We start from the raw sequence: 57671 nt of genomic DNA, 5'->3' as shown, positions 1-57671 counted from the left end.
TGTAGACCCAGGCGGTGCGGACGATGACGGCCTCCGGCATCGCCGCCAGGACGGCCTCTTCCCCGGCATGCTTGCTGCGCCCGTACACCCCCGCCGGGGCGGTTTGATCGCTGGGCTCGTAGGGCCGCGGGTCGGCGCCGCCGAAGTCTCCGTTGAAGACGTAGTCGGTGGAGACGTGAATGAACCGGGCGCCGGCCCGCGCGCAGGCCCGGGCGATGTTCTCGGGGCCCGTGGCGTTGACGGCGTAGGCGCCGGCCTCGTCGCTCTCGGCGCCGTCGACGTCGGTGTACGCCGCGCAATTGATCACCACGTCGCCGCGCTCGATGATCCGCTCGGCGGCGGCGGGGTCGGTGATGTCCCACTCTGACGACGTCAGCGCCAGCACGTCGCGGCCCTGACTGGCCGCCAGCGAGCGCAAATAGCTGCCCAGCTGGCCCCCGGCACCGGCGATCACGATCCTGCTCGACATGGTTTGAGTCTGGCATGCCCGGGAAAGCCCGGGCGAACGCCCGGGGCGCGCGGGGGTTCGCTACCCGCGAAGCGCGTGTGCCGCAAGTAACCTAGTGGGATGCCTGTGCAACGTGTGGTTCGTGTGATTGCCACTGCGCTCACCCTCGTGGTGGTCCTCGGCACCGGGCTCGCGTGGAGCAACGTCCGGTCCTTCGAGGACGGCATCTTCCACATGTCCGCACCCTCGCTCGGCAAGGGCGGCGACGACGGCGCGATCGACATCCTGCTGGTCGGGCTCGACAGCCGTACCGACGCGCACGGCAACCCGCTGTCCCAAGAGGAGCTGGCCACCCTGCGGGCCGGCGACGAGGAAGCGACCAACACCGACACGATCATCCTGATCCGGATCCCCAACAACGGGAAGTCGGCGACCGCCATCTCGATCCCGCGCGACTCCTACGTCGCGGCCCCCGGCCTGGGCAAGACGAAGATCAACGGCGTCTACGGCCAGACCCGCGAGGCCAAGCGCACCAGCCTGGTCAAGGCCGGCGACTCCGCCGAGGACGCCGCCGCGCAGGGCACCGAGGCCGGGCGCGAGGCCCTGATCAAGACCGTCGCCGACCTCACCGGCGTCACCGTCGACCACTACGCCGAGATCGGGCTGCTCGGCTTCTCGTTGATCACCGACGCGCTCGGCGGCGTGGACGTGTGCCTCAAAGAGCCGGTGTTCGAACCGCTTTCGGGCGCCGACTTCCCCGCCGGCCCACAACGGCTGGACGGGCCGGAGGCGCTCAGCTTCGTCCGTCAGCGCCACGAGTTGCCCCGCGGCGACCTGGACCGGGTGGTGCGCCAGCAGGTGGTGATGGCCTCACTGGCGCACCGGGTGATCTCCGGCAAGACGCTGTCCAGCCCAGCCACCGTGCGACGCCTCGAGGCCGCGGTGCAACGCTCGGTGGTGATCTCGCAGGGTTGGGACGTCATGGATTTCGTCCAGCAGATGCAGAAGCTCGCCGGCGGCAACGTCGCGTTCGCCACCATCCCGGTGCTGGACGGGGCCGGCTGGAGTGACGACGGCATGCAGAGCGTGGTGCGGGTGGACCCGCACCAGGTTCAGGACTGGGTCAACGGGCTGCTGCACGACCAAGAGCAGGGCAAGACCGAGGAGCTCGCCTACACCCCGGCGAAGACCATCGCCAGCGTGGTCAACGACACCGACATCAACGGCCTGGCATCGGCGGTCTCCCAGGTGTTGACCGCCAAGGGCTTTGGCGCCGGCACGGTCGGCAACAACGACGGCGGCCACGTCAAGGGCAGCCAGGTGCGGGCCGCCAAGAGCGACGACCTGGGCGCCCAAGAGGTGGCCAAGGAGCTCGGCGGGCTGCCGGTGGTCGCCGACCCATCCGTCGCGGCGGGCACGGTGCGGGTGGTGCTGGGCAACGACTACAGCGGCCCCGGCTCCGGACTTTCGGGCACCGGGTCGGTGATGCCCGCCCGCGTGTCCAACGTCGGTGCGGTGGCGGCCGACCCGAACGTCCCGGCGCCCTCGCCGATCCTGACGGCCGGTTCCGACAAGCCCGAGTGCATCAACTGAGCACGCTCGCCGGCGCCATCCTGGACCCGATGCTGCGGGCCGACCCGGTCGGCCCGCGCATCACCTACTACGACGACGCGGCCGGCGAGCGCATCGAGCTCTCGGCGGCGACGCTGGCCAACTGGGCGGCCAAGACCGGCAACCTGTTACGCGACGAGCTCGGCGCCGGGCCGGGCAGCCGGGTTGCGATCCTGCTCCCGGCGCACTGGCAGACCGCGGCCGTGCTGTTCGGGGTGTGGTGGATCGGCGCCGAGGCCGTGCTGGCAGGTGAGGCGGACATCGCCATGTGCACCGCCGAACGGCTGGCCGAGGCGGACGAGACCGGGGCCGGCGAGGTGGCGGTGCTGTCGCTGGACCCGTTCGGCCGCCCCGCACCCGACCTGCCGATCGGCGTCACCGACTACGCGACCGCCGTGCGGGTGCACGGCGACCAGATCGTCGCCGAACCCCATCCCGGCCCGGCCCTCGCGGGCCGATCCGTCGACGAGGTTCTCGCCGACTGCCAAAGCGCCGCCGCCGCAAGGGGATTGACGGCCGGTGACCGGGTGCTGTCCACCGCCGCGTGGTCGGAACCCGGCGAGCTGGTGGACGGCCTGCTGGCGATCCTGGCCGTCGGCGGGTCGCTGGTGCAGGTGGCCAACCCCGACCCGTCGGCGCTTGCGCGCCGGATCGAGACCGAAAAGGTGAACCGCGAGCTGTAGGCCCGGCGGATACATATTGATATCGCAATATTTCAATGTTAACGTCGAGCGAGCATCAGCTGACGCCGCGACGACAGGGAGGTCCGGGTAATGGCGGGGTACGCGCTCTTGGCGAAGGCAGCATCGACGGTGGTCACCGGCCTGGTCGGCGTGACGGCCTACGAGGTGGTGCGCAAGGCCGTGGCCAAGGCGCCGCTGCACGAGACCGCGGTGTCGGCGGCCGAGCTGGGGCTGCGCGGGACGCGCAAGGCCGAGGAAGCCGCCGAGTCCGCCCGGTTGAAGATCGCCGACGTCATGGCCGAGGCCCGCGAACGCATCGGCGAGGAAGCGCCCACGCCGGCCGTCGCCGACGTCCACCAGCACGACCACTGATCCCCGCGCAGATGGCGCTCGCCACCGCCCTGGACCCGGTCCGATCGAAAGACCCTGCGCTGCAGGTTGTTTCGGACGCCGCCGGGCGCATGCGGGTTTCCGTCGGCTGGCTGCGGTGCGACTCGCGGCGCGCGGTGGCGGTCGAGGAGGCCGTCGCCAGCGAGGACGGCGTGCGCGTGGTGCATGCCTACCCGCGCACCGGATGCGTCGTCGTCTGGTATTCGCCCCGGCGCTGCGACCGCGCCGCGGTGCTGGCCGCGATCAGCTCCGCCGCGCACGTCGCCGCCGAGCTGATCCCGGCGCGCGCGCCGCATTCGGAGGAGATCCGCAACACCGACGTGTTGCGGATGGTCGTCGGCGGTGCCGCGCTGGCGCTGCTCGGCGTGCGCCGCTACGTGTTCGCCCGGCCGCCACTGCTCGGCCCGAACGGCCGGGTGCTGGCCACCGGCGTCACCATCTTCACCGGCTACCCGTTCCTGCGCGGCGCGCTGCGCTCGTTGCGCTCCGGCCGGGCCGGCACCGACGCCCTGGTGTCGGCGGCGACGGTGGCGAGCCTGGTGCTGCGCGAGAACGTGGTGGCGCTGACGGTGCTGTGGCTGCTCAACATCGGCGAGTACCTGCAGGACCTCACCCTGCGCCGGACCCGTCGGGCCATTTCCGAACTGCTGCGCGGCAGCCAGGACACGGCGTGGATCCGGCTGACCGACGGGGCCGAGGTTCAGGTCCCGATCGACAGCGTCGAGATCGGCGACGAGGTGATCATCCACGATCACGTCGCGATTCCGGTGGACGGCGAGGTGGTCGACGGCGAGGCGATCGTCAATCAGTCCGCGATCACCGGGGAGAACCTGCCCGTCTCCGTCATGGTCGGCGCGCACGTGCACGCCGGATCGGTCGTGGTGCGCGGGCGCCTGGTGGTCCGCGCGCAGGCCGTCGGCAACCAGACCGCGATCGGGCGCATCATCACCCGGGTGGAGGAGGCCCAGCACGACAGGGCGCCCATCCAGACCGTCGGCGAAAACTTCTCCCGCCGTTTCGTTCCCACCTCGTTCATCGTGTCGGCCCTCACCCTCGCGGTCACCGGCGACGTCCGCCGCGCGATGACCATGCTGTTGATCGCGTGCCCCTGCGCGGTGGGCCTGTCCACCCCGACCGCGATCAGCGCCGCGATCGGCAACGGCGCGCGCCGCGGCATCCTGATCAAGGGCGGCTCCCACCTCGAACAGGCCGGGCGCGTGGACGCGATCGTGTTCGACAAGACGGGAACGCTGACCGTCGGCCGTCCCGTCGTCACCAATATCATTGCGCTGCATAAGGATTGGGAACCCGAGCAGGTGCTCGCGTACGCGGCCAGCTCGGAGATCCACTCCCGCCATCCGCTGGCCGAGGCGGTGATCCGCTCCACCGAGGAACGCCACATCACCATCCCGCCGCACGAGGAGTGCGAGGTGCTGGTGGGCCTGGGCATGCGCACCTGGGCCGACGGCCGCACACTGCTGCTCGGCAGCCCCGGGCTGCTGCGTGCCGAGAAGGTGCGGGTCTCGAAGAAGGCGTCGGAGTGGGTGGACAGGCTGCGCCGCCAGGCCGAAACCCCGCTGTTGCTCGCGGTCGACGGCAAGCTGGTGGGGCTGATCAGCCTGCGCGACGAGGTGCGGACCGAGGCGGTCGAGGTACTGAAGCAATTGCGGGACAACGGCATCCGCCGCATCGTCATGCTCACCGGCGATCACCCGGACATCGCCCAGGTGGTAGCCGAGGAGCTGGGCATCGACGAGTGGCGCGCCGAGGTGATGCCGGAGGACAAGCTCGAGGTGGTGCGCGGGCTGCAGGACGCCGGCTACGTGGTCGGCATGGTCGGCGACGGCATCAACGACGCCCCGGCGCTGGCGGCCGCCGACATCGGGATCGCGATGGGCCTGGCCGGAACCGACGTCGCGGTCGAGACCGCCGACGTGGCGCTGGCCAACGACGACCTGCACCGGCTGCTCGACGTGCGCGACCTGGGCGCCCGCGCGGTCGACGTGATCCGGGAGAACTACGGCATGTCCATCGCCGTCAACGCCGCCGGGCTGATCATCGGCGCGGGCGGCGCGCTGTCCCCCGTGCTGGCCGCGATCCTGCACAACGCGTCGTCGGTCGCGGTGGTGGCCAACAGCTCCCGGCTGATCCGCTACCGGCTGGACTGACTCAGCCGCTGGTCAGCACCCGCTTGAGCACCTTGCCGCCGGCATTGCGGGGCAGTTCGTCGACGAACAGCACGTCGCGGGGAATCTTGAAGCGCGCCAACCGGTTCCGCACGTATTCCCGGACGTCGTGTTCGGTCAGCGCCGCACCGGGCCGGACCACGATGTAGGCGCGCAACCGCTGCCCGAACTCCTCGTCGTCGACGCCGACCACGGCGGCGTCGAGGATGCCGGGATGCTGCGCGAGCGCCTCTTCGACCTCGCCGGGGTACACGTTCTCCCCGCCGGAGACGATCATCTCGTCGTCTCGCCCGTCGATGAAGAGCCTGCCGCCGGCATCGAAATGGCCGATGTCGCCGGTGGACATCAGGCCCTCGATCGACTCCTTGGTCGCGCCATCGGTGTATCCCTGGAAGGTCAGCACGTTGCCCACGAAAATCCGCCCCGGCGTGCCCGGCGGTAACTCGCGGCCGTCGTCGCCGAAGATCTTGACGACCGAGCCGGGGACCACCCCACCCACGCAGCCCGGCGCGGCGGTCAGATCGGCGGGCGTGGCGATGGTGGCGTAGGCGACCTCGGTGGACCCGTACATGTTGTAGACCACCGGGCCCAGCGCGTCGAGCGCCCGGGTGGCCAGCGCCGCGCCGAGCTGGGAACCGCCGACGAACACGATGCGCAGCGACGACAGGTCGTGCTCGGCCATGACGGCCGGCCCGAGATCGAGGATGCGCCGCAACATGATCGGCACGACGATCATGGCGCTGGCCCGGTGCGCGGCCACGCTGGCCAGCGCCTGCCGGGCGTCGAATTCGCGGCGCAGCACCAGCGTCGAACCCAGCACCATCGCGTACATCGCGTGGCTGAAACCCATCGAATGAAGCAGCGGCACACAGCATTCCGTGACTTCCCGGCCGCGGAACGGGACCTTGCCGAGCAGACCGCCGACCGGTATCAGCGAGTGGGGCTCGGAACGCGCGGCGCCCTTGGGGGTTCCCGTCGTCCCACTGGTCGCGATGACGATCTTGGGCCGCCCGCCCGACGGGGGCGGCGGGCCGGGGTCGCCGCGCTCGATCAGCGCGTCCAGGGTGTCGGGAGCGGGCGCATCCGTCCAGGCCCGGATCCGGCCCAACCTCGGCCGGACGTCCCCGACCACGGCGCTGTATTCCTCGTCGTACACCAGCAGGTCGGCGCCCTCGCGGGCCAGCGTCTCGGCGAACTGCGTCGGCCCGAAGCCGGTGTTGAGCAGCAGGACGGTCGCGCCGCACTTCCCGGCGGCGAAGACGGCCTCCAGGAAGCCGCGGTGGTTGCCGGCCAGGATGGCCACGCCGGCGCCCGGGCCGAGCCCGCGCCGTCGCCACTCGTTGGCCAACGCGTTGGTCCGCTCCTCCAGCTCACCGAACGTCACGGGCCCGCGCTCGTCGATCAGCGCCAACCCGGCACGGTCTCGCCCGGCGGCGATGGTCGGCGCCGCCCCCAGCAGTCCGTAGCGGTCGAGGGCGCGCACCACGGGCAGGATCCGCCCGGGCGGTAGCCACCCCAATCCGCCCGACCGAGCATAGAGAAACAGCGACCGAGCTTCCAAACCCGCGCGCCGGAGAAGTTTCACACATCGATGCTGTCGCGCGACCCGGCCCGGGATAAGGGCGCAACGCCACTACGGACCGGGGTCTTTGGTCACCATCGTTACTCTGGTTAACGACTAGACGGAAAGGGCATTGCCGATGACGCGCACCGACAACGACAGCTGGGACCTGGCCACGAGCGTGGGAGCCACCGCCACCATGGTGGCGGCCGGGCGGGCCCGGGCCACCCGCGACGGGTTGATCGACGACCCGTTCGCCGAGCCGCTGGTGCGCGCGGTCGGCGTGGAGTTCATGACGCGGTGGGCCGCGGGCGAATTGAGCTCGGCCAACGTCGACGAGCCCGGCGCCCCGTGGGGCATGCAGCGCATGACCGACATGCTGGCCGCCCGCACGCGCTACATCGACGCGTTCTTCGCCGAGGCGGGCGCGGCCGGCCTCCGCCAGGTGGTGATCCTGGCGTCCGGCCTGGACGCGCGCGCCTACCGGCTCCCGTGGGCGGCGGGCACCACGGTGTTCGAGATCGACCAGCCGCAAGTCATCGAATTCAAGACGGCCACCATCGCCGAGCTCGGCGCCGAGCCCGCGGCCGAAGTCCGCGCCGTCCCGGTCGACCTGCGCCACGACTGGCCGTCGGCCCTGCGCGACACCGGATTCAACCCCGCCCTGCCCGCCGCCTGGGCCGCCGAGGGCCTGCTCGGCTTCCTGCCGCCCGAGGCGCAGGACCGGCTGCTCGACGACATCACCGCACTCAGCGCCGACGGCAGCCGGCTGGTGGCCGAGGTCTTCATCAACTCCGGCACCAACGGGGACGCGCTGAACGCCGCGAGCCAGAAGTGGCGCGACAACGGCCTGGACATCGCGCTCGGCGACCTCGGCTTCCCTGGCGAGCGCAACGACGCGGCGACGTACCTGGAGCGGCACGGCTGGCGCGCGGTTCGCACACCCCTGAATCAGCTGTTGGCCGACAACGGGTTACCTTTGCAGCGCACCGAACCCGGTGCGCCGTTCGCCGAGAACTACTACTGCATCGCGGAGTTGCACACGGCCCGTTGAGGAAGGCCACCCATGGCAGACAGCACGCCCGCCAAGCCGCTTGACGGGTTCCGGGTACTCGATTTCACCCAGAACATCGCCGGGCCGTTGGCCGGCCAGGTGCTGGCCGACCTGGGCGCCGAGGTGATCAAGGTCGAGGCGCCCCTGGGTGAGGCGGCCCGGCAGATCACCGCGGTCCTGCCCGGGCGCCCGCCGCTGCCCACGCTGTTCCTGCCGCACAACCGGGGCAAGAAGTCGGTGGCGGTCGACCTCACCAACGACGAAGCCAAACAACAGATCCTGCGGCTCGTCGACACCGCCGACGTCGTGCTGGAAGGGTTCCGCCCCGGCGTGATGGAACGGATGGGCCTGGGCCCCGACGAGTTGCGCGCCCGCAACCCCAGGCTCGTCTACGCGCGGCTTTCGGCCTATGGCGGCAACGGCCCGCACGGCAGCAGGCCGGGTGTCGACCTGATGGTCGCGGCCGAGTCGGGCATGACCACCGGAATGCCGACCCCCACCGGCAAACCGCAGATCATCCCGTTCCAGCTCGTCGACGCCGCCAGCGGTCACGTGCTGGCTCAGGCGGTGCTGGCCGCGCTGCTAAATCGGGAGCGCCATGGCGTTGCGGACGTGGTGCGCGTCGCCATGTACGACGTCGCCGTCAACTTGCAGGCCGGCCAGCTCACCATCCATCTGAACAAGCCCAGCGCCGCGCCCAAACCCGACGCCACACCGAAAGCCAAGAAGCGCAAGGGAGTTGGCTTCGCCACCCAACCATCCGACGCGTTCAAAGCCGCCGACGGGTACCTGGTGATCAGCGCGTACGTGCCCAAGCATTGGGCGAAGCTGTGTCAGATCATCGGGCGGCCGGAGCTGCTGACCGACGAGCGGTTCATCGATCAGCGTTCGCGCGCAATGAATTACCCCGAATTGACCGAGGAACTCGAGTCTGCGCTGGCCGCCAAGACCGCGGCCGAATGGGTTGAGCTGCTTCAGCAAGGCGGACTGATGGCCTGCCTGGCCTACACCTGGAAGCAGGTGGTGGACACCCCGCTGTTCGGGGAGAACGAGCTCGCCTTGCGGGTGGGCGACGGTGACGAGGCGGTCACGGTGGTCCGCATGCCGGCGCGCTACGCGAGCTTCGACGCGGCGGCCACCGATCCCCCGCCCGCGCCCGGGCAGCACAACGAGGAGTTTCTCGGCGCGCCATAGCCTTATAGGCTGGGTAGGCGCACCACCTGGACGAAGAACTCGTCGATCTGCCGGACCGCCTTCATGAACTGGTCCAGGTCGACCGGCTTGGTGACGTAGGCGTTGGCGTGCAGCTTGTAGCTGCGCAGGATGTCCTCCTCGGCCGAGGAGGTGGTGAGCACCACGACCGGGATGCGGGCCAGGTCCGGGTCGGACTTGACCTTCTCCAGCAGCTGGCGGCCGTCGTACTTCGGCAGGTTCAGGTCCAGCAGGATGAGGTCGGGCCGCGGCGCATCCTCGAACTTACCGCGCTGGTAGAGGTAGTCGAGGCCTTCCTCACCGTCGTGCGCCACATGGAGCCGGTTCTTGAGTTTGTTGTGCTCGAACGCTTCTCGCGTGATGAGTTCGTCCCCTGGGTCGTCCTCGACGAGCAGGATGTCGATCGCTCTGCCTTCCGATGTCATTGATGCGCTCCTTCCAAAGCGTCTGAGTCTGCTTCGCCGGCGGGCTCGGGCATGGGCAGCGTGAACTCGAACCGCGTCCCTTCGGTGCGGGTCGGGTCGATCCGGATGGTGCCGCCATGGTGCTCGACGATCTTCTTGACCAACGCGAGACCGACGCCGGTCCCGGCGTACACGTCGCGACCGTGCAGGCGTTGGAAGATGACGAAGACCTTGTCGGCGAACTCGGCCGGGATGCCGATGCCGTTGTCCGACACGGTGATCAGCCATTCGCCGTCGTGGATACCGGTGCCCGGCGCGCACTCGATGACGACGCGGGGCCTGCGGTCTTTGTGCCGGAACTTCACCGCGTTGCCGATGAGGTTCTGCCACAGCATCGTCAGCAACATGGGGTCGCCCTTGATCCGCGGAAGCGCGTCGGGGCGCACGATTTCGGCGTCCGACTCTTCGATCGAGGTGGCCAGGTTGGCCAGGCCGGAATCCAGCGCCGTGTCGAGGTCCACGTCGGTCTCCGTGGCGCCAAGCCGGCCGACGCGCGAAAAGGTAAGCAGGTCGTTGATCAACGCCTGCATCCGTTTGGCCCCGTCGACCGCGAATCCGATGTATTCGATGCCGCGCTCGTCGAGCTTGTCGCCGTATCGCCGCTCCAGCAGCTGGCAGAACGAGGCGACCTTGCGCAGCGGCTCCTGCAGGTCATGCGACGCGACGTAGGCGAACTGCTCGAGTTCGGTGTTGGACCGGCGCAATTCGGCCGCCTGCTCGTCCAGCTGCGCCTGGGCGGTACGCGATGTCTCGAGCTCGTCGACCATGCGCTTGCGCATGTTCTCCACGTCGATCGCCATGCCGCGAACGTCTTTGGGCCGCTTCGGCGCTGCGATGCTCTCCTCGAAGTTGCCCTCGGTGATCCGCCGGCACGCCGCGGCCAGCGCGGCGAGTGGACGCGCGACGGTGTCCCGGATCAGGAACCCCAGCAGCCCGGCCGTGACGAAGAACAGCAACACCATGGCGCCGAACGCCCTGTCGCGCCAGGCATCGACGCGCTGGAGTTCGCCCGCGGCACTCACCCGCGCGGCGGCCAGGTTCGCGTTCTGACTGTCGAAAAGCCCTCGCAGATGGTCGAATTCGGCCTTGCCGCGCTCCGCCGACGGTTTGCTCGTGACGTTCTTCCCGTTCGGCAGCACGGTGCCGATGGCCGGTTCGGCATAGCTGGCCCGCCACTTGGCCGCGGCGTTCTCGATCGCGTCCAGGTCGCCGATGAGGTCCGGACGCTCACTCAGACGGCGCCGGATCTCTTCCACCGCGGCACGTTCGGCGTGCTGCCCGTCGTAGTACGGCGTGAGGAATTGCCGGTCCCCGGCGATCAGATAGCCCCGGATGCCCGTCTCCTGGTCGCGCAGCGCGGCCTGCAACTGGAAGGCCGCCACCCGCGCCGGCTGGATATTGTCCAGGAGCTCGTGCGTCATCTCGTCGGTGCGGTCCAGCAACAGCGCGCCGACGACGGCGCCGGCGAGCACCATCACGCCCATGCTGACCAGGACGAGGGCCTGCCAGCCACGCACGGTGAGCTGCGACAGACGCAGGCGACGCAACCTCGGGGTCACGTGGTGGTCCTTTCGACCCGCAACACGGCGATGTCGTCGGTGAGCCCGCCGTGCGACTGGGCGAGTTCCTGGGCGCCGTCGATGAGCGCGTCGACGAACTCCGGACCCGGCCGGTTCGCGTGCGCCCGGGCCAGCTCCAGCAGACCGTCCTCGCCGAGGCGCTGGATGCCTCGCCCCGAATATCCCTCGAACAGGCCGTCGGTCAGCAGCAGCAGGCCATGGCCCGCGGGAAACTCCATCTCGTGCCGCGGCCAGTCATCGTCGGCGCGCAGGCCCAGCGCGGGACCGCCCGGCGGCTCCACCCATTCCACGTTGCCGTCGTACTGCAACAGCATCCCGGGATGGCCGGCGCGGATGACCGTGATGCGCGGGCTGTCCGCCGGGATCTCCAGGCTGAGCACGGTCGCGAAAACGCCTGTGCCCGTTCGCTCGGAGTGCAGCACCCGCTCGAGCTGCCGCATCAGCTCGACCCCGTGCACGCCGGCGAAGGTGAGCGCGCGGAAGGCGATGCGCAGCGCCGCGCCCAGGGCTGCCTCGTGTGGACCGTGCCCCGCGACGTCGCCGATCAGGACGTGGACGACCCGGTCGGGCGTCTGGACCACGTCGTAGAAGTCCCCACACAGCAGCGCGTCCTCGCGGCTCGGCCGGTACCGGGCGACGATGTCGACGCCCGGGTTGTCCAGCAGCAGCGGGGAGGGCAGCAGGCCGCGTTCCAGCAGGGCGTTCTCCCGTGCCCTCAGCTGGGTCGCGTGCAGGTCGGCTGCGATCAGCTCGGCGCGCTTGCGCTCGATCGCGTACAGCAGCGCGCGCCGCAGCATCTCGGGCTCGACCCGGCCCTTCACCAAATAGTCCTGGGCGCCGGCGGCGACCGCCGAAGCGCCGAAGTATTCGTCGTTCAGCCCGGTCAGCACGACGATGGGGACCGTGGCGTCGTGCTTGGCGATGCGGTCCAGCGCGTCGATGCCGTTGGCGTCGGGCAGGTGCAGGTCCAGCAGCACGCAGTCGGGCCGGGCCGAGGCGAGCTCGCGCTCGGCGTGGGCCATCGACTGTGCCCACACCACCCGGATGTCGGCGACCGCGTCGGCGATCAGGTCTTCCACCAGCACGGCGTCGGCGCGGTCGTCCTCGACCAAGAGCAACGACAATGACTGCCAAGTCGCCGCCGGGGTCACTGGTGCACGCACGGGCATCAATTCCCGGTCATCCTGAGACCCCCACGGTCAGACCCATTCGCACGACTCTACGTGTGGCCCCACCACCCCGTATGGCAGCCCTGAGAGATCCTAGCGTCGCGGTCAGCGCAGCAGCGCCCGCGACATGACAACGCGCTGAATCTGATTCGTGCCCTCGTAGATCTGGGTGATCTTGGCGTCGCGCATCATCCGCTCGACCGGGAAGTCGACGGTGTAGCCGGCGCCGCCGAAGAGCTGCACCGCGTCGGTGGTCACCTCCATCGCCACGTCGGAGGCCCAGCACTTGGACGCCGCGGAGATGAAGCCCAGGTTGGATTCACCGCGCTCCGCGCGGGCGGCCGCGTGGTACACCATCAGCCGGGCGGACTCCAGCTTCATGGCCATGTCGGCGAGCATGAACTGCACACCCTGGTTGTCGCTGACCGGGCGGCCGAACTGCTTGCGGTCCTTGGTGTAGGCGATGGCGGCGTCCAGTGCGCCCTGCGCGATGCCGACAGCCTGGGCGCCGATGGTGGGCCGGGTGTGGTCCAGCGTCGCCAGCGCGGTCTTGAAACCGGTGCCCGGCTCACCGATGATCCGGTCGCCCGGGATGCGGCAGTTCTCGAAGTACAGCTCGGTGGTCGGCGAGCCCTTGATGCCGAGCTTCTTCTCTTTGGGACCGACGGTGAACCCCTCGTCATCGGCGTGCACCATGAACGAGGAGATGCCGTTGGCGCCCTTGTCCGGGTCGGTGACCGCCATGACGGTGTACCAACTCGACTTGCCGCCGTTGGTGATCCAGCACTTGGCGCCGTTGAGAATCCAGTCGTCGCCGTCGGCCTTGGCCCGGGTGCGCATCGAGGCCGCGTCGCTGCCGGCCTCCCGCTCGCTCAGCGCGTAAGACGCCATCGCGGTGCCGTCGGCGATGGACGGCAGCACCTGCTTCTTCAGCTCGTCGGAGCCCCGCAGGATCAGCCCCATGGTGCCCAGCTTGTTCACGGCGGGGATCAGCGACGCCGAAGCGTCGACGCGGGCGACCTCCTCGATCACGATGCACGCCGCGACGGAATCCGCGCCCTGACCGCCGTACTCCTCGGGGACGTGGACCGCGTTGAAGCCCGACGCGTTCAGCGCCTCCAGCGCCTCGTCCGGGAAGCGCGAATTCTCGTCCACGTCGGCGGCGTGCGGGGCGATCTCCTTCTCCGCCAGCGCGCGGATCGCCGCCCGCAGCTCCTGGTGCTCCTCGGGCAACTGGAACAAATCGAACGACGGGTCTCCGGCCCAACCAGCCATCTCAAGCCTCCTTGCTACTCACCGGTAACTTTACCGTGCAGCTGTTGTAGCGCCTCATCCTTGGCGCGCACGCTCTCGGCCAGCTGGTCTTGGAACTCGACGATGCGGGCCCGCAGCGCCGGGTCGGAGGAGCCGAGGATGCGCACGGCCAGCAGGCCCGCGTTGCGCGCGCCGCCGATCGAGACCGTGGCCACCGGGACGCCCGCGGGCATCTGCACGATCGACAGCAGCGAGTCCAGGCCGTCCAGGCGCGCCAGCGGAACCGGCACCCCGATCACCGGCAGCGGCGTCGCGGACGCGACCATCCCGGGCAGGTGCGCGGCGCCGCCGGCGCCCGCGATGATCACCTCGATGCCGCGGTCGGCCGCGCCGCGCGCGTAGTCGAACATCACCTGCGGCGTGCGGTGCGCGGAGACGACGCGAACCTCGGCCGGTACGTCGAACTCGGCCAGGGCCGCCGCGGCGTCGGACATCACCGACCAGTCGCTGTCGCTGCCCATGATCACGCCCACGCGCGCTTTAGTCATGCGGATCCCATCCGTCCGTCCACTGCCCGTGCGACAACCAGTGTGCCGCCAACTCGGCACGCGTCCGCAGCGCGGCCACCTCCGCCATGTCGCTGCCCAGGAAATTGATGTGGCCGACCTTGCGGCCGGGCCGTTCCTCCTTGCCGTACAGGTGCACCCGGGCGTCGGGCATCCGCGCGAACAGGTGGTGCAACCGCTCGTCGATCGTCATCGCGGGCCGCTCCGCGGCGCCGAGCACGTTGGCCATCAACGTCACCGGCGCGATGGCGTCGGTGTCGCCCAGCGGGTAGTCGAGCACCGCGCGCAGATGCTGTTCGAACTGACTGGTGCGCGCACCGTCCATGGTCCAGTGCCCGGAGTTGTGCGGCCGCATCGCCAGCTCGTTGACGAGCAGCTCCCCGCCGGTGGTCTCGAAGAGCTCGACCGCGAGCACCCCGACCACACCCAGCTCGGCGGCCAGGCGCAACGCCAGCCGCTGGGCGGCGGCGGCCGACTCGGCGGCCAGCCCGGGCGCGGGCGCGATCACCTGCACGCAGATGCCGTCCCGTTGCACCGTCTCGACGACCGGCCACGCCGCGCCCTGGCCGAACGGTGAGCGCGCCACCAGCGCCGACAATTCGCGGTGCAGACTCACCTGCTCCTCGGCCATCACCGGTACGTCATCCGCCAGGAAGCCGGCCGCGATCTCTCGGGCGTGCAGCGGGTCGCGTGCCATCCGCACCCCACGCCCGTCGTAGCCGCCGCGGACCGCTTTGACGACCACGGGGCCGGCGATGCGCTGCGCGAAGCCATCGAGTTCGTCGACGCTCCGGATTTCCGCGTAGCGGGGCACGGGAACGCCGAGGGCCTCCAGACGCCGTCGCATGACCAGCTTGTCCTGCGCGTGCACCAGCGCCTGCGGCGGCGGGGCGACGTTGACGCCCTCGGCGACCAGCTTGTCCAGCAGCTCGCCCGGCACATGCTCGTGGTCGAACGTCAGCACATGTGCGCCGGCGGCGACCCGGCGCAGGTCTTCCAGCTCGGTGTGCGAACCGATCACGACGTCCGGGGTGACCTGCGCGGCCGGCTCGTCGGCCGCGGTCGCCAGCACCCGCAGCGTCTGCCCGAGGGGGATCGCGGCCTGATGGGTCATCCGGGCCAGCTGGCCGCCGCCGACCATGGCGACCAACGGCGGGTTCGTGTGGGCGGCCCCGGGTGGGCGTGTATTCGGCACGGCCATCATGGTGTCACGGCGCGGGCGGCGTGTTGACCGGCGGTGACACCGAATCGTTATGTACGATTTTGCGTCGATTTTGTGTCCGTCCGTACACTGACGACTTGTGCCCTTCGCCGACGCCGCAATCGAGCGCATGCCCGGGTTTATTCAGCCCTATTTGCTGCGCCACCACGAACTGATCAAATTCGCCATCGTCGGCGGAACAACGTTCGTGATCGACTCGGCGATTTTCTACACGCTGAAGCTGACAATTCTGGACTCCAAGCCGGTGACCGCGAAGGTCATCGCCGGCATCGTCGCGGTCATCGCGTCCTACGTGTTGAACCGCGAGTGGAGCTTCCGCGACCGTGGCGGCCGGGAACGCCACCACGAGGCGCTGCTGTTCTTCGCCTTCAGCGGCGTGGGGGTGCTGCTGTCCATGGCGCCGCTGTGGTTCTCCAGCTACGTCCTGCAGCTGCGGGAGCCGATGGTCTCGCTGACCGTGGAGAACATCGCCGACTTCATCTCGGCCTACATCATCGGCAACCTGCTGCAGATGGCCTTCCGCTTCTGGGCGTTCCGGCGCTGGGTGTTCCCCGACGAGTTCGCGCGCAACCCCGACAAGGCGCTGGAATCCGCCCTCACCGCCGGCGGTATCGCCGAGATGCTCGAGGACGAGATCGAGGGCGGGAACGTCACGCCGCTGCGCGCCTGGCGCAACCGGGCGGGCCGGCTGGGTCAGCTGGGCGACTCTTCCGAACCCAGGGTGTCGAAAACTTCGTGATACAGCAGCGCGTGCACCTCGCGCAGGCGCGGAATGTCGTAGAACTCCAACGGATCCTGTGACGCCGATTCGATAATCAGCGTCCCGGTGCGAAACATTCGCTCGGTGATCCGGTCGCGGAATTCCACGCTGTTGATCCGCGCCAGGGGGATATCGATTCCGGTGCGGGTGAGTACCCCGTGCCGAAACATCACCCGCCGGTTCGTCACCACGAAATGGGTGGTCAGCCAGCTCAGGAACGGCCACAGCGTCAGCCAGCCGACGATCACCAGCCAAATGCCCCAGATGACGCCGTAGATGATGTTCTTGGCCAGCTGGTCCCAATGCGTCGAGTTCAGGTATCCGGACCCGAACGACGCCAGCGCGGTCGCCAGCAGCAGGGCCACGACGGGCCAGATCAACCGCTTCCAGTGCGGGTGGCGGTGGACGATGACCTGCTCGCCCGCGGCCAGGACGTTATCCGGATAGCTCATGCTCGCCGACATTAGCCGCGGCGGGCCGGATAACTAGCGCAAATGCACGACGTCGCCCGCCGAGACGACGACGGTCTCTTCCCCCGTGTCGATGCACAGCCGGCCCTGGTCGTCGACGGCGCTCGCGTCCCCGACCACTTCCTTGCCGCCGGGCAGGTGGGCCCGCACCCGGTGCCCGATGGTCAGGCTGCGCGCCCGGTAGTCGGCCGCCAGCGCCCAGTCCGCCCCGCGCGCGGCGCGCCACGCCACGATCCGCCGGCCGAGCTCGGACAACAGCCCGCACACCAGCAGGGTGCGGTCGGGAGCCCGCACGCCCAGGTCGAGCAGCGAGGTGGCCCCCTCGATGCCGTCGGGCGCCTGAAACACGTTGAGCCCCAAGCCGATTACCACCACCGGCCGCGCCACCTCGGCGAGGATGCCGGCCAGCTTGCCCTGGGATTCGGGGGCGCCCGCCAGCACGTCGTTGGGCCACTTGAGTCCCACCGGAACCCCGCCGAGCAGCGGGGCCACCGTGTCGACCACCGCCACCCCGGTGGCCAGGGGCAACCAGCCCCAGCCGGCGGTCGGCACGTCGACGATGCTCACGCCGACCGACATCGTGATCTGGGTCCGCGGGGTGGCCGACCAGCCGCGGCCGTGCCGCCCGCGGCCCGCCGTCTGGTGCTCGGCGATCAGCACCGCCCCGGCCACGTCGGCCCCCGACGCCGCTCGCGCGAGCAGATCGGCGTTCGTGGAGCCCGTCTGTTCGACGACGTCGAGCCGGCGCCAGCCAAGTCCGGTGCCGATCAGTTCGGCGCGCAGCGCGGCCTGGTCCAGCGGTGCCCTGGGCTGGTCTCGGTCTGTCACTGGACCCAGCCTAGAACTCAGGGGCGCGGGCGGCTCGTGTCCCGCATGTCTAAGACGGCCAGATGGCTGAACAGCATGCTGGTGCCGATCGGGTTGCCGCCGCCGGGATAGGCGGTGCCGCTGGGCGCGGCCATCGTGTTGCCGGCGGCGTACAAACCGGGGATGGGGTGACCGGACGTGTCGAGCACCCGGGCGGCGGCGTCGGTGCGCAGGCCGCCCTTGGTGCCCAGATCCGAAATGCCAAAGGCCGCGGCGTGATACGGCGGGCGATCGATGGGCACCAGGGGTGAGGCGCCCCTCGAGAATGCCCGGTCGAAAGCCTCGTCACCCCTGCCGAAATCCTCGTCGACGCCGGACGCGGCAAAACCGTTGAACCGGGCCACCGTTGCCGCCAGCTGCCGCCCCGGGACACCGATCTTGTCGGCCAGTTCCTCCAGCGTGTCCGCGGTATGCCACAGGCCGGCGGCGACGTACTTCTGCGTCTCGACGATGGAGACGTTGGCGGCCTTGACCGGCGGCACCTCGCCGTCGGTGTCGTCGTAGATCATCCAGTACGGCAACGTGATCGACCCGTCCTGCAGTTGCGCGATGATCTCGCGGCCGGCCCGGTCGTACGCCCGGGATTCGTTGACGAACCGGTTGCCGTCCTGGTTGACGAAGATGCCACCGGTGAACCAGAGCGCGAACGCGGACCGGCCGTCCGGGTGTGTCATGCCCGGCGACCACCACGCCTGATCCAGCAGGTCGGTGTCGGCGCCCGCGGCGATGCCGGCCTGCAGCGCCAGTCCCCGACTTCCCGGGCCGCCCATGGTGTCTCGGGCCGCGCCCGGCACCCCGTATCGGCGCCGCAGCTCGTCGTTGTTCTCGAAGCCACCGGCGGCCAGCAGCACGCCCAGCCGGGCGCGGATGGCAAGCCGCTCTCCGCGGCTCTCCACGATCGCTCCGGTCACCGCCCCGTCGGACAGGACGAGCTCGACCAGGGCGGTGTCGCGCCGCAGTGCCGCGTTCGGGTATTGGCCGATGGCTTTGAGGAACCGCGCGATCAGCGCGCGACCGCCGAGGTAGTAGTCGGAGGGCGGTTCGGCGCCGAGCCGGTCGGTGTCGAGCGGCCCGCGGATCACCTCCCGCAGTTCGGGAGCGGCGGCCACCTTCCAGGGCTTCGCGGCGATGTGGCGCTGGCCGTCCAGCCGCGCCTTCGGCGCTTTGCCGTAGTAGTCAGGCCAGGGCAACGGCACGAACTTCAGCAGGGGGTCGGCCTCCAGGTACTCGATCAGCCGGGCGCCGCCGCGGACATACGTTTCCTGCAGTTCCCGGGGGGTGCGGTCGCCGACGACGGCGTGGTAGTAGGTGAGCGCGTCCTCGATCGTGTCGTCGACCCCGGCCCGTAACAGCACCGGGTTGCACGGGAACCAGACGCCGCCCCCACCGGAGTAGGCGGTGGTCCCACCGAATTTCGACGTCGCCTCCACCAGCAACACGTCCAGGCCCTCGCGCGCCGCGGTGTAGGCACCGGTGACCCCGCCGCCGCCCGACCCGGCTACGAGCACATCGCATTCGGTCGCCCAGTCCATCAGCGGAGACTAGCCCGCCGCTAAGCTCGACTCCCATGACAAGCGTTACCGACTCCTCAGCTCATACCGCAGAGCCCGCCGCCGAGCACACCATCGACATCCACACCACCGCGGGCAAGCTGGCCGAGCTGCACAAGCGCCGGGAAGAGTCGCTGCACCCGGTGGGCGAAGAGGCCGTCGAGAAGGTGCACGCCAAGGGCAAGCTGACCGCCCGTGAGCGCATCCTCGCCCTGCTCGACGAGGACTCGTTCGTCGAACTCGACGCGCTGGCGCGGCACCGCAGCAAGAACTTCGGCCTGGAGAACAACCGCCCGCTCGGCGACGGCGTGATCACCGGCTACGGCACCATCGACGGCCGCGACGTGTGCATCTTCAGCCAGGACGCCACGGTGTTCGGCGGCAGCCTCGGCGAGGTGTACGGCGAGAAGATCGTCAAGGTGCAGGAGCTGGCGATCAAGACCGGCCGGCCGCTGATCGGCATCAACGACGGCGCCGGCGCGCGCATCCAGGAGGGCGTCGTCTCGCTCGGCCTGTACAGCAAGATCTTCCGGAACAACATCCTGGCCTCCGGCGTCATCCCGCAGATCTCCCTGATCATGGGTGCCGCCGCCGGTGGACACGTCTACTCCCCTGCCCTGACCGACTTCGTGGTGATGGTCGACCAGACCAGCCAGATGTTCATCACCGGCCCGGACGTCATCAAGACCGTCACCGGCGAGGACGTCACGATGGAGGAACTCGGCGGCGCCCACACCCACATGGCCAAGTCCGGCACGCTGCACTACGTCGCCTCGGGCGAGCAGGACGCCTTCGACTGGGTGCGCGACCTGCTGAGCTACCTGCCGCCCAACAACGCCACCGACGCGCCGCGCTACGCCGAGCCCGTCCCCGAGGGCGCCATCGAGGACAACCTCACCGAGGAGGACCTCGAGCTGGACACGCTGATCCCGGACTCGGCCAACCAGCCGTACGACATGCACGAGGTGATCACCCGGATCCTCGACGACGACGAGTTCCTGGAGATCCAGAACGGCTACGCCACCAACATCGTCGTCGGCTTCGGCCGCATCGAGGGCCGGCCGGTCGGGATCGTCGCCAACCAGCCCACGCAGTTCGCCGGGTGCCTGGACATCAACGCCTCGGAGAAGGCGGCCCGGTTCGTGCGGACCTGCGACTGCTTCAACATCCCGATCATCATGCTGGTGGACGTCCCGGGCTTCCTGCCGGGCACCGGCCAGGAATACAACGGCATCATCCGGCGCGGCGCCAAGCTGCTCTACGCCTACGGCGAGGCCACCGTCCCGAAGATCACCGTCATCACCCGCAAGGCCTACGGCGGCGCGTACTGCGTCATGGGCTCCAAGGACATGGGCTGCGACGTCAACATCGCCTGGCCGACCGCGCAGATCGCCGTGATGGGCGCCTCCGGGGCCGTCGGCTTCGTCTACCGCAAGCAGCTGGCCGAGGCGGCCAAGGAGGGCAAGGACGTCGACGCCCTGCGGCTGGAGCTGCAGCAGGAGTACGAGGACACCTTGGTCAACCCCTACGTCGCCGCCGAGCGGGGCTACGTCGACGCGGTCATCCCGCCGTCGCACACCCGCGGCTACATCGGCACGGCGCTGCGGCTGCTGGAACGAAAGATCGCGCACCTGCCCCCCAAGAAGCACGGGAACATCCCGCTATGAGCGACGGGAGTCAGGACATGAGCAGCGAAAACGGTTCTGAGACAACCGAAGCCGCGCACCAGCCACACGAGCCGCACCTCCATATCCTCAAGGGTCACCCCACCGACGAGGAGCTGGCCGCGCTGGTCACCGCGCTGGGCGTCGTCGGCGGCGGCGTCCCCGAGCCCACCGAGCCCGAGCCCACCCGCTGGGGCCTGCCGGTGGACCGGCTGCGGTTCGCGATGTCCAACTACCAGCGGCTCACCATGCAGCAAATGACGCACATGAAGCATTGACCCGGCTGGTCCTCGGGTCGGCCTCGTCGGGCCGCCTGCGGGTGCTGCGCCAGGCCGGCATCGATCCGCTGGTCGTGGTCTCCGGCGTGGACGAAGACGCCCTCGTCGCCGAGCTGGGGCCCGACGCCGCGCCCGCTGAGGTGGTGTGTGCCCTGGCGGCGGCCAAGGCCGAGCGCGTGGCGGACGAGCTGGACGGTGGCGTCGCCGCCGATTGCGTTGTCGTCGGCTGCGATTCGATGCTCTACCTGGACGGCGAACTGTGCGGCAAGCCCGGGTCGGCCGATGAGGCGCTGGCCCAGTGGCACCGCATGGGTGGCCGGTCGGGCCGGCTGCACACCGGGCACTGTCTGCTGCGGCTGGCCGGCGGCGCAGTCACCCATCGCGAGGTCGAATCTGCTTGCACCACAGTGCATTTCGCCGATCCCCCGGTGGCTGACCTGCGGGCCTATGTCGCCAGCGGGGAGCCGCTGCACGTGGCCGGCGGGTTCACCCTCGACGGGCTCGGCGGCTGGTTCGTCGACGCGATCGACGGCGACCCGTCGAACGTGATCGGGGTGAGCCTGCCGCTGCTGCGGTCCATGTTGCAGCGGGCCGGGTTGTCGGTGACGGCGCTGTGGGTGCCCGCGCGGAGCCGGTGAATCGCAGGCGCCCACTCGCACACTTTCCGCAAAATTGCGGGTTCGGCGGAAACCCTAGGGTCAAGCCATGACCACGTGGACCGAGTTCACCGCCCAAGCGCCGCGCATTGCCAGCATCTTCGCCCGTCGCCATCACGCCAGCGGCAATCTGTGCATGCTGGCAACCCTGCGCTCTGACGGGTTCCCCCGGATCAGCCCGATGGAGCCGCGGATCTTCGAGGAGCAGTTGTGGCTGCCCGGGATGCCGGCCACCACCAAGTTCCTCGATCTGGCGCGCGACCCGAGGTTCTGTCTGCACACCGCGACCGTCGACACCGAGGTGACCGACGGCGACGCGAAGCTCTGGGGCCTGGCCCGGGTCGTTCCCTACGGCGCGGTGCACCGCCGCTTCGCCGAGACGCTGTTCTCCGAGACCGGATTGGACCTGCGCGAGCAGCGATTCGATCTGCTCGGCGCCGACATCACCGGGGCGTCGGCGGTCGAGGTCCGCGACGGCCACCTGGACATCACCATCTGGAATCCCGGCGTTCCCGAGCGGGTGGTCCGCAAGCACTGACCCGATGGCCGTTGCGGCACTGACGGTAGGCTTTCAGGCGTGGCATTACCCCCGGATCCAAGCCCGACTCTGACGGCCTACGCCCACCCCGAACGGCTGGTCACCGCCGACTGGCTGTCCGCCCATCAGGGCACGCCCGGCCTGGCGATCGTCGAATCCGACGAGGACGTCTTGCTCTACGACGTCGGCCATATTCCCGGCGCGGTCAAGATCGACTGGCACACCGACCTCAACGACCCGAGGGTCCGCGACTACATCAACGGCGAGCAGTTCGCCGAATTGATGGACCGGAAAGGCATCTCGCGCGACGACACCGTGGTGATCTACGGCGACAAGAGCAACTGGTGGGCCGCGTACGCCCTGTGGGTCTTCACGTTGTTCGGCCACCCCGATGTGCGGCTGCTCAACGGCGGACGCGACCTGTGGCTGGCCGAGCGCCGGGAGACCACCCTGGACGTCCCCACCAAGACCTCCACCGGCTATCCCGTCGTCGCGCGCAACGACGAACCCATCCGGGCCTTCAAGGACGACGTCCTGGCCATCCTGGGCAGCCAGCCGCTGATCGACGTGCGCTCGCCGGACGAATACACCGGCAAGCGCACGCACATGCCCGACTACCCCGAGGAGGGCGTGCTGCGCGGCGGCCACATCCCCACCGCCCGGTCCATCCCGTGGGCCAAAGCGGTCGACGAGAGCGGGCGATTCCGCAGCCGCGAGGAGCTCGAGGAGCTCTACGACTTCATCGACCCCGAGGACAAGACCGTCGTGTACTGCCGCATCGGTGAGCGGTCCAGCCACACCTGGTTCGTGCTCACGTACCTGCTGGGCAAGCCCGGGGTGCGCAACTACGACGGATCGTGGACCGAATGGGGCAACACCGTGCGCACGCCGATCGTCGCCGGTGAAGAGCCGGGGGCCGTGCCGGTCCGATGACCCTGCCCGCCCCGTTGGCCGAGGTGGTCTCCGACTTCGCCGAAGTCCAGGGCCAGGACAAGCTGACGCTGCTGCTGGAATTCGCCAACGACCTGCCCGCCCTGCCCCCCGAGCTGGAAGAGCAGGCCATGGAGCCGGTGCCCGAGTGCCAGACCCCGCTCTTCCTGCACGTCGATGCCCGCGACCCGAACCGGGTGCGGTTGCACTTCAGCGCGCCCGCCGAGGCGCCGACCACCCGGGGGTTCGCGTCGATCCTGGCCGCCGGTCTCGACGAGCAGCCCGCGGCCGAGATCTTGGCGGTGCCCGAGGATTTCTACACCGACCTGGGCTTGGCCGCGCTGATCAGCCCGTTGCGGCTGCGCGGCATGTCGGCGATGCTCGCCCGCATCAAGCGGCGACTGCGCGAGTCGGCCCAAAATTCCGGCACCGCCTGATCGGCCCGACGGCGCGGCGCTTAGACTTCCCAAGAGTTGTAAGAAACTCTCTTAAAGAAGCCCAAGGCGGAAACACGTCCGCTTCAGATCTGCCAAACAGGAGGCGCAGTGGCTAGTCACGCCAGCTCGAGGATCTCCAAAGTGCTTGTCGCCAACCGCGGCGAGATCGCTGTCCGGGTGATCCGCGCGGCCCGCGATGCGGGCCTGCCCAGCGTGGCGGTCTACGCCGAGCCCGATGCCGATGCCCCGCACGTGCGGCTCGCCGACGAGGCGTTCGCCCTGGGCGGGCAGACCTCCGCCGAGTCCTACCTGGACATCGGCAAGCTCCTCGACGCGGCGGCCAAGTCGGGCGCCAACGCCGTCCACCCCGGCTACGGGTTCCTTTCGGAGAACGCCGATTTCGCGCAGGCGGTCATCGACGCCGGCCTGATATGGATCGGTCCGAGCCCCCAGTCGATCCGCGACCTCGGTGACAAGGTCACCGCCCGCCACATCGCCGCCCGCGCCCAGGCTCCGCTGGTGCCGGGCACCCCCGACCCGGTCAAGGACGCCGACGAGGTGGTGGCCTTCGCCGAGGAGTACGGCGTCCCGATCGCCATCAAGGCGGCCTTCGGCGGCGGCGGCCGCGGCATGAAGGTGGCGCGCACCATCGAGGAGATCCCGCACCTGTACGAGTCGGCGGTGCGCGAAGCCGTCGCCGCCTTCGGCCGCGGCGAGTGCTTCGTCGAGCGCTACCTGGACAAGCCCCGCCACGTCGAGGCGCAGGTGATCGCCGACCAGCACGGCAACGTCATTGTGGCCGGCACCCGCGACTGCTCGCTGCAGCGCCGCTTCCAGAAGCTGGTCGAGGAGGCGCCCGCGCCGTTCCTCACCGACGCGCAGCGCAAGGAGATCCACGAGTCGGCCAAGCGCATCTGCAAGGAGGCGCACTACTACGGCGCCGGCACGGTCGAGTACCTGGTCGGCCAGGACGGCCTGATCTCGTTCCTGGAGGTCAACACCCGCCTGCAGGTCGAGCACCCGGTCACCGAGGAGACCTCCGGAATCGACCTGGTGTTGCAGCAGTTCAAGATCGCCAACGGCGAAAAGCTGGACCTCACCGAGGACCCCACCCCGCGCGGCCACGCCATCGAGTTCCGGATCAACGGCGAGGATGCCGGACGTGGCTTCCTGCCGGCGCCCGGTCCGGTCACCCGCTACGACACTCCCAGCGGTCCCGGCGTCCGCCTGGACTCCGGCGTGGAGGCCGGTTCGGTGATCGGCGGTCAGTTCGACTCGATGCTGGCCAAGCTGATCGTCTACGGCGCCACCCGCGAAGAAGCCCTGGCCCGCTCCCGCCGTGCCCTTTCTGAATTCCACGTCGAAGGGCTGGCCACCGTCATCCCGTTCCACCGCGCCGTGGTGTCCGACCCCGCTTTCATCGGCGACGGCGACAGCTTCTCGGTGCACACCCGGTGGATCGAGACCGAGTGGAACAACACCATCGAGCCCTTCACCGCCGGCGAGCCCCTCGATGAGGAAGACGCCCGGCCCCGCCAGACGGTGGTCGTGGAGGTCGGCGGCCGCCGGCTCGAGGTATCGCTGCCCGGCGACCTGGCGCTGTCCAACGGCTCCGCGGATCCGGCCGGCGTCATCCGCAAGAAGCCCAAGCCGCGCAAGCGCGGGTCGCACGGGGGTGCCGCCGCCTCCGGGGACGCCGTCACCGCCCCCATGCAGGGCACCGTGGTCAAGGTCGCGGTCGAGGAGGGACAGGAGGTCGCTACTGGCGACCTGGTCGTGGTCCTCGAGGCGATGAAGATGGAGAACCCGGTCACCGCGCACAAGGACGGTGTCATCACCGGACTTGCGGTCGAGGCCGGCGCCGCCATCACCCAGGGCACGGTGCTCGCCGAGATCAAATAGCCCACGGACAGTAATCCTGGGAAACAGTTGTCGACCAGGTCTGGCGCGGGTAGCGTTCGGGTCAGGTTGAGTTCACAGCCGTCCGGATCACGTCAAATGGCGCGGGGAAGGCGAACTCCCTGTCTTTCCGCTTCGATCCACGCCTGACGTTTTCCGCAGCACAACTGCTCTACGGATGGAGTCAGTAATGTCTGTGGCCCAATCTTGGCAGCACAGCCGCGCGGCGCAGTTCACCGCGCGCTGGGACCCATCGGGGACCCTGGTCACGGTGGACGGCGAGCTCGACGCCGCCAACGCCGACCAGCTCGCCGCCTACGTCCGACACGTCGTCGCTCGTTCCCCGCGCGTGATCCTGGATCTGCGCGGCCTGAAATTCATTGGCACAGCAGGCTTTTCGGCGCTACACCGGATCAATGTCGCCTGCTCGGGCGCCCAGGCCTATTGGGCGATGGCGCCCAGCCCGGCGGTGGCTCGGTTGCTGCGCATCTGCGACCCCGACGGCACGCTCCCGGTGACGACGCCCGCGGCCGAGCCGCTTCTGGCATCGCTGCGAGCGGAGGGCGAAGAGCCGCCGTCCCTATTGCAGTTGGTCACGCAGCCGCGTTAGCGACTTCGCCAGCAGCCGGGACACGTGCATCTGGGAGATGCCGACCCGCTCGGCGATCTGGGTCTGCGTCATCGACTCGAAGAACCTGAGCACCAACACGGTTCGCTCCCGCTCGGGCAGGGCCTCCAGCAGCGGGCGCAGCGACTCCTGATCCTCGATCCGGTCCAGGCCGGTATCCACATCGCCCAGGGTGTCGGCGATCGCGCGGGCCTCGTCCTCTTCACTGCCGCCGCCGCTGTCGATGGACAGGGTGTTGTAGGAGCTGCCCGCCACCAGACCCTCGACGACCTCGTCGCGGTCCATGTCGAGTTCGGCGGCCAGTTCGGTCGCGGTGGGAGCCCGGCCGAGTCGTTGGGACAGATCCGCGGTGGCGGTGCCGAGACGCAGGTGCAGTTCCTTCAGGCGCCGCGGCACCTTGACCGACCAGCTGTTGTCGCGAAAGTGGCGGCGGACCTCGCCCATGATCGTGGGCACCGCGAAGGACACGAAGTCGGAACCGGCGTCGACGTCGAACCGCACCACCGCGTTGACCAGCCCCACACGCGCCACCTGGACGAGGTCGTCGCGCGGTTCGCCGCGGCCCTCGAACCGGCGGGCGATGTGATCGGCCAGGGGCAGGCAGCGCTCGACGATCTTGTCCCGTTGACGCTGGAATTCCATCGAGTCGCCGTCGACCGCGGCCAGCTCTCGGAACATGTCCGGGACATCGGCGTACTCGTTCGGGCGCGAGACCGAACCGCCGGCAGCTGGTGGTGTCACCTGCTGGAGGCCGCCCGTCGCGCCGTCAGCGTGATGCCGAAAACGCTGCCGGTTTGGTTGGGCTCGCGACCATCGTGGAAAGTCTGGACGTCGTCGGCCAGGGACGTCAGCACGTGCCAGCTGAAGCTGCCCGGGGCGACAACGTCGTGGGTGTCACACGCCGCCGAGGCCTCTACCACCAACTGGTCGTCCTGCGGGTCCACCACCACGACGAGGGTCGCGTCGGGGGTCGCGCAGCGGATCAGCCGGGTGCACACTTCGTCGACCGCAAGCCGCAGATCCGCGACGGCGTCGAAGTCCAGGTCCTCGAAGGTGCCGATCGCACCGACCAGCGTCCGCAGCATCGCCAAGTTCTCCAGGCGTGCCGCGACGTGCAGTTCGACGGCGCGATGGCCACGCTGACGCTTGTTAGTGCGCAATCCCGCATCGTTCATCTGGTCTCCCGGCAATGTTTGACTGACACTACTACCGCCCCGCAGCGCGCCGTGGACCGTACGTTCGAGCCGATTAGTCATGGTTTCCGCCGGGTGTGCGGCCCGATATGGACGGGCCGGAAACCACAGAAACGGTTCGGACGCGGCGGCTCAAGCGCGTGGCGGTGATCGCCGGGATCGCGCTGGTCGTATTGGTAGTTCTCGCTGTAAGCATCTATGTCGGTGTCTTCGTGTTCCTGCCCCCCGTGGGGTGACCACGCTGACGCAACCCTTCCGGCACTCATCATGGTGCACACCTGATACCCACTCGAAGAGGCGGGTAACCCCCCGCGTTTACTTCCCGGCAAAAATCACTCGGCGCTCACGCACGCCGCGGCGCGGGGGCTCCTAGCTGGCGGGCCACTGCCTTTGCACCTCGGGGTGCTCGGCGTACCAGCGATCGGCGATCCGGCGGATCCGCCGGTGCTCGATCGCTACCCACACCAACCCGAGGACCGTGGCGATGATCGCCACCACCCCCGCGGTCATGCCCTCGTGGTGATGCCCGGTGCCGAAGGCCGACAGGCTTCCGGATCCTCCGATCACACCGGCCACCACCAACAGGTAGCCGGGCCAGTGCAGTACGTCGATCAGCGACTCGCCGGCGAGTGGCCGCGTTGTCCTCAGGTGGTCGACGGGGTCATGAAACGTGTCTCCCATGGCTGCTCCTAGTGGAGATTGGTGACGCATTCGCAGCTCAATACGGGTTGCACCATCAACGGTAGATCTCCCGGGAGGCTTTTGGCGAGACCCCTATCAGAGGACCAGGGCCGGGCCGGCGATCGGGGCCACGCCCATGGCGACCATCAGCACCATCAGCGTGAACAGAAACCAGCCCGCGCCGTGCCATCCCCACCAGGTGCCCCGCGCCTTCCATACGTGATAGGTCCGCAGGAACGCCCAGAGGCCGGCCGCCAGCAGGATCAGCGGTCCGCCCAGCGCCAGCAACGTCCGCTGCGGCGCGCCGCACGCCGCGGTGTCCACACCGGTGCCGGGACAGGTGCTCACCCACAGCGCGGCCAGGATCAGGAAGCCGACCGCCGCGGCCGCGGCCGCCGCCGCGAACCGGATGGCGGCACGCACCTCGCCGTCCTCCTGTCCCAAGCGATCACCACCCGATCGCTCATCCGCTTTGTGCATCGGTGCCCCTCATATCCCGGGAATTCGTTGTTTTGTCCATCGTTTGCTGCGCCGCAATGGTTACCGCGCGATGACAAGCGGAAATCGCATGGGGACAAATACCCATCGGCAAACCCGGTAAAACGGCCGGATCCCGGGTCGCGGCCGCAAAATTTCCGCCGGTGCGCGAATAGCCCGCAGCGTCAATTATTCGGATGTATTACCGCTGGCACGGGGCGTGGAGCCCGGATAGACACAATATGGTTGGTGTCTCAGGACCGATGAGTACTATCTCTCACATGCCGACAGGCCGAAGGCGGTTATCCCCCGAGGATCGACGCGCTGAGCTGCTCGCTTTGGGGGCCGAAGTCTTCGGAAAGCGACCCTACGACGAAGTGCGGATCGACGAGATCGCCGAGCGCGCCGGAGTGTCCCGGGCGCTGATGTATCACTACTTCCCCGACAAGCGCGCCTTCTTCGCCGCGGTGGTCAAGGACGAGGCCGACCGGCTGTACGAGACCACCAACATGGACGACGCCACCGGCCTCACCATGTACGAAGAAGTGCGGATGGGGGTCATGGCGTACATGGCCTACCACGAGCAGAATCCGGAGGCCGCCTGGGCCGCCTACGTCGGGCTCGGCCGGTCCGACCCGGTTCTGCTGGGCGTCGACGACGAAGCCAAGAACCGCCAGCTCGAACACATCATGAGTCGCATCCACGACCTGGTGGCCAACATCTCCGGGGCGAAGCTGGAAGGGGACGTCGAGCGCGACCTTCGGGTGATCTGTCACGGCTGGTTGGCGTTCACGTTCGAGCTGTGCCGCCAGCGCATCATCGATCCCACGATCAACGCCGAACGCCTCGCCGACGCCTGCGCGCACTCACTGTTCGACGCCATCGCGCGCGTGCCCGAGATACCCGAGGAGCTGTCCCACGCGATGGCGACGGCCCGAATCCAGCCGCGCTAGCCCGCGCTCTTGTCGGTGCGCCTTGGCACCATGGTGAAGTGACCACCCGTGACCCCTTAGGCCGGTTCAGCGCGACCACGCGCGAATGGTTCACCAGCACCTTCGCCGGTCCAACCACCGCGCAGGCCGAAGCCTGGGACGCGATCGCCGACGGCGACAACACGCTGGTGATCGCGCCGACCGGGTCCGGCAAGACGCTCGCGGCGTTCCTGTGGGCCTTGGACTCCCTCGCCGGCCCGGCCGCGAGGCCGGCCGGCACCCGCGTGCTCTACGTGTCCCCGCTCAAGGCGCTGGCTGTCGACGTCGAGCGCAACCTGCGCACCCCGCTGGCGGGCCTCACCCGCATAGCCGAGCGCCACGGACGCCCCCCGCCCGGCATCAGCGTCGGCGTCCGCTCGGGCGACACCCCTCCCGCCGAACGCCGGCAGCTCATCGCCCGTCCCCCCGACGTGCTGATCACCACGCCGGAGTCGCTGTTCTTGATGCTCACCTCGTCCGCCCGCGAAACGCTGGCCGGCGTGCAGACGGTGATCGTCGACGAGATCCACGCGATCGCCGCCGGCAAGCGCGGCGCGCACCTGGCGCTGTCGCTGGAGCGGCTCGACGATTTACGGGACGGGCCGCCGGCGCAGCGCATCGGGTTGTCGGCGACGGTGCGCCCACCCGAAGAGCTCGCCCGGTTCCTGTCCGGACGGCAACCGACGACCATCATCGCGCCCCGCACGGCCAAGACCGTCGAGCTGGCGGTGCAGGTTCCGGTGCCCGACATGGCCAACCTGGCCAACAACAGCATCTGGCCCGACGTCGAGGCGCGGCTGGTCGACCTCATCGAGGCGCACAACTCGACCATCGTGTTCGCCAATTCGCGCCGGCTGGCCGAGCGGCTCACCGCGCGGCTCAACGAGATCCACGCCGAACGCTGCGGTGTGGGGCTCTCAGGTGAGACCAACCCGAAGGTGGCGGGCGGGGCGCCCGCGCACATCATGGGCAGCGGCCAGACCTACGGCGCCGACCCGATCCTGGCCCGCGCTCACCACGGCTCGGTCAGCAAGGAACAGCGCGCCCTGGTCGAGGAGGACCTCAAGCGGGGACTGCTCAAGGCGGTGGTGGCGACGTCGAGCCTGGAGCTGGGCATCGACATGGGCGCGGTCGACCTGGTGATCCAGGTGGAGGCGCCGCCGTCGGTGGCCAGCGGCCTGCAACGCATCGGGCGGGCCGGCCACCAGGTCGGCGAGGTGTCCCAGGGCGTGCTGTTCCCCAAGCACCGCACCGATCTGATCGGCTGCGCCGTGACCGTGCAGCGGATGCTCGCGGGCGAGATCGAGACGATGCGGGTCCCCGCCAACCCGCTGGACATCCTGGCGCAGCAGACGGTGGCGGCCGCCGCCCTGGAGCCGCTGGACGCCGACCGGTGGTTCGACACGGTGCGCCGCAGCGCGCCCTTCGCGACGCTGCCGCGCAGCGTGTACGAGGCCACCCTCGACCTGCTGTCGGGCAAGTACCCCTCGACCGAGTTCGCCGAGTTGCGTCCCCGCCTGGTCTACGACCGCGACACCGGCACGCTGACGGCGCGGCCGGGCGCGCAGCGGTTGGCCGTCACCTCCGGCGGCGCCATCCCGGACCGCGGCATGTTCACCGTCTACCTCGCCAGCGAGTCGGAAAAGCCGTCGCGCGTGGGCGAACTGGACGAGGAGATGGTGTACGAGTCCCGGCCCGGGGACGTGATCTCGCTGGGCGCCACCAGCTGGCGGATCACCGAGATCACCCACGACCGCGTCCTGGTGATACCGGCGCCCGGCCAGCCGGCCCGGCTGCCGTTCTGGCGCGGCGACGACGCGGGCCGGCCCGCCGAGCTGGGTGCCGCGCTGGGCGCGTTCACCGGCGAGCTGGCCGGCCTGGACCGCGACGCCTTCAACGCCCGGTGCGCGGCCCTGGGGTTCGACGCCTACGCCACGGACAACCTGTGGGCGCTGCTGGACGAGCAGCGGGACGCCGCCGGCGTGGTCCCAACCGACACCACCCTGCTGGTCGAGCGGTTCCGCGACGAACTGGGCGACTGGCGGGTGATCCTGCACTCGCCGTACGGGTTGCGGGTGAACGGGCCGCTGGCGCTGGCGGTGGGCCGGCGGCTGCGCGAACGCTACGGCCTCGACGAGAAGCCGACCGCCTCCGACGACGGCATCGTGGTGCGACTGCCGGACATGCTGTCCGATGCCGGCGAAACCCCGCCCGGCGCTGAGTTGTTCGTCTTCGACGCCGACGAGATCGATCCGATCGTCACCGACGAGGTGGGCGGTTCGGCGCTGTTCGCGTCGCGGTTCCGCGAGTGCGCGGCCCGTGCCCTGCTGCTGCCCCGCAGGCACCCGGGCAAGCGGTCGCCGCTGTGGCACCAGCGCCAGCGGGCCGCCCAGCTGCTTGACGTGGCTCGCAAATACCCCGACTTCCCGGTGGTGCTGGAGACCATCCGCGAATGCCTGCAGGACGTGTACGACGTGCCCGCCCTGACGTCGCTGATGGCCGGCATCGCGCAGCGCAAGGTGCGGGTGCTCGAAACCGAGACGGCGCGGCCGTCGCCCTTCGCGGCCTCCCTGCTGTTCGGCTACGTCGGCGCCTTCATGTACGAGGGCGACACCCCGCTGGCCGAACGCCGGGCCGCGGCGCTGTCGCTGGACAGCACGCTGCTCGCCGAGCTGCTCGGCCGGGTCGAGCTGCGCGAGCTGCTCGACCCGGACGTCATCGCCGCGACCGGCCGCCAGTTGCAGCACCTGTCGGCGGACCGGGCCGCGCGCGACGCCGAAGGCGTCGCGGACCTGCTGCGGCTGCTGGGCCCGATGACCGAGGACGAGGTCGCCGCCCGGGCCGGCGGCGCCGAGGTGGGCGGCTGGCTCGAGGGCCTGCTCGCGGCCCGGCGGGCGCTGCCCGTGTCGTTCGCCGGCCGCAGCTGGTGGGTGGCCATCGAGGACATCGGCCGGCTGCGCGACGGGGTCGGTGCGCCGGTTCCGCTGGGCGTGCCGGCCGCGTTCACCGAGGCGGTGGCCGACCCGCTGGGCGAGCTGCTGGGCCGGTACGCCCGCACCCACACCCCGTTCACCACCGCCGCGGCCGCCGCCCGGTTCGGGCTGGGACTGCGCGTGACGGCCGACGTGCTGGGCCGGCTGGCCGCCGACGGCCGCCTGGTGCGCGGCGACTTCGTCGCCGCACCGGAAGTCTCGGAAACCTCCGCGGCGGCCGGAGGCGAACAGTGGTGCGACGCCGAGGTGCTGCGCGTGTTGCGGCGGCGTTCGCTGGCCGCGCTGCGCGCGCAGGTCGAGCCGGTGAGCACCGCCGCGTACGGACGGTTCCTGCCCGCCTGGCACCGGGTGGCCTCGCCCGGTTCCCCAGGCCACTCGGGACTGGACGGGCTGATGTCGGTGGTCGACCAGCTGGCCGGTGTCCGGATGCCGGCCTCGGCGATCGAACCGCTGGTGCTTGGCCCACGGATCCGGGACTACTCCCCCGCCATGCTCGACGAGCTGCTCGCCACCGGGGAGGTGACCTGGTCGGGCGCCGGCTCGATTTCGGCCGGCGACGGCTGGGTCGCGCTGCACGTAAGCGATTCCGCGCCCTTGACGCTGGCCGGGCCGGCTGAAATCGACTTCACCGAAGCCCACCGCGCGATCCTGGACACGCTGGCCGGCGGCGGCGCGTACTTCTTCCGTCAGCTGGCCCAGAGCGGCACCCCCGACACCGAACTCAAAGCCGCGCTGTGGGAGCTGATCTGGGCGGGCTGGGTCACCGGCGACACCTTCGCGCCGGTGCGCGCGATGCTCGGCGGCGTCGGCAACCGCAAGCGCGCGGCCCCGGCGCACCGGTCACATCGCCCGCCGCGCCTGAGCCGATACAGCGTGGCGCATGCGCAATCCCGCCCCGCCGACCCCACGGTGGCGGGCCGGTGGTCGGCCCTGCCGCCACCCGAGCCCGATTCCACGGTGCGCGCCCACTACCAGGCGGAGTTGCTGCTGGGCCGTCACGGCGTGCTGACCAGAGGCGCCGTGGCGGCCGAGGGCGTCACCGGCGGATTCGCCACGCTCTACAAGGTGCTGAGCACCTTCGAGGAGGCCGGCCGGTGCCAGCGCGGCTACTTCGTCGAGTCGCTGGGCGGCGCCCAGTTCGCGGTCGCCTCGACCGTCGACCGGCTGCGCAGCTACAGCGACGGGATCGACCCCGAGCGTCCGGAATACCGGGCCGTCGTGCTCGCCGCCGCCGACCCGGCCAATCCCTACGGCGCCGCGCTGCCGTGGCCGAACCCCGGCGGGGAGGGCGCACGGCCCGGCCGCAAGGCCGGCGCGCTCGTCGTGCTGGTGGACGGCCACCTGGCCTGGTTCCTCGAGCGCGGCGGGCGGTCACTGCTCACCTTCACCGACGACCCGGCGGCCCACCATGCGGCGGCCGCGGCGCTGGCCGAGTTGGTCGCCTCCCGGCGCGTCGCGTCGATTCTGGTCGAGCGCATCGACGGCGCACCGGCGTTGCAGCCCCAAAACGGGCCAAACCCGGTGGCGGACGGCTTGCAGGAAGCGGGCTTCGCCCGCACACCACGCGGACTGCGGCTCCGTTAAGGCCGCGCCAGCCATGCCCGAAGGAGATACCGTCTGGCACACCGCGGCAGTGCTGCGCGAGCACCTGGCCGGGCGCACCCTCACGCGCTGCGACGTCCGCGTCCCCCGGTACGCGACCGTCGACCTCACCGGGCAGACGGTCGACGAGGTGCTCAGCCGGGGCAAGCACCTGTTCATCCGGGTGGGCCGCGCGAGCATCCACTCGCACCTGAAGATGGACGGCAGCTGGCGGGTCGGCGACCGGCCGGTGCGGGTCGACCACCGGGCGCGGATCGTTCTGGAGGCCGGCGCCGTCCGCGCCGTCGGCGTGGACCTCGGCGTCCTGGAGATCCTGGAGCGCGACCGCGACGGGGACGCCGTCGCCCACCTGGGGCCCGACCTGCTGGGCGAAGACTGGGACGCCGGGCTGGCCGCCGCCAACCTGGCCGCGCACCCGGACCGCCCGCTCGCCGAGGCGCTGCTGGACCAGCGCGTGCTGGCCGGAATCGGCAACGTCTATGCCAACGAGCTGTGTTTCGTCAGCGGACACCTGCCCACCGCCCCGGTGAGCGCGGTCGCCGACCCGCGCCGGCTGGTCGCCCGTGCCCGGGACATGTTGTGGCTGAACCGGTCCCGCTGGAACCGCTGCACCACCGGCGATACCCGGGCCGGGCGGCAGCTGTGGGTCTACGGGCGCGCCGGGCAGGGTTGCCGTCGCTGCGGCACCCCCATCAACTACGACGACGCCGGGGAACGGGTCACGTACTGGTGCCCGTCCTGCCAGCGCTGACCCGCAGCGCCACTAGTCCCGGGCGTGCGCCAGGAAGAATTCCGCGATGGCCTCCGACCCGTCGAGCGCGCGGGTGGTGGGCCCGATGATCGCCTTCGGCAGGTATTGCCTGCCGCCCGGCCACGTGTGCCCGCCGCTGTCGATCTGGTAGAAGATCACCTCGGTGGACGCCGCACACGCCGCGGAGTCAAAGCGATGCACGACGGTGCCGTCCCCGACGTTGGGCAGCGCCTGCACCGAGGGGTCGCCCTGGCATCCATCGGCCGAACGCCACTTGTTCACCATCGTGGTCGCGGAGACGGAGTGGCTCAGCCCGCCTCGGCCGCGCACGGCCCCACCGTTGAACGGCACCAGCGGGTCGGCGGTGCCGTGGGCCTCCCAGACCGACACCGGCCGCGACGGATTGCACGCCACCCCGACGCCCAGGGTGCCCGCCACGGGCGCGACCGCGGCGAACACGTCGGCACGGTCGCACGCCAGCCGGTTGGACATGAAGCCCCCGTTCGACATCCCCGTGACGAAAACGTGCCCGGGGGCGATGCCGTAGTCGTTCTGCACCTTGTTCACCAGGCCCACCAGGAAGCCGACGTCATCGATGTGCCGGCGATCCGCCGGCGACGCCCCCCGCCCGTCGGCCCAGCTCTTGTCGTAACCGTCTGGATAGACCACGAGCAGGTTGTGGGCGTCGGCGACCGCATCGAAGCCGGTCAGCCCCCGCTGACCGTTCCCGGTACCGCCGCCGCCGTGCAGGCTCAGCACCAGACCGACCGGGCTACCCGGCGGCACATGTAGCAGGTAGGTTCGATCCATGCCGCCGGAACGGAACGTGCCGGAAGCATCCCGAGCGGTGGCCGCCGAGACATGCCGCACACCACAACCCACCAAGCACACCGCTACAACGGCCACTGACAACCAACGCACGTACGGCATATCGTCAATACACCGACGGAGCCGATGCCGGAGCAAACCCGGGTGTGGCGATGATCGCAATATCATTGATCCTGCACCGTGCGCCGCCGCAACGTGCGAATAATATTCGGGCAGCCCCCGCGGTCAACGAGCAACGGCACTTCGATGTCACGGGAGTATCAGAAATGACGAGGACCCAGATTCGCAACCCCAGCCTGCTGCTGTTGCTGTTGGCTGCCGGGGTTGTCCCGGCCGCCGGGCTGCTGGGCGCGCTGGGAGCGGCCCCGGCCGCGCAGGCGAGCGCGGCCGATGACGCTTTCCTCGCGGCGCTGACGTCCAAGGGCATCAACTACGAGTCGCCCGAAACCGCCATCCGGTCCGGTCATTTGGTGTGCCAGGAACTCGAGTCCGGTGAATCGCCGCAACAGGTGGCCAACGACGTCATGACCAACAGCCACCTCGATGGCTATCACGCCGGCTACTTCGTGGGCGTGAGCATCCGGGCGTACTGCCCGAAGTATCAGGCCTGAAATTTACAGGCAGTTGACAGGCTCGTGACAAGCGCGCCGGTAAAATTGAGCCTGAACCTATCTCGAGAATTCGAAGGCCAAATGATTCCTAAACTTTTGGTCGGCGTTGCACTCACCTTCGGCGCTGCAGGTTGGACGGCAGCATCGGCAAACGCCGACCCAAGCCCCTTCAGCACGCTGAGCTGCAGTTGCCAGGAGACGGCTCCGGCGGGCAGCACGACCCTGACGGACAAGGTCGATCGGGGAATCCAGCAAGGCCTTTCGGATCTGCCGGCCATCGCCGTCGAGCACTGACACTCACTTTCGCGTCCGCCGCTCGATGTAGTGGTAGCGCGCGGCCCGTCGGCGGATGCGATACGCACTTCCGCGCGTGCGGTGCGGCTGCGCGACGGCGTGCATCGGCTCGCTGTAGAACAGCAGCTTGCCCAGCTCCACCAGCACCAGGTAACAGACCACGAAGGTGCCCAGCGCGGCGAAGAACTGCCACGGCAGCGGCGTGAAGCCCAGGGTGCGCGCCAACGGCGAAATCGTCAGCCCGGCGCCGACCGCCACCACGGTGAGGCTGGTGACGGCGAGCAGCGCGCTGGGCCGGCTGCGAAAGAACGGCACCATGCGCGTGCGAATGACGAAGATGATCAGCGTCTGCGTCGCAAGCGATTCCACGAACCAGCCGGTCCGGAACTCGATAGCACCGGCGTGCAGCACGCCCAGCATCAATCCGAACGTCAGGAAGTCGAACAGCGAACTGATCGGGCCGAAGATCAGCATGAAGCGGCGGATGAACGCGACGTTCCAATGCGACGGCGCGTGCAGCTGCGCCGCGTCGACCCGGTCGGTCGGGATCGCCAGCTGCGAGGTGTCGTAAAGCAGGTTGTTGAGCAGGATCTGGCTGGGCAGCATCGGCAGGAACGGCAACAGCGCCGACGCGGCCGCGGCGCTGAACATGTTCCCGAAATTGCTCGACGTGCCCATCAGCACGTACTTGATGGTGTTGGCGAAGATGCGGCGCCCCTCGGCCACCCCGGTGGCCAGGACGCTGAGGTCCTTCTCCAGCAGCACCACGTCGGCCGCGTCCTTGGCCACGTCGGTGGCGCTGTCGACGGAGATCCCCACGTCGGCGGCGTGCAGGGCGAGCGCGTCGTTGACGCCGTCGCCCAGGAAGCCGACCGATCGGCCCTCGCGCCGCAGCGCGGTGATTAGCCGCTCCTTCTGCTCGGGGGAGATGCGCGCGAAGATCGTGTTCTTCCGCGCGGTGCGGGTGAACGCGCGGTCATCCAAACCGTCGAGCTGTGCGCCGGTGACGGTGCCCTTCGACGCCAAACCCAGTTCGGCGCAGACCTTTTCGGCGACCCGGGGGTTGTCCCCAGTGGCGATCTTCAGCTCGATGCCCAGCTCGGCCAGTTCGGACAGTGATTGCCGCGCAGCGGATTTGGGCTCGTCGGCGAAGACCAGGAAGCCCACGAGCGACAGGTCGCACTCGTCCGCCCGGGTGAGCGTTGTCAGCGACGGCGCCGGTTTGGTGGCCACGGCCACCACCCGACGCCCGGCGCCGAACAAGCCCGCGAGGGTTTCTTCGGCCGCCGACGGGACCGCGCGGCACTGGGCCAGCACCTGCTCAGGCGCCCCCTTGACCACCAGCACCCGGCCTCCGTCGTCGTCGACCAGCGCCGACGTCGCCCGGCGTTCATGGTCGAACGGCAGCATCGCAACCCGTCGCGCGGCCCCGGGCACCAATTGGTGCGCCTGCGGCGACTCCCAAAGCGCGGCGTCGAGCGAATTGGCGCTGGCGCCACCGGTTTCCGGGTCCACATCGGTGGCCAGCAGTCCCAGCCGGCGGACCGCGTCGCTGTGCGCACCGGCGGGATCGACCGAGTCCACCAGACGGATCCGGCCCTCGGTCAGGGTCCCGGTCTTGTCGGTGATCAGGATGTCGATGTCGCCGAGGTCTTCGATGCACACCAGCCGCTTCACGAGCACCTTCGCTTTGGCCAGCTGCCGTGATCCGGTCGCCAGGCCGGTGCTGACGACGGCGGGCAGCAGCTGCGGCGTGATCCCGACCGCGATCGCGAGCGAGAACAGCACGGAGTCGATGATGGGCTTGGCCAGCAGTAGGTTGCTGATCAGGATGATCACCATCAGCGCGACGGCGACCTGGAGCAGCAGGTAGGAAAAACGGCGCAACCCGACCTGGAAAGCGGTTTCGGGCTGGCGTTCGTCCAAACCCGCTGCGATTCGCCCGAATTCGGCGTTTTTCCCGGTGGCGTACACGACACCGGTGCCCTCGCCCGCACTGACGATTGTGCCCATGAAGGCCAGGTCGGTCGCGTCAGCCACGTCGGTTCCGGCAGGCACCGGTTCCGGTGACTTCTCCGATCCGGTCGATTCCCCGGTCAGGATGCTTTCGTTGCATTCCAGACCGTTGACGTCGATCAGCCGGACATCGGCCGGCACGGCCTCCCCCAGCGACAGCCGGATCACGTCGCCCGGGACGAGCGCGGTGACGGCGATCGCGACGAACTTCCCGTCGCGGCGCACCACGGCGTTGTGGTGCACGCTGGCATGCAGGTCGGCCGCGGCCCGCTCGGCGCGGTATTCGTTGATGAAGCCCAGGCCGATGCTGGCCGCCAGGATGATGCCGATGATGACGGCCTGCATGCTGTCGCCCAGGAAGTACGAGACCACCGCGGTGCCGGCCAGCAGGATGAGCACGGCGTTGCGCAGTTGACGGCCCAGTACCGCAAGGACATTGACGCGGTGGGTCCGCACCGCGTTCGGGCCGTAACGCGCCAGCCGGGCGGCGGCCTCCGTGCCGGACAACCCGGTCGCCGAGCTGTCCAGCCGGCGCAGCACCTCGTCGACGGGCGCGGCGGCGACCAGCGTCGCGTTCGGGGCCGCGGACTCGGTCAGCAGGTCAGCAGTCATAACCAGTCGCGCCGTTTGAACATCACGTAGATGACCACCATCAGGACGAAGATCAGGGTGGTGCTGGCCAGGAAGCCGGCGAGGTGACCGAAGCCCGGGTAGGGCACGTTCTGGCCGTAAAAGCCCGTGATGGCGGTGGGAACGGCGATGATGGCCGCCCATCCGGTGAGCTTCTTCATGATGGTGTTGAGCCGGGCGTCTTGCAGCGACAGATTGGTTTCGAAAATCGTTGTGACCATGTCGCGCAACGACTCCGTCCATTCCGACACGCGGAGCACGTGGTCGTACAGGTCTGCATACAGCGGGTCCAATTCGGGGGCGGTGCCGACCTCGTGGCGGTGGTGCTGAATCGAATTGACGACCTCCCGCATCGGGAGCGCCACCCGCCGCAGGGCGACCAGGTCGCGTCTCATCTGAAACGTCCTGCGCTGAAAGCTCGCCTGCCGCGGCTTGCCGTCGAACAGCTCGTCTTCGATGTCTTCGATGCAGTCGTCCAGGGCTTCCACCGCCGCGAAGTGACTGTCCACCACGACGTCGAGCAACCCGTGCACCAGGGCGCCCACCCCGTACTGCTGGGCACCGATCTCGTCCCAGCGCCGGGTGACCGCGGCGATGTCGAAGTCGGGCGTCAGGCGCACGGTGATCAAACCGCGGGGAAGCACGAAGGCCGAGATCCGCTGCATGGACAGCATCCGCCGCGGCTCGTCGGTGGCTTCGTCCGTGACGTGCACGGCATAGACGGTGAAGAAGGTGTGGGTTTCGTATGCGGTGGCCTTGACCCGCTCGGCCGCCGCCACGGCGTCTTCGACGGCCCACCTGTTGAGGCCGAGTTCGTCTGCCAGCGCGCAGAACGCGTCGTGGTCCGGCTCGCACAAATCCACCCAGACCAGGGCGTCGGGCTCGCGGAGGTACTCGGAGATGTCATCGAAGGTGAACTCGTCCTGCGGCTTGCCGTGGCGCCACAGGCGTCCTTGGATGTTGGGCGCGACTTGCACGAGGCCATCCTCTCAGCCGAGCCCGCCCAGCGCCTCTCAGTAGGTGGAGATTTCATCCTGAGCCGGCAGGTCACCGCTGACCATGAAGACGACCCGGCGACCGACTTCCACGGCATGGTCGGCGAAGCGCTCGTAGAAGCGGCCCAGCAACGCCGCGTCCACGGCGACCGGAATATTGTCGGTCCAGTCCTTGTCCAGCAGCACGCTGAACAACTGCCGGTAGAGCTCGTCCATCGCGTCGTCTTGTTCGCGAAGCCGCGCGGCCTGCTCTGGGTCGCGGGATATCAGCACCTGTTTTGCGCTGTCGCCCAACGCGATTGCCACCTTGGCCATGTCGGCGAAACACGCGCGGACCTTGTCAGGAAGTACCCGATTCGGGTGTTCCCGCCGGGCGATCTTGGCGACGTGCACGGCCAGCGCGCCCATGCGTTCGATGTCGGCGCTGAGCTGTACGGCGCTGAAGACTGCGCGTAACTCCCCGGCCACCGGTTGTTGCAGCGCCAGCAACGCGAAGGCTTCCCGCTCCGCTCGCGCGCGCATCACCACCAAGCGGTCGTGCTCCCGGATGACCTGTTCGGCGGCGTCGAGATCGGCCTCCAACAGGGCCTGGGTCGCCCGCCGCATGGCCTCGTTGGCCAGGCCACACATCTCGCTGAGCTGGACGGTCAACTCGGATAGCTGGTGGTGATAGGCAGTTCGCATAGCGCAACGGTGACGCAACGCGAGGCGATTTCACAAGGGACGAAAGCCACCCGAAAAGGGCCTCAACGACTCCTCCCCCGCGCGCCACCGCGGGTTAATCTGCCCCTACTACCATGCCGAGAACACTCGGACGATCCAGCTGAGCCGGGAGAGCACGGTGAGCACACGACGCGGGCTGCCCGGCCTGGGCATGCTGTTGGCGCCGTTGCGTGTCGCCGCGGTGGGTACCGAGATCGCCGCCGGCACCGCGCTGTTGGGCGGCAACGTCGCGATGAGCATGGGGAGGTCCCTGGTGCGCGCCACGCCGGACGTTCCGGCGCTGACCCGCGCGGCGGCGAGTGCGGTGCTGGAGGCGGCGGGCGGCCCGCCCGCGCGGCGCACCAGCAGCAACGGCGCGCGGCACTGGATCGAGGTGCGTGGGCTCGAGAACGAACATGCCGCGGCGATCGCGGCCAATGTGTTGGCGGCCGTCCGCGCGACACCCGGCGTGCGGCAGGCCTATCTCAACCGCACCCTCGCGCGGGTGGTGGTCACGGTCACCGACGGCGGACCCTCGGCCTCGGCGCTGAGCCGCACCGTCGCCGGCGCCGAAGGACGGCGCGCCGGCAGGCACCTGCCGGCCAGCCTGCCGGGCGACGACGCGCTACTGATGGGCCGGATGGTCGCGGCCACGGCCGCCTCTGTGGGCCTTGGCCTTTCACTTACCGGCAGTCTGCTGCGGCTGCCCCGACTGCCCGACTTGGTGGCCGTGCCGCCGACGGTCGCCGACCACCTGCCGCGGCTGCGCAGGGAATTGGAGCGACGCCTCGGGCCCGATGGCACTGATGTGTTGTTCGGCATCGTCAACGCCACCACCGCCGCCTTGACGCTGTCGCCGACGGCGGCGGCCGCCGAGGCCGCCACGCGCACCATGCTGGCGGCCGAGGCGTGGAACGGCAGGCTGGCGTGGTCTCGGCACGAGCCCGGGTTGGCCGGCCACCCGGTGCCCGACGACGCGAGCGCGGCGCCGACCGCCAACCCGGCCCCGCCCGACGGGCCCGCGGAACGCTACGCCAACCGCATCGGCCTGGCGGGCCTCGGCGCCGCCGCGGCGGTCGGTCTGCTCACCCGCAACCCGGATGCGGCCGGCGCCGCCGCGCTGGCCGCCGTCCCCAAGCCGTTGCGCACCGTGCGGGAAGCGTTCGGTTGCACGATGAACCGCGGTCTCTCCACCCTTCACGACACGCTGGTGCTGCGCCCGCGCGTGTTGCGGACACTCGACCGGATCGACGCGATCATGGTCGACCCGCGCGCGCTGTACACCGACGAATTGACGGTCAGTCGCGTACTCGGAGTGGACAATTCGGCCCGCGCCCACGCCTGGGAGGCGGTTCGGGCCGCGCTCGAGCGCGACGGCCTCAAGCCTGGATGGCACCCGCTGGCCGACATACCCGGGGCAGGCAGCGTCGGCGAGGCGCTCATCAGCCCCGTCCGCGATCCGTTCGCCGCCGCGGTGCTGACCGAGGCGCGGCGGTCGCAGCCGCGCGTCTATTCCCTCGACGACGACGGATTGCGTTCCCTGGCACAGGGATTCGACCAGCTGTATCCGGCGGACGGGTCGATCGACCACGCGGTGGCGGCGGCCGTCGCGGAGCTGAAGGCCGCCGGAAACACCGTGGCGCTGTTGACCACCTCGGACATGGGGGCCGCGCACCGGTCCGACGTGACGATCGGCCTGCTGCGGCCCGGACACTCCCCGCCCTGGGCCGCCGACGTGATCGCGAAAGACCTCACCGGCGCGTGGCGGTTGTTGCACGCGCTGCCCGCCGCGCGCGCCGCCACCGACAACGCCGTCCGGTTGTCGGCGTCGGCTTCGGCGCTCGGCGCGCTGATGCTGATTCCCGGTGTGCCCGGGCGCAGTTCGGCATCGGTCAACGTCGGCATGGCCGCCAGCCTGTGGTTCGGGTACCGGGCGGCCGTGAAGACGCTGCGTGATCCGCTACCGGAGCCCGAAACCAGCCACGACTGGCACGCGTTGCCGGTTGCCGACGTGCAGCGGCTGCTGCCCCGCCCCACCGAGGAGGAGCGCGAGGAGACGGCCGCCTGGTGGCAGCAGGTGCCACCGGTCCGCGCGCTGCACGACGCGGGCGTGGCTTCGTGGGCACTCGTCCGCGATTTCGCCGACGAGATGCGCGGCGACCTGGCGGACCCCATCACCCCGCTGCTGGCCACCGGCGCGGCGGCCAGCGCGCTGCTCGGCTCACCGCTGGACGCGGTGCTGGTGGGCAGCGTGCTGTTGGTCAACGCCGCCTTGTCGGCCGAGCAGCAGCTACACGCCGAGAACACCCTGAATCGCCTACTCGCCGTGCAGGATCCGCCGGCGAGGCGGCGCGTGGGCCCGCTGGATGCGCACCGCCGCGAGAAGATTCCGACCAAGCGGCTGCGGCTGGGCGACATCATCGAAGTTCATGCCGACGAGGTGGTGCCCGCGGACGCCCGGCTGCTGCACGCCTCGAACGTGGAGGTCGACGAGTCGACGCTGACCGGCGAATCGCTGCCGGTGGCCAAACAGACCGATCCCACGCCGGGCGCCCCGCTGGCCGAACGGACCTGCATGCTCTACGCGGGCACCACGGTGGTCGCGGGCACGGCGGTGGCCGTGGTGACCGCGGTGGGGTCGCGGTCGGAGATGCGCCGGGCGCTGGCGATGGCCCCGCGGAAGATGCAGGAGATCGGGCTGCAGCGCCAGCTGCGGCACATCACCCGTCGGGCCCTGCCGTTCAGCGTGGCCGGCGGGACCCTGGTGGGGCTGCTGAGCGTGGCGCGGGGCACCGGGTTGCGCGAGGCGGTGTCCAGCGCGGTCACGCTGATCGTCGCCGCCATCCCCGAAGGCCTGCCGCTGGTGGCGACGCTGGCCCAGCTGGCCGCCGCGCGCCGGCTCACCGGCGAATCGGTGCTGATCCGCAACCCGCACTCGGTGGAGGCGCTGGCGCGGCTGAACGTGGTGTGCTTCGACAAGACCGGGACGCTGAGCGAGAACCGGCTGAAGGTCAAGGCGGTGCACCCGATGGCGGGCTACAGCCCGGGCGCGGTGCTCGATGCCGCGCTGAGCACCAGCTATGCCCGGCACACCCACCGCGTCGATCACGCCACCGACGACGCGATCCACCGCGGAGCCGACGATCCCGCCCTGCGCGGCGACGGCTCCGCACCGCAACGACTGACCCGGGACGCGTTCCTGCCGTTCCAGTCCGGCCGCCCGTTCGCCGCCGCGCTCGTCGGCACCCGGCTGACCATCAAGGGCTCACCCGAGGTGCTCGCGACGGCGCTGCTGCACGACGACCACCCCTTGACGCAACAGGTCGACGAGATGGCGGCCCGCGGACTACGGGTGCTGGCGGTTGCCGAGCGGCAGCTCAGCGAAAGCGAAGCCGCCGCCGCGGCGAAGGATCCCGACCGCCTCGAGGCCCTGTGCGGCACCGGGCTCACCCCGATCGGCCTGCTGGGCCTCGCCGACACCCCGCGGGCCGCCGCCCCCGCGTTGCTGAAGGAACTCGGCGAGCGTGGCATCGGCATCCGGTTGATCACCGGTGATCATCCGGCGACCGCGGCCGTGATCGCACAGGAGCTGGGCATCGACGTCACCGCCGACCAGGTCATCACCGGCGGCGACTGGGAGGCGCTGTCCGCCGACGAGCGGGCCGCCGCGGCGGCGTCGCGGGTGGTCTTCGCGCGCATGACGCCGGAAAACAAGATCGACGTGGTGCAGACCCTCGAGCGGGCCGGGGTGGTGACGGCGATGGTCGGCGACGGTGTCAACGACGCCGCCGCGATCCGGGCGGCCAGCGTGGGCATCGGCGTGGCCGCGCGGGGCAGCGACGCGGCCCGCACCGCGGCCGACGTGGTGCTGCTCGACGAACGGATCGAGGCCCTGCTCGACGCGCTCGACGAGGGCGAGCAGCTGTGGCGGCGCGTGCAGTCGGCGGTGTCGATGCTGTTGGGCGGCAACCTCGGCGAGGTGTGCTTCGCCCTGATCACCACCGTCCTGACCGGGCGTTCGGTGCTCAACGCCCGCCAGATGCTGTTGGTCAACATGCTGACCGATGCGCTGCCCGCCGCCGCCCTGGCCGTCAGCCCCCAGACGGGGACCGCCGACGTCGACCGCGACGAGGCGGCGATGTGGCGGGCGATCGGAATCCGCGGGGCCGCGACCACCATCGGCGCCACGGCCGGCTGGGCGATGGCCAGCGTGACCGGCCCGCCGCGCCGCGCGGCGACGGTCGCGCTGGTCGCGTTGGTCGGTGCGCAACTCACCCAGACGCTCGTCGATTCGCGCGCCCCGCTGGTGGTGTTGACGTCGGTCGGCTCGCTGGGCGCGCTCGCGGTGGTGGTCAGCACGCCGGGGCTCAGCCAGCTGTTCGGCTGCACACCGCTGGACCCGTTGGCCTGGGGTCAGGGCCTGCTCGCGGCGGCGGCGGCCAGTTCCCTGTCCGCGGCCGCACCCGATCTGCTGCTGCGCGCGTCGCAGGGCGTGCAGCGGCGGTGGCTCGGCGGCGAGCCCGCGACCGAACCCGAAAGGGCACAAAGTCCCACCACTGCGGTGCCGGAGACCCTGCCGGGTGCCGACCGCGCCGACCACGATTGAGGCGTGCACATGCAAAATCGCTTACAGCTCAAGCCCTATCGGTCCGTATCGGAGCACATCGACGGTGCCTGGTGGCCGCGAACGACGAACCTGGTCGACGAGCTGCCGGAGCTGCTGACCGCGGTGTCCGAGCGCCTGGGCCCGGTCGTGATGGTGGGCTACCGCCGCAACGGCTGGAAGGAGACCCCCGCGCTGGTGCAGATCGGCGGCCACACGGTCGAACTGCTGGCCTTCACCAGCGACGAGCCGTCCAGCATCATCCTGATCGGGGAGAACGGCCACCACCTCACACTGCACGTCATCCGCCCGGATGCCGGCGACGAGGTGGCCCGTGAAGCGCTGGAGCAGGCGCGGGTGCCCGCCGACGACGGCGTGCCGTCGCGCAGCCGGTCGACCGTGGCGCGATCCGTGGCCGACGTCGCCGAGAAGCTGGCCCGCCACGAGGGGCTTGGCGACGAGCAACGGACCGCGCAGATCAGGCGCTGGTCCGAAGAGGCCGCCGAGCAGTTCGTCGACGCGCCCGTCCAGACCTTCGTGCCGATCCTCGTCGAACACATCGTTCGCAACCGCATGATGGAGTCCCGCAGAGAAGCCCCGTCGGTGCTGCCGGCGAGCCACCCCTGAGCGGTTGAGCGCGTTCGGTGGACGCCGCGCTGATCGACCCTGACCCCGCGCTCCTCGACGCCCCCGCCGTCGTCGAAAAGCTGCGCACCGACGCCGAATTCGGGCTGACCGCCGCGGAGGCCGCCCGCCGGCTCGCCGCCGTTGGTGCGAACGACATCGCGAGCGTTCCGCCGCCCCCGGCCTACCGAAGGCTGCTGGCGCAGTTTCGCAGCCCCCTGATCTACCTGCTGCTCGCCGCGCTGGTCGCCTCCCTCGCGGTGTGGGTCGTCGAGGGGGGCGACGGCTGGCCCGTCGACGCCGTGGTGATCGCCGTGATCGTCGTCCTGAACGCGATCCTCGGCTACGCGCAGGAGACGCGCGCGGAGCGCGCGGTCCTCGCGTTGGCGCGGATGGCCGCGTCGTCGGCGACCGTCCTCCGCGACGGCGCGCGCAGCACCGTTCCCGCGAGCGAGGTGGTGCCCGGCGACGTGCTGCTGCTCGCCGAGGGTGACGCCGTGGCGGCCGACGCCCGGCTGCTCTCGGCCACGGGGCTGGAGGTGTCGGAGGCCGCGCTGACGGGCCTGAGCGAACCGGTGCTCAAGGATGCCCGGACGCTGGCCGGGCCGTCGGCGCTCGGGGACAGAGCGGACATGGTGTTCAAGGGCACCGCGGTCAGCACCGGTGCCGGGCGAGCGGTGGTGACCGCCACGGGGATGGCGACCCAGACCGGACAGATCGCCGGCCTGGTGCGCATCGCCGACCATGAGCCCACCCCGTTGCAGCGTGAGGTAGCCCGGGCCAGCCGGCTGCTGGGGATCGCGGTGCTGGTGATCGCCGTCGTCGTGGTCGCGACCATCCTCCTGGTTTTCGGCATTCACAGCGCCCACGACGTGGTGACGGCGGCGCTGCTGGGTGTATCGCTGGCCGTGGCGGCCGTACCGGAAGGCCTGCCCGCCATCATGTCGGTCGTCCTCGCGCTGGGAATGCGGCGGATGGCCGGCCAGAACGCCGTCGTCAAGGAGCTGTCGTCCGCCGAGACCCTGGGGTCGGCGTCGGTGGTGTGCTCGGGCAAGACCGGCACGCTCACAGCCGGGGAACTGACGATCGTGCGGGTTGTCACCCCCGTTGGCGAAGTGAGGGTCACCGGGGCCGGATATCGGCCCGAGGGCCGCCTCGAACGTGGCGGGGCGGCGCTGGACGAGGGCGACGACCTGTGGCGCCAGGCGGCGCTGGTGCTCGACGGGGGCGCCGCGGCCGCCAGCGCCACCCTCGAAGCGGACGACGGTCGGTGGACGGTCCGGGGTGATCCCGTCGAGGGGGCCTTCCTGGTGGCCCGCGGGAAGCTCGGCGACGGGCCGCGCCCGACCCCGGCCGGCGCGACGACCGGCGACCCCGACGAGGTGCTCGGCCGTTGCACGCACCTGCGGGCCGGTGACCGGCTGGCTCCGCTCGACGACTCGGCACGAGCCACAATCCGCAGCGATGCCGAGCGGCTCAGGCTCGACGCCCTGCACGCCGTGGCGGTCGCCCACCGGTCGAACGGGGACCTGGTGTACCTGGGCATGGTGGGGATCACCGATCCGCCGCGACCGGAGGCGGCGGCGGCGATCGCTGAAGCCCGCCGCGCCGGGGTCAGGGTCGTGATGATCACCGGCGACCATCCCCAGGCCGCGGCGCGCATCGCCCGCCAGCTGGGTATCGAAGGCGGCGAGTCGGCGGTGTCCGGCGCTCAACTCGCCGCCCTGAACGACCAGGAGCTGCGGGACACGGTGCGCCTGCACTCGCAGTTCACCCAGGTCAGTCCGGCGGACAAGCAGCGCATTATCGACGCGTTGCAAGCCGAGCATGAGATCGTCGCGGTGACCGGGGAGGGGATCAACGACGCGCCCGCGCTGAAATCGGCCGACATCGGCATCGCCATGGGCCGCAGCGGCACCGAGGTCGCGAGGGAAGCGGCGAACATGATCCTCGCCGACGACAACTTCGCGACCATCGTCCAGGCCATTCGGGAGGGCCGGGGCATCTTCTCGAACATCAAGAAGACGCTGCGCTACCTGCTGTCATCCAACATGGGGGAAATCTTCACCGTCTTCTTCGGCGTGGTGCTGGCCGGCGCGATCGGACTGACGCAGGGGCATACCGTCGCACTCCCGCTGTTGGCCACGCAGATTCTCTGGATCAACCTGCTGACCGACGGCGCACCGGCCCTGGCGCTGGGTGTGGATCCGCACACCGAAGACGTGATGAGCCGGCCGCCACGCGCGGCGTCGGATCGGGTCATCGACGCCCGGATGTGGAACAACATCATCGTGATCGGCGCGGCCGTCGCGGCCGCCACCCTCGTCACGATTCACCTGTACGCGCCCGGCGGACCCCTGCCGTCGTCCCTGGACACCGCGCGCACCGCGGGCTTCACGGTCTTGGTGATCGCCCAGCTGATCAACACCATCAACGCCCGTTCGGAAACCCGGACCGCGTTCCGCCGGTTTTTCGCCAACGGGTGGTTGTGGGCGGCGATCGGGTTATCGGCGCTGCTGCAGGTGGCGGTTGTTCAGCTGCCGGTCCTCAACACGGCCTTCACCACCACGCCGCTGTCGGTGAGCCAGTGGCTGGTGTGCGTGGCCATGGCCAGCACGGTCCTGTGGGTGAGCGAGATCCGCAAGTTCATCCTGCGCCGCCGGACAGCACGGCCGTGATCGCTTCGACGTCCGCCGGGCTCGGCAATCCCCAGCCGGGCTGGTAGCCCAACAGTTCGTTGACCTGCACCGTCTTCATGTCGACGTCGAGCAGCTCGATGGCGTCCAGCGGCACCAGCGCCGGATGGACGTAGCCGCAGGTGCGGGCAAGCTGCAGCAATTCGAAGCGCAGGGTGGCGAGATAGTTGGCGCAGCGCACCGACTTCAGCAACGGGTCGAGGCCGTGCTGCAGCCACGTTGATTGGGTGGCGACGCCCGAGGGGCAACGGCCGGTGTGGCAGCGCTGGGCCTGGATGCAGCCGATCGAGAACATGGCGGTTCGGCCGACGTTTATCAAGTCGCAGCCGGTGCCCAGCGCCAGCAGCGCGTTCTCCGGGATGCCCAGCTTGCCCGACCCGATGAACACCACGTCGTGGTGCAGCCCGTGCTCGGCGAAGGCCCGGTAGACCCGGGGCTGCGCCCATTTGAACGGCAGGGCGACGTGGTCGCTGAAGACCAGCGGGGCGGCGCCGGTCCCGCCCTCGCCGCCGTCGACGGTCACGAAGTCGACGCCCGTCCCGGTGCGGGCCATGCGCGCGGCCAGGTCACACCAGAACCGTTCCTCCCCGACCGCCGACTTGATGCCGACCGGCAGGCCCGTCTCGGCGGCGATGGTCTCCACCAGCTCCAACAGCCCATCGACGTCACGGAACGCGGAATGGCCGGCGGGGCTCCTGCAGTCCACCCCGACCGGAACGCCGCGGATGGCGGCGATCTCCGGGGTGACCTTGGCTCCCGGCAGCACGCCGCCCAGGCCGGGCTTGGCGCCCTGGCTGAGCTTGATCTCGATGGCGCGGATGGAGGGCGTGGCCGCCACCCGGTCGATCAGCCGCGGCAGGCTGAAGCGGCCGTCGTCGTCGCGGCAACCGAAGTAGCCGGTGCCGATCTGCCAGACCAGGTCGCCGCCATTGAGGTGATAGGGCGACACCCCGCCCTCGCCGGTGGTGTGCAGGGCGCCGGCGAGGGCCGCGCCCTTGTTCAGGGCGGTGATGGCCGCGCCGCCGAGCGCGCCGAAGCTCATCCCCGAGATGTTGACCACCGACGACGGGCGGAAGGCCTTGGCGCGGCCCCGCGCGCCGCCGAGCACCTTGGCCGCCGGCAACGGCACCGTCGGGTCGGGATGCTCGGGTTCGCCCACCGGCGCCGCGACGGGAAACGCCGCGTGCTTGATGATCGGATAGTTGTGCACCCGCTCCAGGTCGTTGTCGGTGCCGAAGCCGAAGTACCGGTTGGCCAGCTTCGACGACGTGTACACCCAGCGACGCTGGTCGCGGCTGAACGGCCGCTCCGCGTCGTTGTCGGTGACGATGTACTGGCGCAGTTCCGGGCCGACCGCTTCCAGCAGGAAACGCAGGTGCCCGATGATCGGATAGTTGCGCAGGATGGTGTGGCGGTGCTGCAGCAGGTCCCACCCCGTCAGCCCGGCCAGGCCGCCGCCGACCAGCGCGGCCACCACCCGGGATTTCAAGAATCGAAATCCGTGTAGACGCCCAGCAGGTCGCGGGCCGAGACGATGCCGGCCAGCGCGCCGTCGCGCTCCACGAGCACGTGGCGGATGTAGCGGTCCATCATCCGGGCGGCGACCTGGTCGACCGAGGCTTCGGCGTCACACCACACCAGTTTCGTGCTGGCCACGTCGGAGGCCGCGGCGGTGGCGAGGTTCCGGCCGGCGGCCACCGCCCGCACGATGTCGCGCTCGCTCACCAGCGCGACCGGCCGTTCCTCGTCGCCGATCACGATGGCTCCCACGTCGCAGGTCACCATGGCCCTGGCGGCGTCGGCGATCGTGGCGTCGGCGGGGACGCGGGCCACGGGGTCACCGGTGATGGTGGAGATCGGGATAGACCCCGGCGTAGATATTTCAGTCACGCCTCTAATGCTCGCCAGACGGCGGCCGGCCTTCTAGTGACCTGAGTCCTCAATCCGCGTCCATCCGGCCCTAGCCCGCGTCGGACTGCGCGACCAAGCTGGCACGCATGGACGCTGCACGCGACGGGTGGATGCGCCGCGCGCGCTGGGTCGAGCCGGTGCTTGCCGCGGTGACCTTGGTTGCGTTGGCGGCCGGGGGCATCGCCTGGCTGGCGGGGGCGCCGCGGGTCGCCGACGGCTGCTGGATCGCGGGCACGGTGCTGGCGGTGGTCCCCGCGGTGGCGTGGGTGCTGGCCGCGTTGCGCCGGGGCCGGCTCGGGGTTGATCTCATCGCGGTGCTGTCGCTGGTCGGCACGCTGCTGGTCGGCGAGTACCTGGCCGGGGCGTTGATCGCGGTGATGCTGGCCGGCGGGCGGGCGTTGGACGCGGCGGCCGAGCGCCGCGCATCCCACGACTTGCGGGCGCTGCTGGAACGCGCGCCGCGGTTCGCCCGCCGCCGCGTCGGGTCGGTGGTCGACGTCATCGCGCTGCAGGACGTGGCGGTCGGCGATCTGCTGGTGGTCGGCCCCGGCGAGGTGGTGCCCGTCGACGGGCGCATCTGCGGTGCGGTCGCGGTGCTCGACGAATCGGTGCTGACCGGCGAACCGCTGCAGGTCGAGCGCGGCGTGGGCGAACCGGTGCGCAGCGGGGTTGTCAACGCGGGCAGCGCCTTTGAGATGAACGCCACCGCCACCGCCGCCGACAGCACGTATGCCCAGATCGTCCGCTTGGCCGGGGAGGCCGGGGCGGAGAACGCGCCGGTGGTGCGGCTGGCCGACCGGTACGCGGCGTGGTTCCTGCCATTGACGCTGTTGGTGTCCGGCGCGGCCTGGCTCGCCAGCGGGTCACCGGTGCGGGCGGTGGCGGTGCTGGTAGTGGCGACGCCGTGCCCGCTGTTGCTCGCGGCACCGGTTGCCATCGTGTCCGGGCTGTCGCGGGCGTCGCGGCGCGGCGTGGTGATCCGCAACGGCGGCGCTCTGGAAAACCTCGGCCACGCAACGACTTTGGTGATGGACAAGACCGGCACCCTGACCATGGGGCGTCCCGCCGTCATCGACGTCGCGGCCGCGCCCGGGCGCGATGCGCTCGAGATCCTGCGGGTGGCCGCCTCGGTGGATCAGATGTCCCCGCACGTGCTGGCCGAGGCGATCGTCACCGCGGCGCGCGCCCGCGGGCTGCCACTGTCGTTGCCCTCCGAGGTGGTCGAGGAGCCGGGCCGCGGCGTCACCGCCACCCTGGACGGCCGGCGGGTCCACGTCGGCAAACTCCCGCACGACACCGCGAACGCGGCATGGGCCCGCGCGGTGGTCAATCGCGCGCTACTGGACGGCGCCGCGATCGCCTGGGTCTGCGTCGACGGGCGGCCGACGGGCGCGGTGTTGCTGCGCGACCCACTGCGTCGTCATGCACCACGAACACTGCGCCGGCTACGCGAAGCCGGGCTGAACCGATTGGTCATGCTGACCGGAGACCGAACCGAACCCGCCCGCGAGGTCGCCGCCGTGCTGGGTTTGGACGAGGTGTACGCGGAACAAACCCCGGCCGACAAGGTGGCCGCCGTGCGCGCCGAAAAGGACCGCGCGGTCACCGTGATGGTCGGCGACGGGGTCAACGACGCGCCCGCGTTGGCCGCGGCCACGGTCGGCGTGGCAATGGGCGCGCGCGGTGCCACCGCCTCCTCGGAGGCCGCCGGCATCGTGTTGACCACCGATCGGCTGGAGCGGCTCGCCGACGCGATGGACATCGCCCGCTGGTCGCGGCGCATCGCCGTGCAGAGCGCGGTCGTCGGCATGGTCCTGTCGCTGGTCGCGATGGCCGTCGCCGCCATCGGCTGGCTCCCGCCGGCCGTCGGCGCGCTGGTGCAGGAGGGCATCGACGTCGCCGTGATCCTCAACGCGCTGCGGGCCCTGTGCGGCAACCCGGACATCGAGGTCGACCTCCCCGCGTCGACCGAGCAGCTGTTGCGGCGCTTCGACGCCGAACACGACGAGCTGCGCGACGCCGTGGATCTGTTGCGCGACGCCGCCGACCAGTTGGCCGCCGCGCCAGACGGGTCGGCGCTGGAGGCGATCAGCCGCGCCCACGCCGTGCTCACCGAGCGGATCATCCCGCACGAGCAAGCCGAGGAGACGCAGCTCTATCCCGCGCTGGCCCATCCGCTGGGCACCAGCGAGGCGACCGCCCCCATGAGCCGCACCCACGCGGAGATCCAGCGACTCTCCGACCGGATCGGCGCCCACGTGGCCTTGGCCCAGAGCAGCGGGGCCATCGGTCCCGACCAGCTCGACGACCTGCTCGCCTGCCTATACGGGTTGCACGCCCTGCTGCGCCTGCATTTCCTGCAGGAGGAGGAAAGCTATTTCACCCTGGCCGAGGACGAACCCGGCCCCCGGCAGGCGGATGGCCGGAACACCTTGGCGCACAAGCTATCCCGCTGACGGCGGTCGCTTCATGACGGTGCCGGGAAGCTCCGCGCCGATTTCGATGTCCTCGTAGTCTCGCCCGTCGCCCCCACGGCCACCCTTGCCGCCCAGCGGCGGCCGCATCGGCGCCACCGGAAGCGCGGGGGGCGGCGCTTCCCCCGGCGCCAGCGCGGACACCGCCGAGGCGAGCTGCACCGGCGGCTGCGCGCCGGGCAGCATCCCCACCGTCGCGGGCGGCATGCTCAACTTGCCGACCAACACGGAAACGCCCAGCGCGCCCCGAGGCGCCAGCGCCCCGGAACCAAGGGCGTTCACCAGGCTTGCATCCGCCGACGCCAGGGCTGCCCCACCCTCCGCCAGGCCCTGTCCGATGTCGGCGCTGACACCTGAAAGCGCCTGCGCCGCATTGAGCTGCGCCAGGTAACTGAGCAGGTTGACGGGGAACCCGCCGGCGATGAACTGCCAGCCCCAGATGCTGGTGTACCCGAACCAACCCTTATTGGGGTCGAAGGGGGTGACGCCGAGCGCGTCGATGATCGACCCGGTATTCGTCGAAGCCAGCGTGTTGGCGGCGGGCACCAGCGAGGCCTGGGTGGAGACGCCCGAGGGGTTGGCGACGTTCGGCGGCGACGAGAGCGGAGCGAGCTTGACGGCGTTCAGCGAGGTCGCGCCGTAGCGATACATCGCCGCCGAGTTGTTGACCCACATGGCGTTGTACTCGGCTTCCGTCTCGGCGATGGCCGGAGCGTTGATGCCGAAGAAGTTGGTGGCCAGCAACATCGCCAACCGTGCCCGGTTGGCCGCGACGACGGACGGATGCACCACCGTCCAGTGCGTCAATTCGAATGCGGCCGTGACGGTTTCGACCGACGCGGCGATTTCCTGGCATTGTGCCGCGGTGGTCCGCAACCAGGCCAGGTAGGGCTCGAACGCCTGGGCCATCGCCACCGACGACGGACCCTGCCAGGTACCCGCCAGCGACGCCAGCTCCGCGGTATAACTGCTTGCGGCCGCCTCCAGTTCGGCGCTGAGCTCCTGCCATGCGCCGGCCGCTTCGATCATCGACCAGGCGCCGGGTCCGGAGTGGATCAGCGCCGAAGTGATCTCGGGCGGCAGCAGCCCGAAATCAATCATGTCTCGTCCAACGCAATAGAGCGCGCGGCACCACTTTGCTTGCGCAACAATGGTTTTGGGCCGCGATTAACCTATCCGGCGGCGAGGTTCGTCTTCCGGAGTGGTGAGGCGTCATCGGCCCTCATCCCCCGCTGGGCGGTCGGTGAATCACCTTCTTCGGAAGTTCCGCCCCGTATTCAAGGTCCTCGAACTTCTGTTGCTTGCGCTTGCGCCAGCCGCTGCCCGCCGAGTTGGTGGCCGGCGCCATCATGGGCATCAGCGGCATGCCGGTGAGCCCGGCGTCGGCCGGCAGTGGCGACACCGACGACGCGAGTTGCACCGGCGTCTGCGTCGCCGGCAGTAGCCCCACCACCGCGGGCGGCGCGGTCAGCTTGCCCAGCGAAACCCCGACCCCCATCGCCCCCGCGGCCGCTCCCCCGGGCGCGGCCTGCAACGCGCTGGCCAGCCTGGTCACCGACGACGCCAGCGCGCCCTCGCCCTCGGAAAGCCCCAAACCGATATCGCTGCCCACGCCCTGCAGCGCCTGCGCCGAGGTGTTCTGCGCCAGGTAGCTGAGCAGGTTGATCGGGAACCCGGACGAGATGAACTGGTTGCCCCAGGTGCTCCAGTAGCTGAACCAACCGGCGTTGGGGTCGAACGGGGTGACGCCGAGCGAGTCGATGATGTTGCCCGTGCTGGAGGCCGAGCTGAGCAAGGAAGCATTGGACACCGCGGCGTTTTGGTTGACCGTGCCCGTCGGATTCGAGATGGCGAGCGGCGAATTGAATTGCGACAACGACGTCGTCGCTTGTGACGACGCCGCCTGATAGCGCGCCATCGCCGCGGAATTGTTCGCCCACATGGTCTGGTATTCGTCCTGCGTCGCGGCGATAGCCGCGGTGTTCTGCCCGAACCCGTTGGTGGCCAGCAACTGCGCCAACCGCGTCCGGTTGGCGGCGACGACGGAGGGGTGGACCACAGCCGAGCGGACGGCGGTGAACGCGACCGCGGCGGACTCCGCCGAGGTGGCCATTTGCTGGGCCTGCTGCGCTGTGGTGCGCAGCCAGATCAGATACGGCTGTACGGCCTGCAGCATCGCCATCGAGGACGGGCCGTCCCACGAATCGATCAACGACGACAACGCGGACGCATACACCGCGACCGAGTTTTCCAACTCGACGCCCAGGTTCTGCCACGCGCCAGCGGCCTCGATCAGCGAACCCGCCCCGGGACCGGAATGGATCAGCGTCGAGGTGACCTCGGGTGGCGCGAATAAGTCCATCACATCTCACCTTGTCTACGCCGGATACGCAGCCGGAAACTTTCGATTACCAAGTTGCAAAGAGCCCGGAAACAATACGCATTCACCCCCCAAGGTGCCGCAAGCATCCTTTCCGTCGAGTTCCGGACGGTGAGAACGATATACCGGCGACCTTAGGGTAGCCAAAGTCTTTAACGGGGTTCGGCGCCGCTAACGGGTGCCCTAGACGGTGACCGACCCGCCGCGGGGCACCTCGATGATTCGGTCGGCCATGTCGCGGCGCTGCATCTCCCTCGTGAAGTCGGCCAGCGGCGAAGCGAAGACGCCATAGTCGTCGAAGTGCACCGGAATGACCTTCGGCAGGGCGAGCATCGCCACCAATCCCGCGCCCTGGCGGCCGTCCATGGTTACGGTCAGCCCGAACGGAAGCCGCGGGCCGGCCGGAAGCCGGGTCCCGCCGAGGTGCAGCACGCCGACGTCGATGGAATCGAACCGCGCCGGGATCTCTTTCAGGTCCTCGACGAGCAGGGTGTCGCCGGAGATGTAGACCCTGCGCCGCAGTGGTCCCTCGTCGGCGGCGAAGTCCAGCATGGTGCCCATCACCGGCGGCAGCAGCCGCTGGGTCCACCCCGGGCCGTGCCGGCCCGGCAGCGACGTCATGGTGACCGTGGTGCCGCCCTTGGTGATCTTGTGCTGTTCCCACGTGGAGAGCCCACTCGCGTTCGCGAAGCCACGGTGTTGCAGCCGTTTGGCGGCGTGCGGGGTGGTGATGACGGGGAGGTCGTGGTCGAGGCCCTTCTGCGACACGCGGTCCCAGTGGTCGCCGTGCATGTGGGAGAGCACGACCGCGTCGACCGGCGGTAGTTCGTCGATGCGCAACGCCGGTTCCCTGAGTCGCTTGGATACCAGCCCGTGACCGAGGTAGGCGTGTTGCCCCTGGTGCAGGAAGTTCGGATCGGTCAGCAGCGTCAGCCCGCCCGCCGCGATCAAGGTAGTCGCGTTGCCCACGAACGTCACGGTGATGTCCATAGCCGCGGGCTACCCGATCGCGGGCTGCTCACGCGGCCGGGACGGTGTCGGCTACAGGCCGGGCAGGCAGATGGGTGCTCCGTAGCAAGGCGGCGGACCCAGCGGCCGGCGGGGCGCGTCGCCCTCCCAGACGAACTGGCCAACGTTGCCCATCCCGCCGACGGGAACCCAGTACCAGTGGTGGCAGACGCCCATATCCCATCGGACATCGGGCATCGGCAACGGTTGCCCCGGGCACCAATCGTGCGGGACGGTGAAGTTGTCCAGCGGCAGTGGGCCGATGACTTGCGGCGCGATACCGCGCTCCGCCTGGGCCGTGCCCGCGGCCAGGCCCAGACCGGCCAACCCCAGACCGGCCACCGCCACGCCGCCGGACAGCAGCGCCCCGGTAATGACCTTCCTGACCTTGTGAATATGCCTCATTGCCTCGCGCCTTTCCTCGACTACGCGAGCAGCAGACACCGACCGGTTCGCTACCGATCCCGCAAATCAGAAGGGCGGCGGGTCGTCGTCGCCAATAGCGTCGCGCGGCTGGTGCTGCGCGGTGTCGCTTGCTCGGCGTGCCAGGCGAGCGGTGCGGTTGTTGCGGCGTTCGGTGGCGATGCGGTGGGTGCGGTCCTGGGTGCGGGTGCGTCGCCGGGTGGGCATCATGGCCGTGCGGTCGGTGCAGTAGTCCTGGGGTGGGTCGGCTTCGGCGGCCGCGATCGCCCCGGTGGCCCGGCACAGGCTGGGAAACAGCAGGGCGCTGCCCGGGGTGGTGACGTAGGTGCGCCCGGCCGGGGAGGTCAGGATCAGCGTGGCGTCGGGCAATTGCTTCTCCTGCCACCCCCAGAAGGTTTTCACCAAATGGTGTGTCCGGCAATAACATTTGAGATTCGAGGCGTGCGTGGGCCCGCCAGCGCTGTAGGGGATGGTGTGATCGATGTCGCAGGCCACCGCCGGGCAATCGCAACCCGGCCAGCGGCACGTGAGATCGCGGCAGCGCACGAAATCGGCCAACGCCTGCGACGGCACATAACCCGGCTCGGGTGGCGCATCGCCGGGATGGATCAACGGCACCAGCTTGGCCGAGGCGGCCAACTCGGCGACCAGCTCGGGCGGGATCAGTCCTTCGGCGCCCAGCTGGAAGCCCGGCGCCGCGCCGGTGCCGTCGAGGGCGGCTTGTTCGGCGA

Annotated in this window: 50 protein-coding genes (1 of these 50 running past the window's edge); 24 read left to right on the top strand and 26 right to left on the bottom strand. The window is 70.0% G+C overall.

Translation table 11 applies throughout. The annotated features are described in order from the left end of the window. Positions 1-469, bottom strand: the 5' portion of a protein-coding gene (gene rfbD, locus A5697_RS03220; protein WP_068007944.1) for a dTDP-4-dehydrorhamnose reductase. 416 nt of this gene lie to the left of the window's left edge; the window shows 469 of its 885 coding nt (coding positions 1-469); it begins with the start codon at positions 467-469; the stop codon falls past the left edge of the window. Between the two features lie 99 nt (positions 470-568). Here rfbD and A5697_RS03215 point away from each other — a divergent pair, with 99 nt between their 5' ends. The 4 genes from A5697_RS03215 to ctpC all read left to right on the top strand — a co-directional run bounded on the left by A5697_RS03215 (position 569) and on the right by ctpC (position 5300). Beyond that, positions 569-2041 (top strand): LCP family protein, encoded by a 1473-nt coding sequence (locus tag A5697_RS03215; protein ID WP_067946402.1) that lies wholly within the window; start codon positions 569-571, stop codon positions 2039-2041. Next, complete coding sequence (locus A5697_RS03210; RefSeq protein WP_197500897.1) at positions 2029-2742, top strand: TIGR03089 family protein; 714 nt, start codon at positions 2029-2031, stop codon at positions 2740-2742. The genes A5697_RS03215 and A5697_RS03210 overlap by 13 nt, the downstream gene beginning before the upstream one ends. A 90-nt stretch (positions 2743-2832) precedes the next feature. After that, positions 2833-3114 carry a DUF1490 family protein gene (locus A5697_RS03205; protein WP_066949897.1) on the top strand — a complete coding sequence of 94 codons (282 nt, stop codon included), beginning with the start codon at positions 2833-2835 and terminating at the stop codon, positions 3112-3114. A gap of 11 nt (positions 3115-3125) precedes the next feature. Then, positions 3126-5300: a manganese-exporting P-type ATPase CtpC gene (gene ctpC, locus A5697_RS03200; protein ID WP_068007941.1), complete on the top strand. Its 2175-nt coding sequence runs from the start codon at positions 3126-3128 to the stop codon at positions 5298-5300. 1 nt (position 5301) lies between these two features. Here the strand turns inward: ctpC and A5697_RS03195 are convergent, their stop codons facing one another. Continuing rightward, positions 5302-6936: an AMP-binding protein gene (locus tag A5697_RS03195; RefSeq protein ID WP_369806048.1), complete on the bottom strand. Its 1635-nt coding sequence runs from the start codon at positions 6934-6936 to the stop codon at positions 5302-5304. 82 nt (positions 6937-7018) lie between these two features. Between A5697_RS03195 and A5697_RS03190 the strand changes: the two genes are divergently transcribed. Together A5697_RS03190 and A5697_RS03185 are read left to right on the top strand one after the other, a co-directional pair. Then, positions 7019-7933, top strand: a complete 915-nt coding sequence (locus tag A5697_RS03190) for a class I SAM-dependent methyltransferase (protein WP_068007934.1) — start codon at positions 7019-7021, stop codon at positions 7931-7933. A 12-nt stretch (positions 7934-7945) separates the two neighbouring features. Then, positions 7946-9127, top strand: a complete 1182-nt coding sequence (locus tag A5697_RS03185) for a CoA transferase (protein WP_068007931.1) — start codon at positions 7946-7948, stop codon at positions 9125-9127. Between the two features lie 2 nt (positions 9128-9129). Here A5697_RS03185 and A5697_RS03180 read toward each other — a convergent pair whose 3' ends face one another. The 6 genes from A5697_RS03180 to A5697_RS03155 all read right to left on the bottom strand — a co-directional run bounded on the left by A5697_RS03180 (position 9130) and on the right by A5697_RS03155 (position 15382). Then, positions 9130-9570: a response regulator gene (locus tag A5697_RS03180; RefSeq protein ID WP_068007929.1), complete on the bottom strand. Its 441-nt coding sequence runs from the start codon at positions 9568-9570 to the stop codon at positions 9130-9132. After that, on the bottom strand, positions 9567-11093 hold the full coding sequence (locus A5697_RS03175; protein ID WP_082953218.1) for a CHASE3 domain-containing protein: 1527 nt from the start codon (positions 11091-11093) through the stop codon (positions 9567-9569). Before A5697_RS03175 ends, A5697_RS03180 begins: the two co-directional genes overlap by 4 nt. 71 nt (positions 11094-11164) lie before the next feature. After that, positions 11165-12358, bottom strand: a complete 1194-nt coding sequence (locus A5697_RS03170; protein ID WP_068007924.1) for a PP2C family protein-serine/threonine phosphatase — start codon at positions 12356-12358, stop codon at positions 11165-11167. Positions 12359-12463: 105 nt separating this feature from the next. Continuing rightward, the gene (locus A5697_RS03165; RefSeq protein ID WP_067946419.1) at positions 12464-13633 is read right to left on the bottom strand and encodes an acyl-CoA dehydrogenase; all 1170 of its coding nucleotides are present in this window, start codon (positions 13631-13633) and stop codon (positions 12464-12466) included. Between the two features lie 14 nt (positions 13634-13647). Continuing rightward, positions 13648-14160: a 5-(carboxyamino)imidazole ribonucleotide mutase gene (gene purE, locus A5697_RS03160; protein WP_068007920.1), complete on the bottom strand. Its 513-nt coding sequence runs from the start codon at positions 14158-14160 to the stop codon at positions 13648-13650. After that, positions 14153-15382, bottom strand: a complete 1230-nt coding sequence (locus tag A5697_RS03155; protein ID WP_082953216.1) for a 5-(carboxyamino)imidazole ribonucleotide synthase — start codon at positions 15380-15382, stop codon at positions 14153-14155. The genes purE and A5697_RS03155 overlap by 8 nt, the downstream gene beginning before the upstream one ends. A 97-nt stretch (positions 15383-15479) precedes the next feature. Here A5697_RS03155 and A5697_RS03150 point away from each other — a divergent pair, with 97 nt between their 5' ends. Next, positions 15480-16139 carry a GtrA family protein gene (locus A5697_RS03150; RefSeq protein WP_067946424.1) on the top strand — a complete coding sequence of 220 codons (660 nt, stop codon included), beginning with the start codon at positions 15480-15482 and terminating at the stop codon, positions 16137-16139. Here the strand turns inward: A5697_RS03150 and A5697_RS03145 are convergent. The 3 genes from A5697_RS03145 to A5697_RS03135 are packed head-to-tail and all read right to left on the bottom strand — an operon-like array spanning position 16094 to position 19029. Further along, on the bottom strand, positions 16094-16612 hold the full coding sequence (locus A5697_RS03145) for a PH domain-containing protein (RefSeq protein WP_067946426.1): 519 nt from the start codon (positions 16610-16612) through the stop codon (positions 16094-16096). The genes A5697_RS03150 and A5697_RS03145 overlap by 46 nt on opposite strands. 33 nt (positions 16613-16645) lie before the next feature. Next, the gene (locus tag A5697_RS03140; protein ID WP_068007915.1) at positions 16646-17458 is read right to left on the bottom strand and encodes a biotin--[acetyl-CoA-carboxylase] ligase; all 813 of its coding nucleotides are present in this window, start codon (positions 17456-17458) and stop codon (positions 16646-16648) included. Positions 17459-17475: 17 nt separating this feature from the next. After that, complete coding sequence (locus A5697_RS03135; RefSeq protein ID WP_068007914.1) at positions 17476-19029, bottom strand: FAD-binding protein; 1554 nt, start codon at positions 19027-19029, stop codon at positions 17476-17478. Positions 19030-19064: 35 nt separating this feature from the next. Between A5697_RS03135 and A5697_RS03130 the strand changes: the two genes are divergently transcribed. From A5697_RS03130 to A5697_RS03095, 8 genes are all read left to right on the top strand, one after another. After that, entirely contained in the window at positions 19065-20714 is a 1650-nt protein-coding gene (locus tag A5697_RS03130) for an acyl-CoA carboxylase subunit beta (RefSeq protein ID WP_068007912.1), read from the top strand. Next, positions 20711-20989, top strand: a complete 279-nt coding sequence (locus A5697_RS03125; protein ID WP_067946435.1) for an acyl-CoA carboxylase subunit epsilon — start codon at positions 20711-20713, stop codon at positions 20987-20989. Before A5697_RS03130 ends, A5697_RS03125 begins: the two co-directional genes overlap by 4 nt. Then, positions 20986-21627, top strand: coding sequence for a nucleoside triphosphate pyrophosphatase (locus tag A5697_RS03120; protein WP_068007911.1), 642 nt, complete (start codon positions 20986-20988; stop codon positions 21625-21627). The genes A5697_RS03125 and A5697_RS03120 overlap by 4 nt, the downstream gene beginning before the upstream one ends. Positions 21628-21694: 67 nt before the next feature. Continuing rightward, positions 21695-22183, top strand: a complete 489-nt coding sequence (locus A5697_RS03115) for a pyridoxamine 5'-phosphate oxidase family protein (protein ID WP_067946439.1) — start codon at positions 21695-21697, stop codon at positions 22181-22183. 39 nt (positions 22184-22222) lie between these two features. Then, positions 22223-23116, top strand: a complete 894-nt coding sequence (locus tag A5697_RS03110; protein WP_067946441.1) for a sulfurtransferase — start codon at positions 22223-22225, stop codon at positions 23114-23116. Next, the gene (locus tag A5697_RS03105; protein WP_067946443.1) at positions 23113-23550 is read left to right on the top strand and encodes a SufE family protein; all 438 of its coding nucleotides are present in this window, start codon (positions 23113-23115) and stop codon (positions 23548-23550) included. The genes A5697_RS03110 and A5697_RS03105 overlap by 4 nt, the downstream gene beginning before the upstream one ends. Before the next feature lie 108 nt (positions 23551-23658). Next, positions 23659-25452: an acetyl/propionyl/methylcrotonyl-CoA carboxylase subunit alpha gene (locus A5697_RS03100; RefSeq protein WP_067946446.1), complete on the top strand. Its 1794-nt coding sequence runs from the start codon at positions 23659-23661 to the stop codon at positions 25450-25452. A 175-nt stretch (positions 25453-25627) separates the two neighbouring features. Further along, positions 25628-26059: an STAS domain-containing protein gene (locus A5697_RS03095; protein ID WP_067946448.1), complete on the top strand. Its 432-nt coding sequence runs from the start codon at positions 25628-25630 to the stop codon at positions 26057-26059. On the opposite strand, the gene A5697_RS03090 is transcribed toward A5697_RS03095, so the two are convergent. The 4 genes from A5697_RS03090 to A5697_RS03075 all read right to left on the bottom strand — a co-directional run bounded on the left by A5697_RS03090 (position 26030) and on the right by A5697_RS03075 (position 28431). Beyond that, positions 26030-26818, bottom strand: a complete 789-nt coding sequence (locus A5697_RS03090; protein ID WP_067946450.1) for an RNA polymerase sigma factor SigF — start codon at positions 26816-26818, stop codon at positions 26030-26032. The two genes, A5697_RS03095 and A5697_RS03090, sit on opposite strands and share 30 nt — an antisense overlap. Then, positions 26815-27252 (bottom strand): ATP-binding protein, encoded by a 438-nt coding sequence (locus A5697_RS03085; protein WP_055405180.1) that lies wholly within the window; start codon positions 27250-27252, stop codon positions 26815-26817. Before A5697_RS03085 ends, A5697_RS03090 begins: the two co-directional genes overlap by 4 nt. Before the next feature lie 387 nt (positions 27253-27639). Further along, entirely contained in the window at positions 27640-27951 is a 312-nt protein-coding gene (usfY, locus tag A5697_RS03080; RefSeq protein WP_067946451.1) for a protein UsfY, read from the bottom strand. A 96-nt stretch (positions 27952-28047) separates the two neighbouring features. Further along, entirely contained in the window at positions 28048-28431 is a 384-nt protein-coding gene (locus tag A5697_RS03075; RefSeq protein WP_067946454.1) for a hypothetical protein, read from the bottom strand. 278 nt (positions 28432-28709) lie between these two features. Between A5697_RS03075 and A5697_RS03070 the strand changes: the two genes are divergently transcribed. From A5697_RS03070 to nei2, 3 genes are read left to right on the top strand one after another with little or no spacing between them, the layout of a single operon-like run. After that, positions 28710-29381, top strand: coding sequence for a TetR/AcrR family transcriptional regulator (locus A5697_RS03070; RefSeq protein ID WP_067946456.1), 672 nt, complete (start codon positions 28710-28712; stop codon positions 29379-29381). 38 nt (positions 29382-29419) lie between these two features. Further along, positions 29420-33976 carry an ATP-dependent helicase gene (locus tag A5697_RS03065; RefSeq protein WP_068007908.1) on the top strand — a complete coding sequence of 1519 codons (4557 nt, stop codon included), beginning with the start codon at positions 29420-29422 and terminating at the stop codon, positions 33974-33976. Between the two features lie 13 nt (positions 33977-33989). Further along, positions 33990-34745: an endonuclease VIII Nei2 gene (nei2, locus tag A5697_RS03060; protein ID WP_068007907.1), complete on the top strand. Its 756-nt coding sequence runs from the start codon at positions 33990-33992 to the stop codon at positions 34743-34745. Positions 34746-34757: 12 nt separating this feature from the next. Here nei2 and A5697_RS03055 read toward each other — a convergent pair whose 3' ends face one another. Further along, positions 34758-35675, bottom strand: a complete 918-nt coding sequence (locus A5697_RS03055; protein WP_067943032.1) for a PHB depolymerase family esterase — start codon at positions 35673-35675, stop codon at positions 34758-34760. A 164-nt stretch (positions 35676-35839) separates the two neighbouring features. Between A5697_RS03055 and A5697_RS03050 the strand changes: the two genes are divergently transcribed. Continuing rightward, positions 35840-36184 carry a DUF732 domain-containing protein gene (locus tag A5697_RS03050; protein ID WP_067943035.1) on the top strand — a complete coding sequence of 115 codons (345 nt, stop codon included), beginning with the start codon at positions 35840-35842 and terminating at the stop codon, positions 36182-36184. A 24-nt stretch (positions 36185-36208) separates the two neighbouring features. Further along, the gene (locus A5697_RS03045) at positions 36209-36478 is read left to right on the top strand and encodes a hypothetical protein (protein ID WP_231971964.1); all 270 of its coding nucleotides are present in this window, start codon (positions 36209-36211) and stop codon (positions 36476-36478) included. Positions 36479-36481: 3 nt separating this feature from the next. Here the strand turns inward: A5697_RS03045 and mgtA are convergent, their stop codons facing one another. Genes mgtA through phoU form a run of 3 tightly spaced genes read right to left on the bottom strand, consistent with a single transcriptional unit; the run spans position 36482 to position 40803 of the window. Next, the gene (gene mgtA / locus A5697_RS03040; protein ID WP_067943038.1) at positions 36482-39106 is read right to left on the bottom strand and encodes a magnesium-translocating P-type ATPase; all 2625 of its coding nucleotides are present in this window, start codon (positions 39104-39106) and stop codon (positions 36482-36484) included. After that, positions 39103-40101 carry a magnesium transporter CorA family protein gene (locus tag A5697_RS03035; RefSeq protein WP_067943040.1) on the bottom strand — a complete coding sequence of 333 codons (999 nt, stop codon included), beginning with the start codon at positions 40099-40101 and terminating at the stop codon, positions 39103-39105. Before A5697_RS03035 ends, mgtA begins: the two co-directional genes overlap by 4 nt. Positions 40102-40137: 36 nt before the next feature. Continuing rightward, the gene (gene phoU, locus A5697_RS03030) at positions 40138-40803 is read right to left on the bottom strand and encodes a phosphate signaling complex protein PhoU (protein ID WP_067943042.1); all 666 of its coding nucleotides are present in this window, start codon (positions 40801-40803) and stop codon (positions 40138-40140) included. A gap of 190 nt (positions 40804-40993) precedes the next feature. Between phoU and A5697_RS03025 the strand changes: the two genes are divergently transcribed. Genes A5697_RS03025 through A5697_RS03015 form a run of 3 tightly spaced genes read left to right on the top strand, consistent with a single transcriptional unit; the run spans position 40994 to position 48726 of the window. After that, on the top strand, positions 40994-45427 hold the full coding sequence (locus A5697_RS03025) for a cation-translocating P-type ATPase (protein WP_082953217.1): 4434 nt from the start codon (positions 40994-40996) through the stop codon (positions 45425-45427). A 9-nt stretch (positions 45428-45436) separates the two neighbouring features. Further along, positions 45437-46051, top strand: a complete 615-nt coding sequence (locus tag A5697_RS03020; RefSeq protein WP_067943044.1) for a DUF5994 family protein — start codon at positions 45437-45439, stop codon at positions 46049-46051. 17 nt (positions 46052-46068) lie between these two features. Continuing rightward, positions 46069-48726, top strand: a complete 2658-nt coding sequence (locus tag A5697_RS03015) for a cation-translocating P-type ATPase (protein WP_068007903.1) — start codon at positions 46069-46071, stop codon at positions 48724-48726. Here the strand turns inward: A5697_RS03015 and A5697_RS03010 are convergent. Beyond that, complete coding sequence (locus tag A5697_RS03010) at positions 48695-50233, bottom strand: FMN-binding glutamate synthase family protein (RefSeq protein ID WP_068007902.1); 1539 nt, start codon at positions 50231-50233, stop codon at positions 48695-48697. The genes A5697_RS03015 and A5697_RS03010 overlap by 32 nt on opposite strands. Next, positions 50230-50634, bottom strand: a complete 405-nt coding sequence (locus tag A5697_RS03005) for a CBS domain-containing protein (protein ID WP_067943051.1) — start codon at positions 50632-50634, stop codon at positions 50230-50232. The genes A5697_RS03010 and A5697_RS03005 overlap by 4 nt, the downstream gene beginning before the upstream one ends. A 131-nt stretch (positions 50635-50765) precedes the next feature. Here A5697_RS03005 and A5697_RS03000 point away from each other — a divergent pair, with 131 nt between their 5' ends. Further along, positions 50766-53111 (top strand): heavy metal translocating P-type ATPase, encoded by a 2346-nt coding sequence (locus A5697_RS03000; protein WP_369806047.1) that lies wholly within the window; start codon positions 50766-50768, stop codon positions 53109-53111. On the opposite strand, the gene A5697_RS02995 is transcribed toward A5697_RS03000, so the two are convergent. The 5 genes from A5697_RS02995 to A5697_RS02975 form a co-directional block, all read right to left on the bottom strand. Continuing rightward, the gene (locus A5697_RS02995; protein ID WP_067943063.1) at positions 53100-54227 is read right to left on the bottom strand and encodes a PPE family protein; all 1128 of its coding nucleotides are present in this window, start codon (positions 54225-54227) and stop codon (positions 53100-53102) included. The two genes, A5697_RS03000 and A5697_RS02995, sit on opposite strands and share 12 nt — an antisense overlap. A 124-nt stretch (positions 54228-54351) precedes the next feature. Continuing rightward, positions 54352-55491: a PPE family protein gene (locus A5697_RS02990; protein WP_067943055.1), complete on the bottom strand. Its 1140-nt coding sequence runs from the start codon at positions 55489-55491 to the stop codon at positions 54352-54354. Between the two features lie 201 nt (positions 55492-55692). After that, on the bottom strand, positions 55693-56499 hold the full coding sequence (locus A5697_RS02985; RefSeq protein ID WP_068007898.1) for an MBL fold metallo-hydrolase: 807 nt from the start codon (positions 56497-56499) through the stop codon (positions 55693-55695). Positions 56500-56550: 51 nt separating this feature from the next. Then, on the bottom strand, positions 56551-56922 hold the full coding sequence (locus tag A5697_RS02980; protein ID WP_068007896.1) for a hypothetical protein: 372 nt from the start codon (positions 56920-56922) through the stop codon (positions 56551-56553). 66 nt (positions 56923-56988) lie between these two features. Beyond that, positions 56989-57671, bottom strand: a 683-nt coding sequence (locus A5697_RS02975) for an HNH endonuclease signature motif containing protein (protein WP_156673116.1), incomplete at its 5' end; no start/stop codon positions are given.

The organism is Mycobacterium sp. E3251 (assembly GCF_001666835.1).
GTDB lineage: Bacteria > Actinomycetota > Actinomycetes > Mycobacteriales > Mycobacteriaceae > Mycobacterium.
The sequence above is the reverse complement of the archived record's forward strand: the minus strand, read 5'-3'. Positions and strand labels throughout refer to the sequence as shown.

Excerpts from the sequence above, each read along its gene's own strand:
- A5697_RS03020 (WP_067943044.1), top strand. The coding sequence starts at position 45,437 with ATGCAAAATCGCTTACAGCTCAAGCCCTATCGGTCCGTATCGGAGCAC.
- mgtA (WP_067943038.1), bottom strand. The coding sequence starts at position 39,106 with ATGACTGCTGACCTGCTGACCGAGTCCGCGGCCCCGAACGCGACGCTG.
- usfY (WP_067946451.1), bottom strand. The coding sequence starts at position 27,951 with ATGGGAGACACGTTTCATGACCCCGTCGACCACCTGAGGACAACGCGG.
- A5697_RS03145 (WP_067946426.1), bottom strand. The coding sequence starts at position 16,612 with ATGAGCTATCCGGATAACGTCCTGGCCGCGGGCGAGCAGGTCATCGTC.
- A5697_RS03085 (WP_055405180.1), bottom strand. The coding sequence starts at position 27,252 with ATGAACGATGCGGGATTGCGCACTAACAAGCGTCAGCGTGGCCATCGC.
- A5697_RS03125 (WP_067946435.1), top strand. The coding sequence starts at position 20,711 with ATGAGCGACGGGAGTCAGGACATGAGCAGCGAAAACGGTTCTGAGACA.
- A5697_RS03105 (WP_067946443.1), top strand. The coding sequence starts at position 23,113 with ATGACCCTGCCCGCCCCGTTGGCCGAGGTGGTCTCCGACTTCGCCGAA.
- A5697_RS03135 (WP_068007914.1), bottom strand. The coding sequence starts at position 19,029 with ATGGACTGGGCGACCGAATGCGATGTGCTCGTAGCCGGGTCGGGCGGC.
- A5697_RS03075 (WP_067946454.1), bottom strand. The coding sequence starts at position 28,431 with ATGCACAAAGCGGATGAGCGATCGGGTGGTGATCGCTTGGGACAGGAG.
- A5697_RS03170 (WP_068007924.1), bottom strand. The coding sequence starts at position 12,358 with ATGCCCGTGCGTGCACCAGTGACCCCGGCGGCGACTTGGCAGTCATTG.
- A5697_RS03190 (WP_068007934.1), top strand. The coding sequence starts at position 7,019 with ATGACGCGCACCGACAACGACAGCTGGGACCTGGCCACGAGCGTGGGA.
- A5697_RS03215 (WP_067946402.1), top strand. The coding sequence starts at position 569 with ATGCCTGTGCAACGTGTGGTTCGTGTGATTGCCACTGCGCTCACCCTC.
- A5697_RS02990 (WP_067943055.1), bottom strand. The coding sequence starts at position 55,491 with ATGGACTTATTCGCGCCACCCGAGGTCACCTCGACGCTGATCCATTCC.
- A5697_RS02980 (WP_068007896.1), bottom strand. The coding sequence starts at position 56,922 with ATGAGGCATATTCACAAGGTCAGGAAGGTCATTACCGGGGCGCTGCTG.
- purE (WP_068007920.1), bottom strand. The coding sequence starts at position 14,160 with ATGACTAAAGCGCGCGTGGGCGTGATCATGGGCAGCGACAGCGACTGG.
- phoU (WP_067943042.1), bottom strand. The coding sequence starts at position 40,803 with ATGCGAACTGCCTATCACCACCAGCTATCCGAGTTGACCGTCCAGCTC.
- A5697_RS03025 (WP_082953217.1), top strand. The coding sequence starts at position 40,994 with ATGCTGTTGGCGCCGTTGCGTGTCGCCGCGGTGGGTACCGAGATCGCC.
- A5697_RS03130 (WP_068007912.1), top strand. The coding sequence starts at position 19,065 with ATGACAAGCGTTACCGACTCCTCAGCTCATACCGCAGAGCCCGCCGCC.
- A5697_RS03180 (WP_068007929.1), bottom strand. The coding sequence starts at position 9,570 with ATGACATCGGAAGGCAGAGCGATCGACATCCTGCTCGTCGAGGACGAC.
- ctpC (WP_068007941.1), top strand. The coding sequence starts at position 3,126 with ATGGCGCTCGCCACCGCCCTGGACCCGGTCCGATCGAAAGACCCTGCG.
- A5697_RS03000 (WP_369806047.1), top strand. The coding sequence starts at position 50,766 with ATGCGCCGCGCGCGCTGGGTCGAGCCGGTGCTTGCCGCGGTGACCTTG.
- A5697_RS03155 (WP_082953216.1), bottom strand. The coding sequence starts at position 15,382 with ATGATGGCCGTGCCGAATACACGCCCACCCGGGGCCGCCCACACGAAC.
- A5697_RS03050 (WP_067943035.1), top strand. The coding sequence starts at position 35,840 with ATGACGAGGACCCAGATTCGCAACCCCAGCCTGCTGCTGTTGCTGTTG.
- A5697_RS03070 (WP_067946456.1), top strand. The coding sequence starts at position 28,710 with ATGCCGACAGGCCGAAGGCGGTTATCCCCCGAGGATCGACGCGCTGAG.
- A5697_RS03165 (WP_067946419.1), bottom strand. The coding sequence starts at position 13,633 with ATGGCTGGTTGGGCCGGAGACCCGTCGTTCGATTTGTTCCAGTTGCCC.
- nei2 (WP_068007907.1), top strand. The coding sequence starts at position 33,990 with ATGCCCGAAGGAGATACCGTCTGGCACACCGCGGCAGTGCTGCGCGAG.
- A5697_RS03185 (WP_068007931.1), top strand. The coding sequence starts at position 7,946 with ATGGCAGACAGCACGCCCGCCAAGCCGCTTGACGGGTTCCGGGTACTC.
- A5697_RS03055 (WP_067943032.1), bottom strand. The coding sequence starts at position 35,675 with ATGCCGTACGTGCGTTGGTTGTCAGTGGCCGTTGTAGCGGTGTGCTTG.
- A5697_RS03205 (WP_066949897.1), top strand. The coding sequence starts at position 2,833 with ATGGCGGGGTACGCGCTCTTGGCGAAGGCAGCATCGACGGTGGTCACC.
- A5697_RS03115 (WP_067946439.1), top strand. The coding sequence starts at position 21,695 with ATGACCACGTGGACCGAGTTCACCGCCCAAGCGCCGCGCATTGCCAGC.
- A5697_RS02985 (WP_068007898.1), bottom strand. The coding sequence starts at position 56,499 with ATGGACATCACCGTGACGTTCGTGGGCAACGCGACTACCTTGATCGCG.
- A5697_RS03095 (WP_067946448.1), top strand. The coding sequence starts at position 25,628 with ATGGAGTCAGTAATGTCTGTGGCCCAATCTTGGCAGCACAGCCGCGCG.
- A5697_RS03175 (WP_082953218.1), bottom strand. The coding sequence starts at position 11,093 with ATGGGCGTGATGGTGCTCGCCGGCGCCGTCGTCGGCGCGCTGTTGCTG.